At 59.2% G+C, this 57,671-nt stretch carries 46 protein-coding genes, 1 tRNA gene and 1 pseudogene (2 of these 48 only partly in view); 28 read left to right on the top strand and 20 right to left on the bottom strand.

Annotation, left to right across the window (positions count from 1 at the left end):
* The 5 genes from glpE to AB4P91_RS08330 form a co-directional block, all read left to right on the top strand.
* Window positions 1-271, top strand: the 3' portion of a protein-coding gene (glpE, locus tag AB4P91_RS08350) for a thiosulfate sulfurtransferase GlpE (RefSeq protein ID WP_395604628.1). The gene continues 59 nt to the left of window position 1, outside the view; only the last 271 of its 330 coding nucleotides appear in the window; its start codon lies beyond the left edge, outside the window; its stop codon occupies window positions 269-271.
* Between the two features lie 294 nt (window positions 272-565).
* On the top strand, window positions 566-2,488 hold the full coding sequence (locus AB4P91_RS08345) for a PrkA family serine protein kinase (protein WP_150593715.1): 1,923 nt from the start codon (window positions 566-568) through the stop codon (window positions 2,486-2,488).
* 117 nt (window positions 2,489-2,605) lie between these two features.
* Window positions 2,606-3,877, top strand: coding sequence for a YeaH/YhbH family protein (locus AB4P91_RS08340; protein WP_042561389.1), 1,272 nt, complete (start codon window positions 2,606-2,608; stop codon window positions 3,875-3,877).
* The gene (locus AB4P91_RS08335) at window positions 3,874-5,436 is read left to right on the top strand and encodes a SpoVR family protein (RefSeq protein WP_042561390.1); all 1,563 of its coding nucleotides are present in this window, start codon (window positions 3,874-3,876) and stop codon (window positions 5,434-5,436) included. Before AB4P91_RS08340 ends, AB4P91_RS08335 begins: the two co-directional genes overlap by 4 nt.
* A 63-nt stretch (window positions 5,437-5,499) precedes the next feature.
* Complete coding sequence (locus tag AB4P91_RS08330) at window positions 5,500-6,729, top strand: multifunctional CCA addition/repair protein (protein WP_150593714.1); 1,230 nt, start codon at window positions 5,500-5,502, stop codon at window positions 6,727-6,729.
* A gap of 81 nt (window positions 6,730-6,810) precedes the next feature.
* On the opposite strand, the gene folK is transcribed toward AB4P91_RS08330, so the two are convergent.
* Both folK and folB read right to left on the bottom strand, forming a co-directional pair.
* Complete coding sequence (gene folK / locus AB4P91_RS08325; RefSeq protein ID WP_150593713.1) at window positions 6,811-7,329, bottom strand: 2-amino-4-hydroxy-6-hydroxymethyldihydropteridine diphosphokinase; 519 nt, start codon at window positions 7,327-7,329, stop codon at window positions 6,811-6,813.
* Entirely contained in the window at window positions 7,320-7,676 is a 357-nt protein-coding gene (gene folB, locus AB4P91_RS08320; protein ID WP_042561393.1) for a dihydroneopterin aldolase, read from the bottom strand. The genes folK and folB overlap by 10 nt, the downstream gene beginning before the upstream one ends.
* Window positions 7,677-7,750: 74 nt before the next feature.
* On the opposite strand from folB, the gene plsY reads away from it, so the two are divergent.
* Complete coding sequence (gene plsY / locus AB4P91_RS08315) at window positions 7,751-8,320, top strand: glycerol-3-phosphate 1-O-acyltransferase PlsY (RefSeq protein ID WP_395604627.1); 570 nt, start codon at window positions 7,751-7,753, stop codon at window positions 8,318-8,320.
* A gap of 23 nt (window positions 8,321-8,343) precedes the next feature.
* Here the strand turns inward: plsY and tsaD are convergent, their stop codons facing one another.
* Complete coding sequence (gene tsaD / locus AB4P91_RS08310; protein WP_150593712.1) at window positions 8,344-9,369, bottom strand: tRNA (adenosine(37)-N6)-threonylcarbamoyltransferase complex transferase subunit TsaD; 1,026 nt, start codon at window positions 9,367-9,369, stop codon at window positions 8,344-8,346.
* 202 nt (window positions 9,370-9,571) lie between these two features.
* Here tsaD and rpsU point away from each other — a divergent pair, with 202 nt between their 5' ends.
* From rpsU to AB4P91_RS08285, 5 genes are all read left to right on the top strand, one after another.
* Window positions 9,572-9,787 carry a 30S ribosomal protein S21 gene (rpsU, locus tag AB4P91_RS08305; RefSeq protein WP_002551877.1) on the top strand — a complete coding sequence of 72 codons (216 nt, stop codon included), beginning with the start codon at window positions 9,572-9,574 and terminating at the stop codon, window positions 9,785-9,787.
* Window positions 9,788-10,270: 483 nt separating this feature from the next.
* A complete protein-coding gene (gene dnaG, locus AB4P91_RS08300) occupies window positions 10,271-12,235 on the top strand; it encodes a DNA primase (protein WP_150598011.1) in 1,965 nt (654 codons plus the stop codon).
* Window positions 12,236-12,302: 67 nt separating this feature from the next.
* Complete coding sequence (gene rpoD / locus AB4P91_RS08295) at window positions 12,303-14,150, top strand: RNA polymerase sigma factor RpoD (RefSeq protein WP_395604626.1); 1,848 nt, start codon at window positions 12,303-12,305, stop codon at window positions 14,148-14,150.
* A gap of 126 nt (window positions 14,151-14,276) precedes the next feature.
* Window positions 14,277-18,023 (top strand): bifunctional diguanylate cyclase/phosphodiesterase, encoded by a 3,747-nt coding sequence (locus AB4P91_RS08290; protein ID WP_395604625.1) that lies wholly within the window; start codon window positions 14,277-14,279, stop codon window positions 18,021-18,023.
* Window positions 18,024-18,038: 15 nt separating this feature from the next.
* A tRNA-Ile gene (locus AB4P91_RS08285) sits at window positions 18,039-18,115 on the top strand.
* A 120-nt stretch (window positions 18,116-18,235) separates the two neighbouring features.
* Here the strand turns inward: AB4P91_RS08285 and AB4P91_RS08280 are convergent.
* The 3 genes and pseudogenes from AB4P91_RS08280 to AB4P91_RS08270 form a co-directional block, all read right to left on the bottom strand.
* Window positions 18,236-18,388, bottom strand: a pseudogene (locus tag AB4P91_RS08280) (integrase); the annotation flags it as partial.
* 166 nt (window positions 18,389-18,554) lie between these two features.
* Complete coding sequence (locus tag AB4P91_RS08275; protein WP_150593709.1) at window positions 18,555-19,196, bottom strand: DUF2931 family protein; 642 nt, start codon at window positions 19,194-19,196, stop codon at window positions 18,555-18,557.
* 11 nt (window positions 19,197-19,207) lie between these two features.
* Window positions 19,208-21,055 carry a PAAR domain-containing protein gene (locus AB4P91_RS08270; protein ID WP_395604624.1) on the bottom strand — a complete coding sequence of 616 codons (1,848 nt, stop codon included), beginning with the start codon at window positions 21,053-21,055 and terminating at the stop codon, window positions 19,208-19,210.
* Window positions 21,056-21,359: 304 nt separating this feature from the next.
* On the opposite strand from AB4P91_RS08270, the gene AB4P91_RS08265 reads away from it, so the two are divergent.
* From AB4P91_RS08265 to AB4P91_RS08220, 10 genes are all read left to right on the top strand, one after another.
* On the top strand, window positions 21,360-21,821 hold the full coding sequence (locus AB4P91_RS08265) for an Lrp/AsnC family transcriptional regulator (protein ID WP_007910086.1): 462 nt from the start codon (window positions 21,360-21,362) through the stop codon (window positions 21,819-21,821).
* A 222-nt stretch (window positions 21,822-22,043) separates the two neighbouring features.
* Window positions 22,044-23,726 carry an NAD(P)/FAD-dependent oxidoreductase gene (locus AB4P91_RS08260; protein ID WP_150593707.1) on the top strand — a complete coding sequence of 561 codons (1,683 nt, stop codon included), beginning with the start codon at window positions 22,044-22,046 and terminating at the stop codon, window positions 23,724-23,726.
* Window positions 23,727-23,738: 12 nt separating this feature from the next.
* Entirely contained in the window at window positions 23,739-24,533 is a 795-nt protein-coding gene (locus AB4P91_RS08255; protein WP_395604623.1) for a carbon-nitrogen hydrolase family protein, read from the top strand.
* Between the two features lie 38 nt (window positions 24,534-24,571).
* Window positions 24,572-26,977: a pyrroloquinoline quinone biosynthesis protein PqqF gene (gene pqqF, locus AB4P91_RS08250; protein ID WP_395604622.1), complete on the top strand. Its 2,406-nt coding sequence runs from the start codon at window positions 24,572-24,574 to the stop codon at window positions 26,975-26,977.
* A gap of 158 nt (window positions 26,978-27,135) precedes the next feature.
* On the top strand, window positions 27,136-27,210 hold the full coding sequence (gene pqqA, locus AB4P91_RS08245) for a pyrroloquinoline quinone precursor peptide PqqA (protein ID WP_003422658.1): 75 nt from the start codon (window positions 27,136-27,138) through the stop codon (window positions 27,208-27,210).
* Window positions 27,211-27,291: 81 nt separating this feature from the next.
* On the top strand, window positions 27,292-28,203 hold the full coding sequence (gene pqqB / locus AB4P91_RS08240) for a pyrroloquinoline quinone biosynthesis protein PqqB (RefSeq protein WP_395604621.1): 912 nt from the start codon (window positions 27,292-27,294) through the stop codon (window positions 28,201-28,203).
* A 135-nt stretch (window positions 28,204-28,338) separates the two neighbouring features.
* Window positions 28,339-29,091, top strand: coding sequence for a pyrroloquinoline-quinone synthase PqqC (gene pqqC, locus AB4P91_RS08235; protein WP_395604620.1), 753 nt, complete (start codon window positions 28,339-28,341; stop codon window positions 29,089-29,091).
* Window positions 29,088-29,363, top strand: coding sequence for a pyrroloquinoline quinone biosynthesis peptide chaperone PqqD (gene pqqD / locus AB4P91_RS08230; protein WP_150593702.1), 276 nt, complete (start codon window positions 29,088-29,090; stop codon window positions 29,361-29,363). Before pqqC ends, pqqD begins: the two co-directional genes overlap by 4 nt.
* On the top strand, window positions 29,356-30,495 hold the full coding sequence (gene pqqE, locus AB4P91_RS08225) for a pyrroloquinoline quinone biosynthesis protein PqqE (RefSeq protein ID WP_395604619.1): 1,140 nt from the start codon (window positions 29,356-29,358) through the stop codon (window positions 30,493-30,495). The genes pqqD and pqqE overlap by 8 nt, the downstream gene beginning before the upstream one ends.
* A complete protein-coding gene (locus tag AB4P91_RS08220; RefSeq protein ID WP_395604618.1) occupies window positions 30,461-32,269 on the top strand; it encodes a S9 family peptidase in 1,809 nt (602 codons plus the stop codon). The genes pqqE and AB4P91_RS08220 overlap by 35 nt, the downstream gene beginning before the upstream one ends.
* 152 nt (window positions 32,270-32,421) lie before the next feature.
* Here AB4P91_RS08220 and AB4P91_RS08215 read toward each other — a convergent pair whose 3' ends face one another.
* Both AB4P91_RS08215 and AB4P91_RS08210 read right to left on the bottom strand, forming a co-directional pair.
* Complete coding sequence (locus AB4P91_RS08215; protein ID WP_003228885.1) at window positions 32,422-32,580, bottom strand: YqaE/Pmp3 family membrane protein; 159 nt, start codon at window positions 32,578-32,580, stop codon at window positions 32,422-32,424.
* Between the two features lie 195 nt (window positions 32,581-32,775).
* Window positions 32,776-34,059, bottom strand: coding sequence for an aspartate aminotransferase family protein (locus AB4P91_RS08210; protein ID WP_395604617.1), 1,284 nt, complete (start codon window positions 34,057-34,059; stop codon window positions 32,776-32,778).
* Between the two features lie 169 nt (window positions 34,060-34,228).
* On the opposite strand from AB4P91_RS08210, the gene AB4P91_RS08205 reads away from it, so the two are divergent.
* A complete protein-coding gene (locus tag AB4P91_RS08205; protein ID WP_210704107.1) occupies window positions 34,229-35,158 on the top strand; it encodes a LysR family transcriptional regulator in 930 nt (309 codons plus the stop codon).
* A 227-nt stretch (window positions 35,159-35,385) separates the two neighbouring features.
* On the opposite strand, the gene AB4P91_RS08200 is transcribed toward AB4P91_RS08205, so the two are convergent.
* The 10 genes from AB4P91_RS08200 to bioB all read right to left on the bottom strand — a co-directional run bounded on the left by AB4P91_RS08200 (window position 35,386) and on the right by bioB (window position 47,897).
* The gene (locus tag AB4P91_RS08200) at window positions 35,386-37,164 is read right to left on the bottom strand and encodes an acyl-CoA dehydrogenase C-terminal domain-containing protein (protein ID WP_395604616.1); all 1,779 of its coding nucleotides are present in this window, start codon (window positions 37,162-37,164) and stop codon (window positions 35,386-35,388) included.
* 212 nt (window positions 37,165-37,376) lie between these two features.
* Window positions 37,377-39,173, bottom strand: a complete 1,797-nt coding sequence (locus AB4P91_RS08195) for an acyl-CoA dehydrogenase C-terminal domain-containing protein (protein ID WP_395604615.1) — start codon at window positions 39,171-39,173, stop codon at window positions 37,377-37,379.
* Window positions 39,174-39,264: 91 nt separating this feature from the next.
* Window positions 39,265-40,554 carry a GGDEF domain-containing protein gene (locus AB4P91_RS08190; RefSeq protein WP_395604614.1) on the bottom strand — a complete coding sequence of 430 codons (1,290 nt, stop codon included), beginning with the start codon at window positions 40,552-40,554 and terminating at the stop codon, window positions 39,265-39,267.
* A gap of 299 nt (window positions 40,555-40,853) precedes the next feature.
* Window positions 40,854-42,659: a phenylacyl-CoA dehydrogenase gene (locus tag AB4P91_RS08185; RefSeq protein ID WP_150597997.1), complete on the bottom strand. Its 1,806-nt coding sequence runs from the start codon at window positions 42,657-42,659 to the stop codon at window positions 40,854-40,856.
* Window positions 42,660-42,936: 277 nt separating this feature from the next.
* Window positions 42,937-43,233, bottom strand: coding sequence for a pyrroloquinoline quinone biosynthesis protein PqqE (locus AB4P91_RS08180; protein WP_395604613.1), 297 nt, complete (start codon window positions 43,231-43,233; stop codon window positions 42,937-42,939).
* Between the two features lie 108 nt (window positions 43,234-43,341).
* Window positions 43,342-44,022 carry a dethiobiotin synthase gene (bioD, locus tag AB4P91_RS08175; RefSeq protein ID WP_150593693.1) on the bottom strand — a complete coding sequence of 227 codons (681 nt, stop codon included), beginning with the start codon at window positions 44,020-44,022 and terminating at the stop codon, window positions 43,342-43,344.
* A complete protein-coding gene (gene bioC, locus AB4P91_RS08170; protein WP_150597995.1) occupies window positions 44,019-44,831 on the bottom strand; it encodes a malonyl-ACP O-methyltransferase BioC in 813 nt (270 codons plus the stop codon). Before bioC ends, bioD begins: the two co-directional genes overlap by 4 nt.
* Window positions 44,824-45,555 carry an alpha/beta fold hydrolase gene (locus AB4P91_RS08165; RefSeq protein ID WP_150597994.1) on the bottom strand — a complete coding sequence of 244 codons (732 nt, stop codon included), beginning with the start codon at window positions 45,553-45,555 and terminating at the stop codon, window positions 44,824-44,826. The genes bioC and AB4P91_RS08165 overlap by 8 nt, the downstream gene beginning before the upstream one ends.
* Window positions 45,548-46,726 (bottom strand): 8-amino-7-oxononanoate synthase, encoded by a 1,179-nt coding sequence (gene bioF, locus AB4P91_RS08160; protein WP_395604612.1) that lies wholly within the window; start codon window positions 46,724-46,726, stop codon window positions 45,548-45,550. The genes AB4P91_RS08165 and bioF overlap by 8 nt, the downstream gene beginning before the upstream one ends.
* Window positions 46,727-46,841: 115 nt before the next feature.
* Window positions 46,842-47,897: a biotin synthase BioB gene (gene bioB, locus AB4P91_RS08155; protein ID WP_150593689.1), complete on the bottom strand. Its 1,056-nt coding sequence runs from the start codon at window positions 47,895-47,897 to the stop codon at window positions 46,842-46,844.
* Between the two features lie 91 nt (window positions 47,898-47,988).
* On the opposite strand from bioB, the gene AB4P91_RS08150 reads away from it, so the two are divergent.
* From AB4P91_RS08150 to rarD, 5 genes are all read left to right on the top strand, one after another.
* Window positions 47,989-48,729 (top strand): phosphoribosyltransferase family protein, encoded by a 741-nt coding sequence (locus tag AB4P91_RS08150; protein WP_395604611.1) that lies wholly within the window; start codon window positions 47,989-47,991, stop codon window positions 48,727-48,729.
* Between the two features lie 191 nt (window positions 48,730-48,920).
* Entirely contained in the window at window positions 48,921-49,685 is a 765-nt protein-coding gene (locus tag AB4P91_RS08145) for a TOBE domain-containing protein (RefSeq protein ID WP_395604610.1), read from the top strand.
* 70 nt (window positions 49,686-49,755) lie between these two features.
* Complete coding sequence (locus AB4P91_RS08140; protein WP_395604609.1) at window positions 49,756-51,657, top strand: PhoX family protein; 1,902 nt, start codon at window positions 49,756-49,758, stop codon at window positions 51,655-51,657.
* Between the two features lie 166 nt (window positions 51,658-51,823).
* Complete coding sequence (locus AB4P91_RS08135) at window positions 51,824-52,798, top strand: serine/threonine protein kinase (RefSeq protein ID WP_150593685.1); 975 nt, start codon at window positions 51,824-51,826, stop codon at window positions 52,796-52,798.
* 206 nt (window positions 52,799-53,004) lie between these two features.
* Window positions 53,005-53,892 (top strand): EamA family transporter RarD, encoded by an 888-nt coding sequence (gene rarD / locus AB4P91_RS08130; protein WP_395604608.1) that lies wholly within the window; start codon window positions 53,005-53,007, stop codon window positions 53,890-53,892.
* Between the two features lie 220 nt (window positions 53,893-54,112).
* Here the strand turns inward: rarD and AB4P91_RS08125 are convergent, their stop codons facing one another.
* Window positions 54,113-54,631, bottom strand: a complete 519-nt coding sequence (locus tag AB4P91_RS08125) for a glycine cleavage system protein R (RefSeq protein ID WP_042561426.1) — start codon at window positions 54,629-54,631, stop codon at window positions 54,113-54,115.
* 520 nt (window positions 54,632-55,151) lie between these two features.
* On the opposite strand from AB4P91_RS08125, the gene AB4P91_RS08120 reads away from it, so the two are divergent.
* Window positions 55,152-57,329 (top strand): malate synthase G, encoded by a 2,178-nt coding sequence (locus tag AB4P91_RS08120; protein ID WP_150593684.1) that lies wholly within the window; start codon window positions 55,152-55,154, stop codon window positions 57,327-57,329.
* Window positions 57,330-57,431: 102 nt separating this feature from the next.
* On the opposite strand, the gene AB4P91_RS08115 is transcribed toward AB4P91_RS08120, so the two are convergent.
* Window positions 57,432-57,671, bottom strand: partial view of a response regulator gene (locus tag AB4P91_RS08115; RefSeq protein ID WP_150593683.1) — the 3' portion only. The gene runs 207 nt beyond the window's last position; the window shows 240 of its 447 coding nt (coding positions 208-447); the start codon falls outside the window, past its right edge; it ends in the stop codon at window positions 57,432-57,434.

The following is a 57,671-nucleotide window of genomic DNA, read 5'->3' as shown; positions in this document are numbered from 1 at the left end:
GGTGATGGTCGATGTCCGTGATCCCGCTACTTTTGCCGCACTGCATATCAGCGGCTCGCAGCATCTGGACAACGTTTCCATTTCTGATTTTATCCGTGCCGCCGACCTTGATGCACCGACGGTAGTGGTCTGCTATCACGGCAACTCCAGCCAGAGCGCCGCCGCGTACCTGATCAGTCAGGGCTTCTCCGACGTCTATAGCATGGACGGCGGCTTTGAGCTGTGGCGTACGACCTACCCTTCGGAAACGGCGCAAGGCACCACCGAATAATTTTTTTGTCACGCGCAGGCCCCGGCTCCCGCGGGCCCGCGCGTGACAGACGAACGGTCTGCCACAACTAATTACGTATCTCGCCTTTACCTCCCGAATTCCCAACTATCCTTAAGCCCAGGCCATCCAAAACAGGGGAGAGCCGGTACACCGGCGCACGGGTCATCGGGAGTGACTTTCAAGGTTGTCGACCGCGAAAGTGTTCTGGGGGGTAAACAAGTGGCCAGCACGGCTGCTTGCCAGCATCGACTGAGTGATCCGGCGTCGGCTCCACGTATCGAGCGAGGTGACGTCATGAGTATCTTTAGCCACTTCCAACAACGCTTCGAGTCCACACGCCAGGAAGAACTCTCGCTGCAAGAGTACCTGGAGCTGTGCAAGCAAGACCGTAGCGCCTACGTTTCCGCCGCCGAGCGTCTATTGCTGGCCATCGGCGAACCGGAACTGCTCGACACCTCGACCAACTCGAGGCTGTCACGCATCTTCTCCAACAAGGTGATTCGTCGTTATCCGGCCTTTGAAGACTTCCACGGGATGGAAGAATGCATCGACCAGATCGTGTCGTATTTCCGCCACGCCGCCCAAGGCCTGGAAGAGAAGAAACAGATCCTCTATCTGCTCGGCCCCGTCGGTGGCGGTAAATCGTCCCTGGCCGAGAAGCTGAAACAGCTGATCGAGAAAGTGCCCTTCTACGCGATCAAGGGCTCGCCGGTATTCGAGTCGCCGCTGGGTCTGTTCAACGCCACCGAAGATGGCGCGATCCTCGAGGAAGATTTCGGCATTCCCAAGCGCTATCTGAACACCATCATGTCGCCTTGGGCGACCAAACGCCTGGCCGAATTCGGTGGCGATATCAGTCAGTTCCGCGTGGTCAAACTGTATCCGTCGATCCTCAACCAGATCGCCGTGGCCAAGACCGAACCGGGCGATGAAAACAACCAGGATATTTCGGCACTGGTCGGTAAGGTCGATATCCGCAAACTCGAGGAATACCCACAGAACGACGCCGACGCTTACAGCTACTCCGGTGCGCTGTGCCGGGCCAACCAGGGCCTGATGGAATTCGTCGAGATGTTCAAGGCACCGATCAAGGTGCTGCACCCACTGCTGACTGCCACTCAGGAAGGCAACTACAACAGTACCGAAGGTTTGGGCGCGATTCCGTTCACCGGGATTCTGCTGGCCCACTCCAACGAATCGGAGTGGCACACCTTCCGCAACAACAAGAACAACGAAGCCTTCATCGACCGGATCTACATCGTCAAGGTGCCGTACTGCCTGCGCGTCAGCGATGAAGTAAAAATCTACGACAAACTGCTGTTCAACAGCTCCCTGGCCAAAGCGCATTGCGCGCCCGACACCTTGAAGATGCTGGCGCAGTTCACCGTGCTGTCCCGTCTCAAGGAGCCGGATAACTCCAACATCTATTCGAAGATGCGCGTGTACGACGGCGAAAACCTCAAGGACACCGATCCAAAGGCCAAGTCGATTCAGGAATACCGTGACTCGGCAGGCGTCGACGAGGGCATGAACGGTCTGTCGACCCGGTTCGCGTTCAAGATCCTGTCCAAGGTCTTCAACTTCGATCCGCATGAAATTGCCGCCAACCCAGTGCATCTGCTGTACGTGCTGGAACAGCAAATCGAGCAGGAACAGTTCCAGGCAGAGACGCGCGAGCGTTATCTACGTTTCCTGAAGGAGTATCTGGCACCGCGCTATATCGAATTCATCGGCAAGGAGATTCAGACCGCTTACCTGGAGTCCTACAGCGAATACGGCCAGAACATCTTCGACCGCTACGTGCTGTACGCAGATTTCTGGATTCAGGATCAGGAATACCGCGATCCGGAAACCGGCGAGATTCTCAACCGTGTCGCCCTCAACGAGGAACTGGAGAAAATCGAAAAACCTGCCGGCATCAGCAATCCGAAGGATTTCCGCAACGAGATCGTCAACTTCGTGTTGCGCGCCCGGGCCAACAACAACGGCAAGAACCCGACCTGGCTCAGCTACGAAAAATTGCGGGTGGTCATCGAGAAGAAAATGTTCTCGAACACCGAGGACCTGCTGCCAGTCATCAGCTTCAACGCCAAGGCCAGCAAAGAGGACCAGCAGAAACACAACGACTTCGTTACACGAATGGTCGAACGCGGCTACACCGACAAACAGGTACGGCTACTTTCCGAATGGTACCTACGGGTCCGCAAATCGCAATAAAGCAGCTGCAAGCCGCTAGCGACAAGCTGCAAGAGAACAGCAAAAACCGGTCTCGAGAGCGGGTGAGCGTTCACTTGCAGCTTGAAGCTTATGACTTGAAGCTCCCCGGAGGGGCCTATGAGCTATGTGATCGACCGACGTCTCAATGGCAAGAACAAGAGCACGGTAAACCGCCAGCGTTTCCTGCGGCGTTATCGTGACCACATCAAAAAGGCTGTCGAAGAGGCGGTCAGCCGACGCTCCATTACTGACATGGAGCACGGTGAACAAATCAGCATTCCCGGTCGCGACATTGACGAGCCGGTGCTTCACCACGGTCGCGGCGGCAAGCAGACGGTGGTTCATCCCGGAAACAAGGAATTCACCGCCGGCGAGCACATCGCCCGACCTCCGGGAGGGGGCGGCGGACGCGGCCCGGGCAAGGCGGGTAATTCTGGTGAGGGCATGGACGAGTTCGTCTTCCAGATTACTCAGGAAGAATTCCTCGAATTCATGTTTGAAGACCTCGAACTGCCGAACCTGGTCAAACGTAACCTGACCGGCACCGACACCTTCAAGACCGTGCGCGCAGGGATCAGTAACGAAGGCAACCCCTCACGCATCAACATCATCCGGACCCTGCGTTCAGCTCACGCGCGGCGCATTGCCCTGTCCGGCAGCAGCCGGGCAAAACTGCGCGAAGCCAAAGCAGAACTCGAGCGGATCAAACGCGAAGAGCCGGACAACTTCGGCGATATTCAGACACTCGAAGCAGAAATTGAAAAACTCAGCGCGCGCATCCATCGCGTGCCATTCCTTGATACTTTTGACCTCAAATACAACCTGCTGATCAAGCAACCCAACCCAAGCTCCAAGGCTGTCATGTTCTGCCTGATGGACGTTTCCGGGTCCATGACCCAGGCAACCAAGGACATCGCCAAGCGCTTCTTCATCCTTCTGTACCTGTTCCTGAAGCGCAACTACGACAAGATCGACGTCGTATTCATCCGCCATCACACCAGCGCCCGGGAAGTGGACGAGGAGGAGTTTTTCTATTCCCGGGAAACCGGCGGCACCATCGTCTCCAGCGCCTTGAAACTGATGCAGGAGATCATGGCAGAGCGTTATCCGAGCAACGAATGGAACATCTACGCCGCGCAAGCTTCAGACGGTGACAACTGGAACGACGACTCTCCCATCTGCCGCGACATCCTGATCAATCAGATCATGCCGTTTGTGCAGTACTACACTTACGTGGAGATCACCCCTCGCGAACACCAAGCCCTCTGGTACGAATACGAACGCATCGCCGAAGCCTTTTCCGATACGTTTGCCCAGCAGCAATTGGTCTCGGCCGGGGATATCTATCCGGTCTTCCGTGAACTCTTCCAGCGCAGGTTAGTGACATGACCGCCAAAGAGCAGAAACGCCAACCCATCTCCACCGGCTCCGAATGGACGTTCGAGCTTATCCAGACCTACGACCGCGAAATCGCCCGTATCGCGGCCGGCTATGCGCTGGATACCTACCCTAACCAGATTGAAGTGATTACCGCAGAGCAGATGATGGATGCTTATGCCTCGGTCGGGATGCCGTTGGGTTACCACCACTGGTCCTACGGCAAACACTTCCTCAGCACCGAAAAATCCTACAGTCGCGGGCAGATGGGGCTGGCTTACGAGATCGTGATCAACTCGGACCCGTGCATCGCCTATCTGATGGAAGAGAACACCATTTGCATGCAGGCCCTGGTCGTGGCCCATGCCTGCTACGGGCACAACAGCTTCTTCAAAGGCAATTACCTGTTCCGCACCTGGACCGACGCCAGTTCAATCATCGATTACCTGGTGTTCGCCAAGCAGTACATCATGCAATGCGAGGAACGCCATGGCATTGATGCCGTGGAAGACCTGCTCGATTCCTGCCATGCGCTGATGAACTACGGGGTCGACCGCTACAAGCGCCCGTATCCGATTTCCGCCGAAGAGGAACGCCGTCGGCAGAAAGATCGCGAAGAGCATATGCAGAAACAGATCAACGATCTGTGGCGCACCATTCCCAAAGGTGCGGACAAATACAGCGACAAGGACAACGCACGCTTCCCGGCCGAGCCGCAAGAAAACATCCTCTACTTCATCGAGAAACACGCACCGTTACTGGAGCCCTGGCAGCGGGAAATCGTGCGGATCGTGCGCAAGATCGCCCAGTACTTCTATCCACAACGCCAGACTCAGGTAATGAACGAAGGTTGGGCGACGTTCTGGCACTACACGTTGATGAACGACCTGTATGACGAAGGGCTGGTCACCGACGGCTTCATGATGGAGTTCCTGACGTCGCACACCAGCGTGGTGTTCCAGCCAGGTTTCGACAGCCCTTACTACAGCGGGATCAACCCTTATGCACTCGGCTTTGCCATGTACCGCGACATCCGGCGCATGTGCGAAGAGCCTACCGAGGAGGATCGCCACTGGTTTCCCGACATCGCCGGGACGGATTGGCTGTCGTCCATCAAATTCGCCATGAGCAGCTTCAAGGACGAAAGCTTCATCCTGCAGTACCTGTCACCGAAAGTGATCCGCGATCTGAAACTGTTCAGCATCCTTGATGATGACCAGAAGGATGACCTGTTGGTACCCGCCATCCATGACGAAACGGGCTACCGGACTATCCGCGAAACCCTCGCAGCGCAGTACAACCTCGGCAATCGTGAACCGAACGTGCAGATATACAGCATTGATCGCCGCGGCGACCGCTCGCTGACACTGCGCCATCAGCAACATGATCGCAAACCACTGGGCGACTCCACCGAAGAGGTGCTCAAACACCTGCATCGCTTGTGGGGTTTCGACATTCATCTGGAAACGCTGCAAGGCGACCAGATCATGAAAACCCATCACGTTCCGCCGCGCGGTGAACACAGCGAAGGGGATTACGGTCGGCTCGACCTTGCCGTCATTCATCTTTGATTCGGTTCTGGCCTCCGAAAGTTCGACGCAAGGGTTATCCTGTCGGGCTAACGGAGGTTTTTTATGCAGATTTTCAAGGTTGGCGGTGCGGTACGTGATCGCTTGCTGGGCAAACCGGTCACCGACATCGACTGGGTCGTGGTGGGCGCCACCACCGAAGAAATGCTCGCTCAGGGCTATCGCCCGGTCGGCGCGGATTTCCCGGTGTTTCTTCACCCAAAAAGCGGCGCGGAATACGCCCTCGCCCGTACCGAGCGCAAAAGCGGTCGCGGTTATGGCGGCTTCACGTTTCACGCCAGCCCTGAAGTCACGCTTGAAGAAGACCTGATCCGCCGTGATCTGACGATCAACGCCATGGCCGAGGACGACCAGCAAAATCTGACCGATCCTTATCACGGCCAGCGCGACCTCGAGGCCCGGGTCCTGCGTCACGTTTCGCCGGCATTCGCCGAAGATCCGCTGCGAGTACTGCGTGTTGCCCGCTTCGCCGCTCGCTACGCCGATTTGGGTTTTACCGTTGCGCCCGAGACGCTGGAGCTGATGCGTCAGCTCAGTGAGTCTGGCGAACTTGAGGCACTGACAGCCGAACGCAGCTGGAAGGAAATCTCCCGGGCACTGATGGAAGACCAACCGCAGGTGTTCATTCAGGTGCTACGCGATTGCGGCGCACTGAAAGTGCTGATGCCGGAAGTCGATGCGCTGTTCGGTGTGCCGCAGCCAGAAATCCATCACCCGGAAATCGACAGCGGCATCCACACGCTCAGCGTGCTGGAGCAATCGGCGCGGCACAAACAGCCACTCACCGTGCGCTGGGCCTGCCTGCTGCACGACCTCGGCAAAGGCCTGACGCCAGAAGAGGAATGGCCACGACACATCGCCCACGAACACAAGGGGCTGAAGCTGATCAAAGTGGTCAACGCACGCTTCAAGGCGCCGAAGGACTGTCAGGAATTGGCGCTGCTGGTCGGCCAGTACCACACCCACGGCCACCGCGCCTTGGAGTTAAAGGCCTCAACGCTGCTGGAGCTGCTGCAAAGTTTTGATGTCTATCGCCGGCCGCAACGGTTTGAAGAGTTTATCGCTGCGTGCGAGATGGATGCTCGAGGCCGCAAGGGGCTGGAGGAAAGGAGTTATCCACAGGCTGATTATTTGCGTGGCGCGGCCAGTGTGGCGCGTGGCGTAGCGGTGCAGCCACTGCTGGAGAAAGGATTCAAGGGCCCTGAACTGGGCGAGGCGCTCAAGCGCGAACGGCTCAAGGCTTTGAAGGCTTACAAAGAGGCGGCGTCAGCCTGAAAAGCTTCGCGAGCAAGCTCGCTCCCACATGGGTCGCGCATTACTGTGGGAGCGAGCTTGCTCGCGAAGGCGTCAGGCAGTTCAAACCAAACTCGATGGCGTGAGCTGCTCGCTCCGCCACTCGAACGCCACCGGTGCCAACACCTGATCAATCTGCGCTTCGGCCCACAGTGTCGCGAAGCTTTTTCCCACAGCCGGATGCACGCGATCTGGCGCAATCAGCGACAGTGGCCACAACACGAAGGCGTTTTTCAGTATCTCGGCGCGCGGTAGAACCAAACCGTCGAAATTGCCCACCAGATCGCCGTACAACAGCACGTCGATATCCAGCGGCAACCCCTTGCGGTCCGGCGCATACCGACCGTTATCCGCCTCGATGAACTTCAAGCGACGATCGAGCTCCATCAACGGCAGGTCGGTAAACGCCGACACCACGAAGTTGAAGAACGGACCACTCTTGATCCCCACAGGCTGGCTTTCGAATACCGCTGAACAGCGGATATCCACCAAAAAAGTGGCCAGCGCATCCAGACCGGCGCGCAAATGGGTTTCGCGCTCGATATTGCTACCGAGCCCGAGATAGACCTGAGTCAGCGACATCCGCGCTCGATCTCCACACCCACGCCACCCTTGGCGGCCGGCACGGCGCCTGGCTTGGTCAGTTTCAGGCGGACCCAGGTGATCTTGAATTCGTCCATGAGTACCGCGACCAGACGCTCGGCAAAGGTCTCGACCAGTTGGAACTGCGCCTGTTCGGCAAACGCCTGGATACGCGTGGAAACGCTGGCGTAGTCGAGCGCCAGGGTCAGGTCATCACCGGCCGCGGCCGGGCGATTGTCCCAGGCGAAGCTCAGATCAAGACGCAGACACTGTCGGATGCCGCGCTCCCAGTCGTACGCACCGATCACGGTGTCGACTTCCAGGCCCTCGATAAACACTCTGTCCACGCACTTTTCTCCGCTGCACGACAAGGGCGCAATGCGCCGTTAGAATCAGGGCGTCCTCGCCCGGAATAGTAAGCATGTTTTGGTTACTGGCGACTCTCGCCTACCTGCTCGGCTCTCTGTCCTTCGCCATTTTGCTCAGCCGCCTGACCGGAAATCCGGACCCGCGAATGAGTGGCTCGGGCAATGCCGGCGCCACCAACATGCTGCGCGTGGCCGGTCGCAAACTCGCGATCCTGACCCTGCTGGGTGATCTGTGCAAAGGCCTGCTGCCGGTACTGCTCGCTGCGGCTATCGGCCTTTCGCTGCAGGATCAGGCCTGGATTGGCGTGTGCGCCGTGATCGGTCACCTGTTCCCGCTGTATTTCCGTTTTCGCGGCGGCAAGGGCGTCGCCACCGCTGCCGGCATGCTCCTGGCCCTGTATCCGCCTGCTGCGCTGCTGGCGGTGTGTGCCTGGCTGCTGACGTTCTACCTGACCCGCACCAGTTCTCTGGCAGCGCTGATCGCCACACCGCTGACCCTGCCGCTACTGGCCTGGCAAGAACCGGAGGCACTGCTGCCGATGAGCGCATTGACGCTGCTGATCGTCTGGCGCCACCGCGGCAATCTACGCGACCTGTTTGCCGGGCGCGAACGGCATTTCTGAATACCGTTCATGAGCGCGGCCCATCAGAGCGCCGATAATTGCTCCATCGGCCAGCGCGCCTGCACGCTGATCGCCAGACTTTCCTGCTGTCCGGCCTGCAATCGCTGGCAACCGGCGAACGCGATCATCGCGCCATTGTCGGTGCAGAACTCAGGACGGGCATAAAACACATCGCCCTTCATGTCGCCGAGCATTTTCTCCAGCGACACGCGGAGCGCCTTATTGGCGCTGACACCGCCAGCAATCACCAGACGCTTCATGCCCGCCTGTTTCAGGGCCCGCTTGCACTTGATGGTCAAAGTCTCCACCACGGCCTGCTGGAACGCCAGCGCGATGTCGCAACGGGCTTGCTCGTTGTCGTCCCCGGCGCTGATGCGTTGCTGCCAGGTATTGAGCGCCGAGGTCTTCAGACCGCTGAAGCTGAATTCCAGCCCCGGGCGATCGCACATCGGACGCGGGAAAGTGAAACGTCCTGCGACGCCCTTCTCCGCCAGCTTGGCGATTTCCGGCCCGCCGGGGTAATTGAGGCCCATCATCTTCGCCGTCTTGTCAAAAGCTTCACCGGCCGCGTCGTCGAGCGTCTCACCGAGCAGCGCGTATTGACCGATGCCATCGACCTGAACCAACTGCGTATGACCGCCGGAGACCAACAAAGCGACGAACGGAAATTGTGGCGGTTCTGGCTCCAGCATCGGTGCCAGCAAATGACCTTCCATGTGATGCACGCCGAGTGCCGGAATACCCCAGGCAAACGCCAGTGCCTGAGCGCAGGAAGCACCCACCAGCAGCGCCCCAACCAGGCCAGGACCCGCGGTGTAGGCGATCGCGTCGATCTCGGTCGGCACACAGCCAGCCTCGGCCAACACCTGACGAATCAAGGGCAGCATGCGTTTGACGTGGTCACGCGAGGCCAGCTCTGGCACCACGCCGCCATAGGCGCGATGCAGGTCAATCTGGCTGAACAGTGCATCGGCCAGCAGACCTCGCTCACTGTCATATAATGCGACGCCGGTTTCGTCGCAGGAGGTTTCTAATCCCAGTACTAGCATGGGTTTGCGCCTTGTTTAGGCTGAATTCGAAGGCGCGCATAATAGTCCCCACGTGATGCCCCGACCAGCGGTTTTCGATCAGAGGCTTTGCATTCCGAGCGATGAGGGGTTAACATCCGCAACCCTTAAAAACCGACGACCTCAGCCGCGAATTTTTTGCGACGAGAACGTTGATCCCGGTAATGAAAGAAGGTAGCTCTGGATGCCAGCCGTCAAAGTTAAAGAGAACGAACCCTTCGACGTAGCTCTGCGTCGTTTCAAGCGCTCCTGCGAAAAAGCCGGTGTACTGGCTGAAGTTCGTAGCCGCGAATTTTACGAGAAGCCAACTTCTGAGCGTAAGCGTAAAGCAGCAGCCGCTGTTAAGCGTCACGCCAAGAAAGTTCAGCGCGAACAGCGCCGCGCCGTTCGTCTGTACTAATACACAGACGTTCGTAGCAAGCTTCTGCCAAGCCCGGCCCTCAGCCGGGCTATTGGCATTTGCGGATATCGCTTGATGCTTCATCGTCGACGCCGCACACGCGACCGAGACAAATCTGCTTCAAACGTCAGACCTGGCTCTTTTGCCAGCGGTGCACGTCTTTTCTGACGAGCCTTTCAAGGCTACTGACGAGCACACCCACTGATTCCTCTTACGACGATCAGCCCAAGGCACCTGCATGCGTGCCCGCTTTATTGAGCTATCCGAGGTCTTTAACCGGCCGTCAGCGGATTCAGCGCAACACTTTCAAATAGTCGAAGGCTGATTGGTACTAACGTCAGTGGATTTTCGGCAGATACACTTCCCGACAGCGATAACGCAGACGACACCGGTCGAGCCGCACATTTTGCGCGCTTCAAACAACGACCCGCGTCCGGCCGCCCTTCGCATCGGACTTATTACAGCGCAGACAACGAGCACGCCATGGCCGGGCTGATTCCCCAGAGCTTCATTGACGACCTGCTGAACCGCACCGACATCGTCGATGTGGTCAGCTCGCGCGTGCAATTGAAGAAGGCTGGCAAGAACTACACCGCCTGCTGCCCGTTTCATAAAGAAAAAACCCCGTCGTTCAGCGTCAGCCCCGACAAGCAGTTCTATTACTGCTTCGGTTGCGGTGCCGGCGGCAACGCGCTCGGCTTCCTCATGGATCACGACAACCTGGATTTCCCCCAGGCTGTTGAGGACCTTGCCAAAGCCGCCGGCATGGAAATCCCCCGCGAAGAAAGTGGCCGACCGCACAAGCCGCGCCAGCCGACCGATTCGCCGCTGTATCCGCTGCTCACTGCTGCCGCTGAGTTTTATCGGCAGGCACTCAAGAGCCACCCATCGCGCAAAGCCGCCGTGGATTACCTCAAGGGCCGCGGCCTGACGGGTGAGATTGCCCGAGACTTCGGTCTCGGCTTTGCTCCGCCGGGCTGGGACAACCTGTTCAAACACTTGAGCAGCGACACCCTTCAGCAAAAAGCCATGATCGACGCCGGCCTGCTGATCGAGAACGCCGAAACCGGCAAACGCTATGACCGCTTCCGCGATCGCGTGATGTTCCCGATCCGCGACAGCCGCGGGCGGATCATTGCTTTCGGCGGTCGCGTACTGGGTGACGACAAGCCCAAATACCTGAACTCACCGGAAACCCCGGTTTTCCATAAAGGCCAGGAACTCTACGGCCTCTATGAAGCGCGCAAGAACAACCGCAACCTTGATGAAATCATCGTCGTCGAAGGTTATATGGACGTCATCGCCCTCGCCCAACAAGGCCTGCGCAATGCCGTCGCAACGCTGGGCACCGCGACCAGCGAAGAACACATGAAACGCCTGTTCCGCGTCGTGCCCAACGTCTTGTTCTGTTTCGACGGCGACCAGGCCGGCCGCAACGCCGCGTGGCGCGCATTGGAGGCAACGCTTTCATGTCTGCAGGATGGACGTCGCGCGCGATTCCTGTTTCTGCCCGAAGGCGAAGACCCGGACACCCTGGTTCGTACCGAGGGCACTGACGCCTTCAAGGCCCGAATCAATCAGCATGCGCAGCCGCTGGCAGATTATTTCTTCCAGCAACTGACCGAAGAGTCCGACCCCCGCTCGCTCGAAGGCAAGGCCCACATGGCCACCCTCGCCGCACCGTTGATCGACAAAGTGCCAGGTGCCAATCTGCGCATTCTGATGCGTCAGCGCCTGACCGAAATCACCGGCCTGAGCAGCGAAACCGTCAGTCAGCTTGCGCAAAACGCACCGCAGGAAGCGCCGCCCGCCTACGATCCGGGCTTCGATTACGACGCAATGCCCGATTACAGCGACTACCATCAGCCGCAGGCGCAGGACATGTACGTGCCGCAGCAGGAGTGGACGCCGAAAAAACCCGGTGCCGGCGGCAAGAAGTGGGACAAAAAACCCTGGGATAAAAACGGCAAGCGTGGTGGCGATCGCGATCAGCAGCGGCCACGAACGCCAATCGGCGTCGAGTCGCCGACCCTGACCGCCCTGCGCACACTGCTTCATCACCCGCAATTGGCCAAACGCGTCGAAGATGCCGGGCACATTGCGGACGAAAACCAGACCAACGCCCAGCTGCTTGTGGCGCTGCTCGAAGCCGTACAGAAGAATCCCAAGCTAAACTCATTTCAGTTGATCGCGCGATGGCACGGCACTGAACAGGGGCGATTGCTCAAGGCACTGGCAGAAAAGGAATGGCTGATTGACGGAGATAACCTTGAACAACAGTTTTTCGACACCATTACTAGCTTGTCAGCCCGCCAACGCGAGCGAAATCTGGAACAGTTACTCAGGAAAGCGCGTCAAAGCGAACTGAGTATCGAAGAGAAAAATCAACTGCGCGACCTTTTAAGTCGCAATGTTTCCGCATCAAGCCCGACCTCAACTGGCGCGTGAGGTCATAGCTCAGGTATAATCCTCGGCTTGTTTTTTGCCCGCCAAGACCTTCAGTGGATAGGGTGTTATGTCCGGAAAAGCGCAACAGCAGTCTCGTATTATTGAGTTGATCAAACTGGGTCGTGAGCAGAAATATCTGACTTACGCCGAGGTCAACGACCACCTGCCCGAGGATATTTCAGATCCTGAGCAGGTGGAAGACATCATCCGCATGATTAACGACATGGGGATCCCCGTACACGAGAGTGCTCCGGATGCGGACGCCCTTATGTTGGCCGACGCCGATACCGATGAGGCCGCTGCGGAAGAAGCAGCAGCCGCGTTGGCAGCGGTGGAGACCGATATCGGTCGCACGACTGACCCTGTGCGCATGTATATGCGTGAAATGGGTACCGTTGAGCTTCTGACTCGTGAAGGCGAAATCGAAATCGCCAAGCGTATCGAAGAGGGCATCCGTGAAGTGATGGGCGCAATCGCGCACTTCCCTGGCACGGTTGACCACATTCTCTCCGAGTACACCCGCGTCACCACCGAAGGTGGTCGCCTGTCTGACGTCCTGAGCGGTTATATCGACCCGGACGACGGCATTGCGCCGCCTGCGGCAGAAGTGCCGCCGCCGGTCGATCCGAAAGCCGTCAAGGCTGACGACGACACCGACGACGATGAAGCCGACGCTTCCGATGACGAAGAAGAAGCCGAAAGCGGTCCCGATCCGGTCATCGCGGCCCAGCGTTTTGGCGCTGTGTCCGATCAGATGGAAATCACCCGCAAGGCGCTGAAGAAGCACGGTCGCAGCAACAAGGCAGCGATTGCCGAACTGCTGCTACTGGCCGAGCTGTTCATGCCGATCAAACTGGTGCCGAAGCAATTCGAAGCCCTGGTCGAGCGTGTTCGCGGTGCTCTGGATCGTCTGCGTCAGCAAGAGCGCGCGATCATGCAACTGTGCGTACGTGATGCACGTATGCCACGCGCCGATTTCCTGCGTCAGTTCCCGAGCAATGAAGTCGACGAAAGCTGGTCCGACGCACTGGCCAAAGGCAAGAGCAAATACGCCGAAGCCATCGGCCGTGTTCAGCCGGACATCATCCGTTGCCAGCAGAAACTGATTGCGCTGGAAACTGAAACCGGTTTGACCATTGCTGAAATCAAGGACATCAACCGTCGCATGTCGATCGGTGAGGCCAAGGCCCGCCGCGCGAAGAAAGAGATGGTTGAAGCGAACTTGCGTCTGGTGATCTCGATCGCCAAGAAGTACACCAACCGCGGCCTGCAATTCCTCGATCTGATCCAGGAAGGCAACATCGGCCTGATGAAAGCGGTGGACAAGTTCGAATACCGTCGTGGTTACAAGTTCTCGACTTATGCCACCTGGTGGATCCGTCAGGCGATCACTCGCTCGATCGCCGACCAGGCTCGCACCATTCGTATTCCGGTGCACATGATCGAGACGATCAACAAGCTCAACCGCATTTCCCGGCAGATGTTGCAGGAAATGGGTCGCGAGCCGACCCCGGAAGAGCTGGGCGAACGCATGGAAATGCCTGAGGACAAGATCCGCAAGGTATTGAAGATCGCTAAAGAGCCGATCTCCATGGAAACCCCGATCGGTGATGACGAAGACTCCCATCTGGGTGACTTCATCGAAGACTCGACCATGCAGTCGCCAATCGATGTTGCCACTGTTGAGAGCCTGAAAGAAGCGACTCGCGAAGTGCTGTCGGGCCTCACTGCCCGTGAAGCCAAAGTACTGCGCATGCGTTTCGGTATCGACATGAACACCGACCATACGCTCGAAGAAGTGGGCAAACAGTTTGACGTGACCCGTGAGCGGATCCGTCAGATCGAAGCCAAGGCGTTGCGCAAGCTGCGCCACCCGACGCGAAGCGAGCATTTGCGCTCCTTCCTCGACGAGTGATACCAGAACCCCCGGCCCAGGCCGGGGGTTTTGTTTATGTAGCAGATTAAATTCTCCGCACCACCCCTCCCCCGCATACCCCGTCTACACTCGAAACAACCACCCCCGAGCCATACCGAGAGCGCTATGCCCAGATTGGCGTCCGTGCTAATTCTGCTGTCACTGATGATCTGGACCGCAACGGCTGACGCGCTGACTCTGACCGATGAAGAACGTAGCTGGCTGACGGCTCATCCAGACTTGCGCCTGGGCGTCGACGCGTCGTGGCCGCCCTTTGAGTTTCGCGACGATCAGTCTCGCTATCAGGGCCTGGCAGCTGACTACATAGACGCCATACGCCAGCGTCTGGCGATCAAACTCACCCCGGTCGAACCCGTGAGCTGGACGGTGGTGCTTGAGCAGGTCAAGCAGGGCAAGATAGACCTGCTGCCCGGGATCATGTCGACACCGGAGCGTCAGGAATATCTGTCGTTCACTCGTCCTTACCTCGACTTTCCGATCGTCATCCTTGCCCACGTGGGCGGCGCACAACCGCGCAAGCTTGACGATCTGTACGGCCTGAAGATCGCCGTGGTGGAAAACTACGCGCCCCATGAACTCCTGCGCACCCACCATCCCGACCTGAATCTGGTCGCCATGCCCAATGTCAGCTCTGCCTTGCAAGCGCTCGCGACCGATGAAGTCGACGCCGTAGTGGGTGATCTCGCGTCCAGTGTATGGAGCCTGCGTCAGTTGAAGCTCGACGGCCTGTACGTCAGCGGCGAAACCCCGTATCGCTATCAGCTGGCGATGGGCGTACCCCGTGACAACAAGATGCTGGTGGGCATTCTGGACAAAGTCCTGGCGGACATGTCCCCCGCTGAAATCAGCGCGATTCAAGAGCACTGGGTTGGCAACGTGCTTGACCACCGGACATTCTGGTCCGATCTGCTGGTTTACGGCCTGCCTGGCCTGCTGATCCTGATCATCGTGCTGGCGGTGGTTATTCGCATCAATCGTCGCCTGAGTTCAGAGATCGCCCGCCGCATCGACCTCGAACAGGAATTACGCAGCAGTGAGTATCACTATCGCGGCCTGGTAGAGAGCTTGTCGGCCATCGCCTGGGAAGCGCGAATGAGCGACTTCACCTACAGCTATGTGTCACCCCACGCTGAAGACTTGCTCGGTTATCCGCTGTCGCATTGGCTGATTCCGGGGTTCTGGCGCAACATCATCCACCCGGCCGACCTGACCCGCGCCCAGCGCTTCTGCGATCACGAAGTGCTGGCCGGACGCGATCATAGCCTCGATTACCGGGTGATCACCGCCGACGGTCGCTGTCTGTGGGTACGCGACATCGTCAGTCTTATCGAACACGGCCATGAACCGGTAATGCGCGGGCTGATGATCGACATCAGCGAGACCAAACGTACCGAGGAGGCGCTACGCCTGTCCGAGCAGAAATTCGCATCGGTATTCCAGCAGTGCCCGGACATTCTGCTGATCGCGCGGTTGTCCGACGGTTGCTTGCTGGAAGTAAACGAAGCCTTCGAAGAGCAGATCGGACTGAAAGCCGTAGAAGTCATCGGTCAGACCGCCACCAACCTCAACATCTGGGGCATTCCCGGCGTCGGACCGGGGCTGTTGCAACGGTTGCAGGCCGGAAGCATTCGAAACCTGGAAATGCCCTTTCGCCGTAACAATGGTCAGGTGTTTACCGGGCTGATTTCCGCCGAACCCTTTGATCTCGACACCACGCCCGCACTGGTTGTGGTGGTGCGCGACATCACTCAGCTCAAGGAAACCCAACAGCAACTGCAAACGTCGGAAGAAAAGTTTGCCAAGGCATTTCATGCATCACCGGATGGCTTGCTGCTGTCGCGTCAAAGCGACGGATTGCTGCTGGAGGTCAACGACGGCTTCAGCCGGATCACCGGGTTCAACAGCGCCATGTCAGTGGATCGTTCGGCGTTGGACCTGGGGATCTGGGTCAACCTCAACGAACGTAAACAGATGCTCGATCTGCTGCACCGCGACGGCTTCGTCCGCGATTTCACCTGCCATATCCGCCGCAGCGATGGGCAGATTCGCCTGTGCGAAGTGTCTGCCCGACCGCTACCGATCGGCGAAGAAGACTGCATGCTGACCATCGCCCGCGACATCACCGAACGCCACCTGATGCAGGAGAAGCTGCAACAGGCTGCAACTGTTTTCGAAAGCACTGCCGAAGGCGTGTTGATCACTGACACTCAACAGCACATCAGTGCGGTCAACCGGGCCTTCACCGAAATCACCGGTTACAGCGAAAGCGAAGCCCTCGGACATACACCGCGCCTTCTCGCCTCGGGCCTGCACGACAGCGCGTTTTACGCAGCGATGTGGCACCAGTTGACCGATGAAGGTCACTGGCAGGGCGAGATTTCAAACCGGCGCAAGAATGGCGAGTTGTACCCGAGTTGGCTGACCATCAGCGCAGTGCGCAACCGCGACAAACTCATCACCCATTTTGTTGCGGTGTTTGCCGACATCTCCAGCCTCAAGCACGCCCAGGCCAAACTCGATTATCAGGCTCACCACGACCCACTCACCGGCCTGCCGAACCGCACGTTGTTCGAAAGCCGTTTGCTCACGGCACTCAATAATCAGCAGGAAAACGGCGGTCTGGGTGCCGTGCTGTTCCTCGATCTCGACCGCTTCAAACACATCAATGACAGCCTCGGTCATCCAGTCGGCGACCTGCTGCTCAAGGGCATCGCCGTACGACTCAAGGAACAGTTGCGCGACATTGATACCGTCGCACGCCTGGGCGGCGACGAATTCATCATCCTGTTGCCCGGCCTGCAACAGGCCAGCGACGCCGATCATATCGCGCTAAAACTGCTCAATTGTTTCGGCGCGCCGTTTCAGGCCGGCGAACACGAGTTTTTCATCAGCGCCAGCATCGGCACCAGCCTGTACCCCCGCGATGGTGGCGACGTGGCCACACTGGTGAAAAACGCCGATGCGGCGATGTACCGCTCCAAGGCCAAGGGCCGCAACCGCGTCGAGAGTTACACCCGCGACCTCACCGCGCAGGCCATTGAGCGCGTGGCGCTGGAGCACGAACTGCGCCGTGCCATTGAGCGTGAGGAGTTGCATCTCTATTACCAACCGAAAATCAGCCTCGACGACCACAGCCTCGTCGGCGCCGAAGCGCTGATCCGCTGGCGCCATCCAACCTTTGGCGAGGTGCCGCCGGAGCACTTCATTCCATTGGCCGAAGAGAACGGGATGATTCTGCAGATCGGCGATTGGGTGTTGGAGACCGCGTGCCGGCAGATGTTCGAGTGGAACCAGATCTACGACAGCCTCGGGCCGCTGTCGGTCAACCTCGCCGGGGCGCAGCTGCGTCAGCCGAATCTGCTTGGGCGCATCGAGCAACTGCTCAAGGACAACGGTCTCAGGCCGGATTTACTGCAACTGGAAATTACCGAAAACTTCATCATGAGTCAGGCTGAAGAAGCACTGACAGTGCTGCATCAACTCAAACACCTGGGCGTACAGCTGGCGATCGACGACTTCGGCACCGGTTATTCTTCGCTTAGCTACCTCAAGCGTCTGCCGCTGGACATCCTCAAAATCGACCAGTCATTCGTTCGCGGACTGCCCGACGACCCGCACGATGCGGCGATTGTCCGCGCCATCATCGCCTTGGGCCGAAGCATGCAATTCACCGTCATCGCCGAAGGCGTGGAAACCCAGGCGCAACAACAATTTCTCGCCGCCGAAGGCTGCGAACAGATCCAGGGCTACATCGTCAGCCTCCCACTGCCACCGGAGGAATTCGCCGCGACATTTCTGCGTATTACCGTATCGGATTTTTCGGATAGCACAGCGGCGAAACCGTCGCTATAATCCGCGGCCTACTGAGGGCCTATAGCTCAGTTGGTTAGAGCAGAGGACTCATAATCCTTTGGTCCACGGTTCAAGTCCGTGTGGGCCCACCACTTTGAAAGCCGCGCATTGCGCGGCTTTCGTCGTTTCTGGCATTTGAAAAAACTGGTCGCCTGGATTGCACAAAATGCGTTCCATCCAAGATTCGTCCAATTCAGTTTTTGGACGGGCCTTCACGCCACTTCTGCGACCACAGGTTTCGCTGCCAAGATACCGGCCAGCGGATTCAAAGTCACAAACTCCGCCATGTGGCCAGGACTGAAGTGCGCGGACGTCTTTGTCATGGCCAGCGTTGCATGCCCGAGCACTTTTTGAAGCGTCAGGATAGCCAGCTAGCTGCGCACAAGCATGGACCAACACCGCCGCCAGACAATGCCGGAGAGTTCGTACGCAATGCCACCAGCGCGCGGTCGTTGAGCGAGAAATTAAAGCCCATCATCGGATAGCAAAAACCCGCCAATTGGCGGGCTAAATATGCAGCGACTTAGCGACTTACCAACTGCCGTAAGGGATTCCGTACTTTTCGACATATAGTTTTGACGCATCCTGCAATGGATAGTAAGTACCACCTGAAAGCCCTAAATCAGGCCCCTTTGGCTCTATTTCTACTTGAGCGCGTGCGACTTTGATTGCTCGCCGACACTCGTCCAGTGCCCACACTTGGACGATACCGCCGGGAGCTAGCCCCAGCCGTACAGACGCACGCTTGGGAAGAAAAGTAGTATCAGGAACACTTGAGCACTCTTTGGTCAGGGCATTGCGCATGACCTGCCGTGCACTTTCGGGTATCTCGATCCAGCCTTGGTAGGTTTGTGGCTCGACAAGCGATTGCCAGCGAACATAGATACGTACCGGAAGTTTTGCATCTACCACATGTCTTTCTTTGCCTCCTCCAGTAACCAGCCAGCCACTTGCTCCCTGAGTGCCGTTTTTCCTCCCTCCGGAAGAGCTGCTTCCAATCCTACGGTACATGTTCCCGTCGACATCGACAGTGGCACTGTCCTCAACCCAGCCGTCCATGGCGTAGGGAGTGATAAAGCCCAGCGCCCACGGGCCGGTGGCCAGATCCGAATGTCCCGAAGCTTGGCAACCGCCCGTTAAAAGTGCTCCTAACAAAATCCATAGTGTTCGCACGATTGTTACTCCTAGTCGGGTACGTTGGGATGCTGTACGCGGATCCCGTCCGTGGTAGGGGCGTTAAAATAAACCAATCCCGTGCGTGGCGTGGTGCCTTGCAACTTCCTGGGAGGGTTCCAGTTGGCTGAGGTGTGAATATACTTCAGCTTGAGCAACTGCTCTTCCGCTGGCGTCGTGCTGTAGTCACCAGATACAAAGCGATCACAAAGTGCTCGAAGCTCTGCCGGAATGGCATAGCGCGAAGACTTATCGTTGATTGGTATGAATCGTACTCCCTGTTGCTTGGCCAGTTCGTACATGACCCGCAGGTAAACCCGCGACAGCTCACCTCGTACTGGTCGCTTAAGCTGCAACGCCGCGTAGACACGCTTGGTAGGGCTCAAGCGATCCTGCTGAGACGGAGGTAAGCTCCGAACATAGGGTGTAACGATCTCCAGCATCTCTGCCGGCCAACCTTTGGCCTCCCACTTCGCCTTCACTTGTTGGGCATCGCGATAGATTGAGGTGTATTTCACATCGGTCGTTACGGCAACGTCCAGCGCTTGCATGGGACTGATCAGCAGGAGCTCTTCAGACTCGGGGTAGTAACCGCCGCCAATGTCCGAATGCACACCGGGCAAGTTGAATTCAGGATGATCGGCTTTCACGCGGGTCAGCGGGAAGTTGGCGCGTACTTCATCACGAGCCGCCAACTGGACGACTTTGGGGAACAAGCTGCGAGGCAGATAGAGATTAAGCCAAGGCGCTTTCTGACTTCGCACATAACCCAGATTAGCTAGGCCACCAACCGACGCCACCGTGTCGAACAATCCGATAAATCCCACTTGGATATCTCGCTGGTACTCACCGCCGAAAGCCTCTTGAAACGCTCGACGAAACATCTTGATGGTTTCACCCAGAGGCCCCTTCTGTCCCTGCGCGACTTCATTGGCAAAGTGCCGCGCAGCAGCTGCTCCCCGACTGAAACCAAAAGTGTCGAAGGTCAGATTCACAATCCTAGAATCCGGGTTGGTTTGCGAAAAGTCATAGATGATTCGCCCAATTTCTCTAAAGGCCCCTTCAACTTTAGCTGTCACGCCCGTTGCTCCGCGCCCCATGGCAGCTCCCATCATGCTGTCTTCTTCGCCGGATGAAGTGCCTATACCCTCTATGTAGAGTGCCTGGAAAAAATGGCGCTGTTCGCCTTCGCCCTGAATCTCATCGGATGAGAAATACAAATCACTGAGTTTTTTGACGTTCGACTCATCATTCGCATAACTGCTGTCAGGATCACTCATGTACGGTTTGCAGGCCGCATCTAGGTCTTCAGGTTTGATGGGGTGATTGGCACCGCACAGCACCCCCAATATGCCATTGTTTGCGTTGTTCAATGTTCCGTCAAAAAACACGCCAATGCGCAGAGTAATCGCGACAGAACTGTCTTCCTCAAGCTCCTCCTCTTCTTCCTCTTCCTCCAGACTGGAGTTATCCACAAGGGCGGCAGGCTCCGGCGAAGGCGCCAGGACCGAGTCGGCGGGTACATAGCTGGAGGGGTCGGGCAGATGAGCAGGCATCGGACTAACGGGAGCGACCGGTGCAGGCGTGGAGCTGTTACCGATGATGATGCTCGATGAACCGCCGGTGATGGTGTCGCCATGCGTACCTTGCGAACCAGTGACTAAGGCGGCTTGGCCATTGATCTGCACCGAGGACATCGCGGCCATGGTCAAGACACTGCCGCAGGTGGTGCAGTCCGTTACACGTGCGGCGGGTAAACCATCAAAAAACACATTGGGTGAACCGGACTCGATGGCCGTACCGCCGCAACGAGGGCAGCTAACGGTATCGGTTTTGCGAGCAGCGGGTTTGCCGGACATTGCCGACCTCCATGTCAGTGTTGATAGAGGCAGCACCATGCTGACGCTCTTTGTAAAAAACAATCAGACATTTCCCAAAGTCCCAACCAGGTACAAAGATCGTATCCAGTGGGTGAGAACACTTGGGCCAGCCAAGTTCCTCAGCCAACAAAAAAACATCCGAAAAAGCACTTATCCCCCTCCTGCCGACGGCCGCGCAAATGCGCGGCTTTTTCTTGGGTGATGGTTTGGTGTTTTTCAGTCTTGGCGAGCTTCATCGCCTGTAACATGCCCTGATTAACGACCCGCACCAATGGAGCCCCCCTTGCCCGACATCCGCCCGCCCGTCCTCGACGAAATCGACCGCCAGTTGATTGCAGCCCTGCAAATCAATGCCCGCGAAAGCGTGGCCATGCTCGCCCGGCAGTTGGGGATTGCCCGCACCACGGTGACGTCACGATTGGCGCGGCTGGAAAAAGCCAAGGTGATCACTGGTTACGGCGTACGGCTGGGGCAGCGTGTGGTCGATGGCGGTTTGCAGGCGTATGTCGGGATCAAGGTTCAGCCGCGCTCCGGCAAAGAGGTGTTGCGCCGCTTGAGTGCCATGGCGCAGGTGCAGCAGCTGTGTGCGGTGAGTGGCGAATTTGATTATGTGGCGTGGTTGCGCACGGATTCGCCGGAACAGCTGGATCAGTTGCTGGATCAGATTGGCAGTGTGGATGGGGTTGAGAAGACTACGACTTCAATTATTTTGAGTAGCAAGATTGATCGGGGGCAGCCGGTTTGATTTTCCGGCATTGATATCCTGGATGTCAGATAGGGCCTCTTCGCGAGCAAGCTCGCTCACACAGGGAACAGAGTGAAGCTATAGCTCGTCATTTTGATCGGTAAACAGGCAAAACGACGACACTTTGCGTCTTATTAACGTGTTCCACGCTCCCTAGAATGGCTGGCATCTTTTCCTATACTCAGACGCGCATTCCACGTCGGGTCGCCAGCAAGGTCAGCCATGAACAAGAACAATCGCCATCCTGCAGACGGTAAAAAGCCCATCACCATTTTCGGCCCGGACTTTCCTTTCGCCTTCGACGACTGGATCGAACACCCGGCCGGACTCGGTAGCATCCCAGTGCAAAATCATGGCGCTGAAGTGGCGATTGTCGGCGCCGGCATCGCAGGTCTCGTGGCCGCTTACGAGTTGATGAAACTGGGCCTGAAACCGGTGGTTTACGAGGCGTCGAAACTGGGTGGGCGCCTGCGCTCGCAGGCATTCAACGGCACTGACGGTATTGTCGCTGAGCTCGGCGGCATGCGTTTCCCGGTATCTTCCACCGCGTTCTACCACTACGTCGACAAGCTGGGTCTGGAGACCAAACCGTTCCCGAACCCGCTGACACCGGCGTCCGGCAGCACCGTGATCGACCTGGAAGGCAAAACCCATTACGCACAGAAACTGGCGGATCTTCCTGCGCTGTTTCAGGAAGTGGCTGACGCCTGGGCGGACGCGCTGGAAGCCGGTTCGCAATTCGCCGATATCCAGCAAGCCATCCGCGACCGTGATGTGCCGCGCCTCAAGGAACTGTGGAACACCCTGGTGCCGCTGTGGGACGACCGCACGTTCTACGACTTCGTTGCCACCTCCGAGGCCTTCGCCAAACTGTCGTTCCATCATCGCGAAGTGTTCGGCCAGGTCGGTTTCGGCACGGGTGGCTGGGACTCGGACTTCCCTAACTCGATGCTGGAAATTTTCCGCGTGGTGATGACCAACTGCGACGATCACCAACACCTGGTGGTCGGCGGTGTGGAACAAGTGCCGCAAGGCATTTGGCGTCATGTGCCGGAACGTTGCGTTCACTGGCCAGAAGGCACCAGCCTGAAATCCCTGCACCGAGGCGCCCCGCGTTCCGGCGTGAAAAAAATCGCCCATGCAGCCGATGGTCGTTTCGCTGTCACCGACAACAACGGCGATACCCGCGAATACGCTGCCGTCCTGACCACTTGCCAGAGCTGGCTGCTGACCACCCAGATCGAATGCGACGAAACGCTGTTCTCGCAGAAGATGTGGATGGCGCTCGACCGCACGCGCTATATGCAGTCGTCAAAGACTTTCGTGATGGTCGACCGGCCGTTCTGGAAAGACAAGGACCCTGAAACCGGTCGCGATCTGATGAGCATGACCCTCACCGATCGCCTGACCCGTGGCACCTATCTGTTCGACAACGGCGACGACAAGCCAGGGGTGATTTGCCTGTCGTACTCGTGGATGAGCGACGCGTTGAAAATGCTCCCGCACCCGGTAGAAAAACGTGTAGAGCTGGCGCTGAATGCGTTGAAGAAGATCTACCCGAAAGTCGACATTGCCGCGCGCATCATCGGCGATCCGATCACCGTGTCGTGGGAGGCCGATCCCTACTTTCTCGGCGCGTTCAAGGGTGCCCTGCCCGGCCACTATCGCTATAACCAGCGCATGTACGCGCACTTCATGCAGGACGACATCCCTGCCGAGCAACGCGGGATTTTCATCGCCGGTGACGATGTGTCGTGGACGCCTGCGTGGGTTGAAGGCGCGGTGCAGACTTCGCTCAACGCGGTGTGGGGGATCATCAAACATTTCGGCGGCGCGACACATAAAGAGAACCCAGGCCCGGGTGATGTGTTCAAAGACATTGGCCCTATCGCCCTGCCCGAGTAAGAGGAATCCCTGATGCGTGTAGCCCTTTACCAATGTCCACCGCTGCCACTGGACCCCGCCGCCAACCTCCACCGCCTGCATCAACTGGCGATGGAGGCCAAAGGCGCCGACCTGTTGGTGCTGCCGGAAATGTTCATGACCGGCTACAACATTGGCGCCGAGGCGGTCAGCACATTGGCCGAGGTCTACAACGGTGAATGGGCGCAGCAGATCGGCCGGATCGCCAAAACCGCTGGCCTGGCGATCGCCTACGGTTATCCCGAGCGCACTGCTGACGGTCAGATCTACAACGCCGTGCAGCTGATCGATTCCCACGGCGAGCGCCGGTGCAATTACCGCAAGACCCATCTGTTCGGGGATCTTGACCGGTCGATGTTCAGCGCCGGTGGAGACGAGGTTCCTGTGGTGGAACTCAACGGCTGGAAGCTCGGTTTCCTGATCTGCTACGACCTCGAATTCCCGGAGAACGCGCGACGACTAGCCCTCGCCGGCGCCGAGCTGATTCTGGTGCCGACGGCGAACATGATCCCGTTCGATTTCGTTGCCGATGTCACCGTCCGCTCCCGCGCCTTCGAAAACCAATGCTACGTGGCCTACGCCAACTACTGCGGCCATGAGGGCGACATCCATTATTGCGGACAAAGCAGCATCGCCGCGCCGGACGGCAGTCGTATTGCTCAGGCCGGCCTGGACGAAGCGTTGATCGTCGGCGAGTTGGATCGGCAGTTGATGATCGACTCCCGTGCGGCCAATCACTATCTCAGTGATCGTCGGCCTGAACTTTACGGCGCGCTCAACAAGCGCTAATCCGCTAGCATTGGCACTTCACTGTTCTGGAAGTGCCCATGCCTGCGCCGACTCGCCCCCGCCCCCACACTGAAACCCTGGCCAACGGCTTGCGCGTGACCCTGCGTCATGTGCCTGGCCTGAAGCGCAGCGCTGCCGCACTGCGGGTGGCCGCAGGCAGTCATGACGTACCGCTGGCGTGGCCGGGACTGGCGCATTTCCTTGAGCATCTGCTGTTTCTCGGCACTGAGCGTTTTCCCGCGAGCGAAGGGCTGATGGCCTACGTGCAGCGTCACGGTGGGCAGGTGAATGCCAGCACTCGCGAGCGCACCACCGATTTTTTCTTTGAGTTGCCGACATCGTCATTCGCTGCGGGGCTTGAGCGTCTGTCAGACATGCTCGCTCAGCCGTGTATGAATCCGGACGAGCAGTTGCGGGAACGGGAAGTGCTGCAGGCGGAATTTGCCGCTTGGTCACAAGATCCGACGGCGCAGCAGCAGTTTGCGTTGTACGAAGGTTTACCGGCTGATCATCCATTGCGCGGCTTTCATGCTGGCAATCGAGACACTCTCCAGGTCGAGCAGCCGAAGTTTCAAAAGGCTCTGACAGACTTTCATCAACAGTTTTATCGCACCGGGCAAATGACCTTGAGTCTGGTTGGGCCGCAAAGCCTCGAACAGCTACGCGAGTTGGCGGAAACGTTCGCGGCGGCGTTGCCGGCCGGGGATAACGTTGCGCAAGCCGCGCCGCCGCCGTTAAAGGTGAAAAGTTATCAACAGGTCGCCGGACGCCAGTGCAATCTGCTGTTTGCATTCGACGCCTTGCCTGATTCATCCGCTGAAGCGTTGGCGTTTCTTTGCCACTCGTTGAACAGCGCCAAGCCCGGTGGATTGCTTGCGTATTTGCAGCAGCAGGGCTTGGCTGACAGCTTGAAAGCGGCGCCGCTGTATCAGTTTGCTGGCCAAGCCTTGCTGCATCTGACAGTCAATACATCCTCCGAATCGCTTGGCAGCATTGGCGAGCCGGTGCGGGACTGGCTGAGCTTCTTCGCGCACCAGGACTGGACGCCGCTGCGTGAAGAATACGCAGCCATGCTTGCGCGTCAGCAGCAAGTCAGCGGCGCATTGCAATTGGCGCGGCTCGACAGCGAACTATTGGAAACAGGCCTGAGCGCAACCGGCGTTGCGGCCTTCAAACATATCCTTGGCGAGATCGGCACTGTGGATAACTTCAGCGCCCATTGGCGTTTGCCGACTGCCAATCCGTTTTTGCGCGCCAACGAACCGGTCGCCAACGCCGGACTGATCCGCGGACAAACCAGCGCTCACCGAGGTCTGCGCACGTTCGCGCAGGATCGTTCGCGCGGCCGTCGCGAGCGCTCGCCGATGCAGTTCAGCCAGGCATTGCCAGACAACGGAGATGAAGGTGCGATTTATCTGCGCTGGCAGATGGAAGCGGCAGCCACCGCTCGCCTGCAAGCGCAACTGCAGCGCAGCCTTCGGGAAACTCAGGACGACGCACGTCAGGCCGGGGTGGAAGTGTCATTCAGCGCAACCGGCAATCAATGGCTGCTGAAACTGACGGGTCTGCAAGAACCAATGCCGATTGTCCTGGAGCATGCGCTGAAATGTCTGGCGCAAGTTGACGCCGATTCCGCGCGAGGAGAGCCGGAAACGCCGTTGCTACCGATCCGCCAATTGCTCAAGGCATTGCCTGAACAATGTCCGCCCTCTGTAGAAACATCCGACAATGCCCAGCACCTGTGGACAACTTCCCGCTGGGATGGCCTGGCCTTGGGCCTCGGTGCGCAAACCCAATCAGCCATGGGCTTGGCCCTGAGCCGTATCCCCGGCACACCCGACACTCAACTACCGGCTCCGTCGGCGATCAATGGCCAACACCTGTGGCGCCACATCGACACCGCGTCCAGCGAACACGCGTTGTTGCTGTTCTGCCCAACGGCCAGTCGCGAGGTCGCTGATGAAGCCGCTTGGCGCCTGCTCGCGCAGTTGTGCCAGACGCCGTTCTACCAACGCCTGCGGGTCGAGTTGCAGTTGGGTTACGCGGTGTTCAGTGCCGTGCGGCAGATGCACGGACAGACCGGGTTGCTGTTCGGCGTGCAATCGCCGACGTCCGCACCAGTGCAACTGCTCCGCCATATTCAGCAGTTTATTGAAGCGCTTCCTGCGCTCATCGATGCGACTGACCTCGTCCAGCAACGGCAGAACCTCGCCGATCAATTCAGCGACGAAAATCTATCGACCAAAGATGTGGCGGAATTGCTTTGGCAGGCCAGACTTGCCGGCCACTCGTCGGATTATCTGCCGCAACTGGTCAGCGCGATCGATTCGCTGGAACGTCCAGCATTACTGGCAGCCGCGCAACGACTGAACCGCGCCGAAGGCGGCTGGCTGTGCCTCGCCAGCGATTCGCCCCTCGGCGCTCCGTGGCAAGCGGCAAAGTGATCATTACCGAGGCTGCAACGAGCTTTCTCGAATATTCACGGGCAATCACGTTGAAATTTTGAGTAACATAGCCGCCTAACTATTTGGAACATCCCTGCGCTGCCGTGGACTATACCTATGGACAGCGCTATCCCATCCACCACCTGAGGAGTAACCCTATGTCCTGGACAAAACCTGCTTACACCGACCTGCGTATCGGCTTCGAAGTCACCATGTACTTCGCCAGCCGCTGAGTTCTGCCTCGTCAGAATTGCAGTGCAACGCCTCGGTTCGCCGGGGCGTTTTATTTTCAGCGTTGAAATGATGGAGCGTTCATGTTCGTCCAGATTCTGGGTTCGGCCGCCGGTGGCGGATTTCCGCAGTGGAATTGCAATTGCGTCAACTGCGCAGGTTTTCGCGACGGCACCCTCAATGCCAAGGCCCGCACCCAATCGTCGATCGCGATTTCCGATGACGGCGTGAACTGGGTGCTGTGCAACGCCTCGCCGGACATCCGCGCGCAGTTGCAAAGCTTTGCCCCGATGCAGCCGGGCCGCGCCCTGCGCGATACCGGCATCAGCGCGATCATCCTGATGGACAGCCAGATCGACCATACCACTGGCCTGCTCAGTCTGCGCGAAGGCTGTCCGCATCAGGTCTGGTGCACGGACATGGTTCACGAAGACCTCAGCACAGGATTTCCGCTGTTCAAGATGCTCAACCACTGGAACGGTGGGTTGAACTGGAACCGCATCGAGCTCGACCAGAGCTTCACCGTTGCCGCGTGCCCGAACCTGCGCTTCACCCCGCTGCCATTGCGCAGCGCCGCGCCGCCCTACTCGCCGCACCGCTTTGACCCGCACCCAGGCGACAACATCGGCCTGATCGTCGAAGACGTGAATACCGGCGGCAAACTGTTTTACGCGCCGGGCTTAGGCAAGGTCGACGCGCCGCTGCTGGACATCATGGCCGGCAGCGATTGCCTGCTGGTGGATGGCACGATGTGGGATGACGATGAAATGCAGCGTCGTGGCGTTGGCACCCGCACCGGGCGCGAGATGGGCCACTTGGCGCAGAACGGCCCCGGCGGCATGCTCGAAGTGCTGGAGCAATTGCCCGAACAGCGCAAAGTGCTTATCCACATCAACAACACCAACCCGATTCTCGATGAGGATTCGCCGGAGCGCGCGGAGCTTGCGCGGCGTGATGTTGAAGTGGCTTTCGATGGCATGAGTATTGTGCTGTAGCTGATGGCCCCATCGCTGGCAAGCCAGCTCCCACAGGGCTCTGTGGCGTACACAGAAACTGTGGGAGCTGGCTTGCCAGCGATGACGTCCAAATAGACACCAGAGATTCCAACGGTTGTTCCCCGGAGAACCGCAATGACCGACACCCCGCTGTCCCCCGCCGAATTCGAAGCGGCCCTGCGCGCCAAGGGCGCGTACTACCACATCTACCATCCGTACCATGTGGCGATGTACGAAGGCCGCGCCACCCGCGAGCAGATTCAGGGCTGGGTCGCCAACCGCTTCTATTATCAGGTGAACATCCCCCTGAAAGACGCGGCGATCCTCGCCAATTGCCCGGATCGTGAAATCCGCCGCGAGTGGATACAGCGGTTGCTCGACCATGACGGCGCTCCCGGTGAAGACGGCGGTATCGAAGCCTGGCTGCGGCTCGGCCAGGCGGTCGGCCTCGATCCGGATCAACTGCGTTCGCAGGAACTGGTGTTGCCTGGCGTGCGTTTCGCCGTCGATGCCTACGTCAACTTCGCCCGCCGCGCCAGTTGGCAGGAAGCCGCCAGCAGCTCACTGACCGAACTGTTCGCGCCGCAGATCCATCAGTCGCGTCTGGACAGCTGGCCGCAGCATTACCCGTGGATCGACCCGACGGGATACGAGTACTTCCGCACCCGCCTCGGCCAGGCACGACGCGATGTCGAGCACGGCTTGGCGATCACACTGGAACACTACAAGACACGCGAAGGCCAGGAGCGCATGCTGGAAATTCTCCAGTTCAAACTGGACATTCTTTGGAGCATGCTCGATGCCATGAGCATGGCCTACGAACTGAACCGCCCGCCGTATCACAGCGTGACTGAGCAACGCGTCTGGCATAAAGGAATCACCTTATGAGTTTCGACCGCAGCAAGACCCCTACCTGGCGTCCCGGCTACCGGTTCCAGTACGAACCGGCGCAAAAAGGCCACGTGCTGCTGTACCCCGAAGGCATGATCAAACTCAACGAGACGGCTGCGCTGATCGGTGGTTTGATTGACGGTGAACGGGATGTCGCGGCGATCATCGCCAAACTCGACGAGCAGTTCCCCGGCGTGCCCGAGCTCGGTGACGACATCGAGCAATTCATGGAGGTTGCCCGTGCGCAGCACTGGATCACTCTTGACTGATCTTCCGCCCAAGCCCGAGGTCGGTCTGCCGCTGTGGCTGCTCGCCGAGCTGACGTATCGCTGCCCGCTGCAATGCCCGTACTGCTCCAATCCACTGGATTTTGCCGAGCAGGGTAAAGAGCTGAGCACCGAACAGTGGATCAAGGTGTTCCGCGAAGCGCGGGAGATGGGCGCGGCGCAGTTGGGCTTTTCCGGCGGTGAGCCGCTGGTGCGCCAGGACCTCGCCGAGCTGATAGCTGAAGCGCGAGAATTGGGTTTTTACACCAACCTGATCACCTCCGGCATCGGTTTGACCGAGCAGAAAATCAGCGACTTCAAGAAGGCCGGCCTCGACCACATCCAGATCAGTTTCCAGGCCAGCGACGAGCAAGTGAACAACCTGCTCGCCGGCTCGAAAAAAGCCTTCGCGCAGAAGCTGGAGATGGCCCGTGCAGTAAAGGCCCACGGCTATCCGATGGTGCTGAACTTCGTCACTCATCGGCACAACATCGACAAGATCGACCGCATCATCGAGCTGTGCATTGCGCTGGAAGCCGACTTCGTCGAGCTCGCCACTTGCCAGTTCTATGGTTGGGCGCAGCTCAATCGTGTCGGTCTGTTGCCGACCAAGGAGCAACTGGTCCGCGCCGAACGCATCACCAACGAATACCGCGCCAAACTGGAAGCCGAAGGGCATCCGTGCAAGCTGATTTTCGTGACCCCGGACTACTATGAAGAACGCCCGAAAGCCTGCATGAACGGCTGGGGCAGTATTTTTCTGACAGTCACACCGGACGGCACCGCCCTGCCTTGTCATGGCGCCCGACAGATGCCGGTACAATTTCCCAATGTGCGCGACCACAGCATGCAGCACATCTGGTACGACTCGTTCGGCTTCAACCGCTTTCGCGGTTACGACTGGATGCCAGAGCCGTGCCGCTCCTGCGACGAAAAGGAAAAGGACTTCGGCGGCTGTCGCTGCCAGGCATTCATGCTGACCGGTGACGCGAGCAACGCCGACCCGGTGTGCAGCAAATCCGAACATCACGGTGTGATCCTTGCGGCCCGCGAAGAAGCCGAGCACGCCACCCAAACCATCGAACAATTGGCCTTCCGCAATGAACGAAACTCGCGCCTCATCGCTAAAGGCTGAGCCTTTCAGCGCCGCCCAGGCCGTCGCTGCCGGTATGGATTTTGCCGAACTGCAACTCGGCGACACCGGTTTGTTCTGGAACGAATATCGCCCGGAAGATGCCGCGTGCCGAATCTGGCACTGGCGCGACGGCGTGGCGAAATGTCTGACACCCACGGGGTTCAGCGTGCGCAGTCGGGTGTACGAATATGGCGGCGGAGCGTTTTGTCTGACGCCTGACGGTGTGGTTTTCGTTAATGAGGCCGATCAGCAGCTTTACCGGCAAACGCTGGATAGCTCGCCCGAGGCGCTGACATCAGGCGAGTGCCGCTATGGCGATGTGAATTTCGCCGATGGCCAGATTTTGGCAGTCGAGGAAAATGGCGATCAGCATCGACTGGTCGCAATCGATCTGGCCGACGGTACGCGCCGTCTGCTGGCCGAAGGTGCGGACTTTTATGCCGCACCGGTTATCAGCCCGGATGGCGCAAGGCTGGCGTGGATCGAGTGGAGCCGTCCGCATCAACCATGGACGTCAACCCGGTTGATGGTGGCCGAGCGTTGCGGACAAAGCTTTGCAGCGCCCCGCTGCGTGGCGGGCGATGCCATTGAAGAGTCGATTCAACAGCCGCGTTTCGACGCGAAAGGACAGCTTTACTGTCTGACCGACCGCGCTGGCTTTTGGCAGCCTTATGTCGAATCAGTGGATGGATTCCAGCCATTGCCCAGCGTGCAAGCGGATCACGCGCCAGCGCCCTGGCAAATGGGCGGCTGCACCTGGTTGCCACTGGGTGACGGCTATCTGGCCAGTTGGAGTGAGAGCGGTTTCGGTCGCCTCGCGTTGAACGACGAAGACTTCACCGGCGATTACAGCCGATTCCGGCATCTGGCACTGGATGAGCGATTCATCTATTGCATCGCAGCCTCGCCGATCAGCCCTTCGGCGGTGATCGCCATTGATCGCGTATCCCATGAAGTAACAGTGCTGGCCGGCGGCGTTGCGCCGCTGGCCGCAGAACGCATCAGCCGCCCGCAAACCCTGCGCTACCCAAGCGGTTCGGGCGAGGCTCACGGGTTCTTTTATCCGGCGATGAGCGGTGAAACGAAGCCGCCGCTGGTGGTGTTCATCCATGGCGGCCCGACCTCGGCCTGCTACCCGATGCTCGATCCGCGCATCCAGTACTGGACGCAACGCGGCTTCGCGGTCGCCGACCTCAACTATCGCGGCAGCAGCGGGTATGGCCGGGAATATCGGCAGGCGTTGCAGTTGAGTTGGGGTGACGTTGATGTGGAGGACGCCTGCGCCGTGGTCGATTATCTCGCCAAGCAGGGCCTGATTGACGGTGAACGCGCGTTCATTCGTGGCGGCAGCGCTGGCGGCTACACGACCCTGTGCGCTCTGGCCTTTCATCAAGTGTTCCGCGCCGGCGCCAGCCTCTACGGGGTCAGCGATCCGGTCGCCCTTGCCCGGGCGACGCATAAGTTCGAAGGCGACTATCTGGACTGGCTGATCGGCGATCCCGAACAGGACGCGGAACGCTACGCTGCCCGCACACCCTTGCTGCACGCGAGCAATATCCGCGTACCGGTGATTTTCTTTCAGGGTGAACTGGACGCCGTCGTCGTCCCGCAGCAAACCCGCGACATGGTCACGGCACTGGAGCAGAACGGCGTTCCAGTCGAGGCGCACTACTACGCCGACGAACGCCACGGCTTTCGTCGAGCGGTGAATCAGGCGCACGCGTTGGAGCGCGAGTGGACGTTTTATCGGCGGGTGATGGGATTGGCGGACTGAGGTTCACCTCCCCACCTCTCGGATCCGTGTCGCCCCCATCGCTTGCAAGCCAGCTCCCACAGGTGCTCTGGTGTACACGCAAGGTGTGAACAACCGAGACCAATGTGGGAGCGAGCTTGCCCGCGACAGCGATCTACTTGGCGCCGCAGAACTCAGCGCTTGGCGATGATGTAAACCGCGTGCACGATCCCCGGAATGTAACCGCACAACGTCAGCAGAATGTTCAACCAGAACGCCCCGCCAAATCCGACCTGCAGAAACACACCCAGTGGCGGCAACAGAATGGCGATGATGATACGAATGAAATCCATGGGTCAGCTCCTGATTGGGGGTTGGCTCACCTGAGCCATACACGCTAATGACCCGTGCCGTTCGTCAGGGTTCAGTGCTTCCGCCATTTGTTCGCCACCATCGCACGCAAAAAAACGCCCCACGCCAAAAGAATCAGGCGTGGGGCGTGCGTTATACCGCGAGACGGTTCTTGAATTCGGGTAAGAAACTTCGGCTTAGACGGCAATCCCTTTGCGGCATTGCAGTTGTGCGGTGCGAACTCGGGAGAAGGCCCGGGCCAGGCGCAGGAGCATTTCGTCGATGTTGGCCTTGCTGACCGTAAGTGCCGGGGTGAAGCGCAGGCAATCGGCTTGTGGGGCGTTGAGTATCAGGCCTTCATGCAGCGCTGCTTTGACTACGGCATCTGCTGAATCATCCGACAGGGTCAACCCCCAGAACAGCCCCTGACCGCGCAGGTCGCCGTGCTCATAACGGTGCGCCAGCCGTGCGAGGCCGTCATGAAGATGCTGACCGTTGTTCCGGACCTGCTGAAGGAAGGCGCGATCCTGAACGCTGTCGAGCACCACCAGCCCTGCCGCGGTCATGAGTGCGTTGCCATGATGCGTGCCGCCCAACTCGCCCGCGTCGAAACAGCACGCTTTGCCACGCGCCAGCAGCGCCGCCAATGGCACGCCACCGCCCAAGCCTTTGCCAAGCACGACAATGTCGGCACGCACGCCGTAGGACTGTTCGGCAAGCAAGGTGCCGCAACGGCCGATGCCGGTTTGTACTTCGTCGAGGATCAGCAGAATCCCCAGTTCGCGGCACAGGCGTTCGACACCTTTGAGATAGCGATCGGTCGCAGGGACAACCCCGGCATCGCTCTGGATCGGCTCAAGCAGGATCGCCACGGTTTGCGCATCGACGGCGTCATGCAGCGCGGGCAGATCGTTGAACGGCACCAGATCAAAGCCCGGCAGCAGCGGTGCAAAGCGATTGAGCAGGTTGCAACTGTCTGACGCCGAGATCGTCGCCAGGCTACGGCCGTGACAGCCCTGCCTTGCCACAATGATTCGCGAGGCGCCGCCACGATGCAGTTGACCCCACTTGCGTGCCAGTTTGATCGCCGCTTCGCAGGCTTCGCTGCCGCTGTTGAGCAGGTACGCCTGATCGCTGGAGGTGCTGGCACACAGCCTTTCGGCGAGGCTGAGCATGCCGCGGTTGTGCAGATTGAAACCGGGGTTGATCAACGCCTGGGCCTGACCGGCGATGGCTTTGACTAACGCTGAAGGACTGTGGCCAAGGCTGTTGGCGCCGCCGGCCTGGGAGAAGTCGAGGTAGGCGCGATCGTTGCTGTCCCACAGCCACGACCCCTGACCCCGAACGAAAACCTGCTGCGGCCGTTCAACGCTCGGCATCAGGCGACCGCTATTCAGACTGTCATCCGCATCGGAATGCTCGGCATCGAAGACAAGGTCATCGAGGCTTGGCGCAGGGCGCCGCAGATTGAACAGATTCATTGGAAAAAACCTCGTCCGAGGTTTTTTGAACTGCCTATGCAAACACTGTCGCAGCAAAAGCTATTCATCGCGCGCTCTGGCCCTGTAAGCCTTGTGATTGCGGTTAGACTAGGCGCACTGACGGCCTCGGGCCATTTCGATTTATCAGCATTTTCGATAAGCATTACTTATGGATTTCAAACAACTGCGTTATTTCGTCGCGGTCTACGAGGAAGGTCATGTCGGGCGGGCTGCCGAACGCCTGTCGATCTCCCAACCCGCGCTGTCACAGCAGATTCGCCAACTCGAGCAAAATCTCGACGTCACCCTGTTCGAACGCAGCAGTAAACGCCTGCTGCCGACCCTCGCCGCGCACACGCTGTACAACCACGCGCTGCCATTGCTCGACGGGCTGCAACGCGCGCGCGAAGCGCTCGGCAACTTCAAGGGGCAGGCTTTGCGCACCTTGGCGATTGGCGTACTGCAAACCGTCCATACCAGTCTGGTGCCGCAAATGCTTGAGCGAGTGCGCAAAGCGCAACCGCATCTGGTGGTGCAAATTTATGAATTGACCGGGCTGGAAATCGAACGGCGTTTGCTTAACGGCTCGCTGGACATCGGTATCAGCTATCTGCCGCCACGTCAGCCAGGGCTGCATGGCGTGATGCTGTACGAAGATGAACTGACGCTGGTCATCCCGGCGGACCATCCGTTGCGTGAATTCAAGAAGGTTTCGATTCGCCAGGCGGCCGAATTGCCAATGCTGTTACTGGGCGAGGAGTTTCAGATCCGCCAGATCTGGCAGGCGCAATTGACCAGCCTTGGCCGTCGCCCGCAAGTGCAGGCCGAGTTGAACAATATGCTGGGGATTCTCGACAGTCTGCCGCACACCAAACTGGCGACGGTGCTGCCCGGGCACTCGCAAAAAGAGTACGACGATGAAGATCTGCTGTGGAAGCCGCTGAGCGAGCCACGGGTGCCGTTGAAAGTCGGGCTGGTGTGTCGCGACGTGCAACGTCAGCAAGCTTCGCTGGCACTGCTGCAGACATTGCTGGAAGAGGTCATGGGCCGCGATGAGAAAGCACGCAAAAGCCCGCCACCACTGGATTCCCTGACCTGAAAACTTTTCTTCAGGCAAAAGAAAACCCCGCCGAAGCGGGGCTTTGCAGACTGTTTCCCTGACATCCATTTCACTCCGCCACCCTGGCAGAATCCTACGTGTCCGTGTTGTTGCTTTGCGCTTCCTGCGCGACGTCCATGAAATGTAGATTAGCCGTGGATCCAATCTACGCCTATGGGAGAACAGCAGCACGTCATGTAAGCGATTGCTTACATGACGGCATTAGATCAGAACTGAGCTGCATCCAGCAGGTACAGCGACTCACTACCGGCCTTGACCGACGCGCTCAACGAGTGAATGCGCGGCAGGAGACGGGCGAAGTAGAAGCGCGCGGTGCCGAGTTTGCTGGCATAGAAATCTTCCTGCGCCTCTTTGCCCAGTGCGGCTTTGGCCATCAATGCCCACATGTAGGCGTAGGCCACGTAACCAAACGCCTGCAGATATTCGACCGACGCCGCGCCGATTTCGTGCGGATTGCTTTTCGCCCGATCCAGCACCCACGAAGTCAGCTCGTCGAGCGTTGTGACGGCGTCGTTCAGCGGCTTGGTGAATTCGCCGAGATCTGCACTGGCAGTCGCGGTGAAGTGGCGGATTTCGTCAGCGAACAGTTGATAGAACGCGCCGCCACTGCCGACGATCTTGCGACCCACCAGGTCCAGCGCCTGAATGCCGTTGGTGCCCTCGTAAATCTGGGTGATGCGCACGTCACGTACCAGTTGCTCCTGGCCCCACTCGCGGATGTAACCGTGGCCGCCGAAAATCTGCTGGCCGTGCACAGTGGTTTCCAGACCCAGATCGGTGAGGAACGCCTTGGCAACCGGCGTCAGCAACGCCACCAGGTCTTCCGCCCGCTTACGCGTCGCCGCGTCTTCGCTGAACTTGGCGGTGTCGAGTTGCATCGCCACGTAAGTGGAGAATGCGCGGCCACCTTCGTTCGACGCTTTCATGGTCAGCAGCATGCGACGCACGTCCGGGTGGACGATGATCGGGTCAGCAACTTTGTCTTTGTTTTGCGCGCCCGTCGGCGAGCGGCTTTGCAGGCGGTCGCGAGCGTATTCGACGGCGTTCTGGTAGGAGCGCTCGCCAGTGGCAAGGCCCTGGATGCCGACGCCCAGACGCTCGTAGTTCATCATGGTGAACATCGCCGCCAGGCCTTTGTTCGGCTCACCGACCAGATAACCCACCGCTTCGTCGAAGTTCATCACGCACGTCGCGGACGCCTGGATGCCCATCTTGTGTTCGATCGAACCACAGTTGGCCGGGTTGCGCGCGCCCAGGCTACCATCGGCGTTGACCATGAACTTGGGCACGAGGAACAGCGAGATGCCTTTCGGACCCGCCGGTGCGTCCGGCAGTTTGGCCAGCACCAGGTGAATGATGTTTTCGGTGAGATCGTGTTCACCACCGGTGATGAAGATCTTGGTGCCGCTGACCTTGTAGGAACCGTCGGCCTGAGGTTCGGCTTTGGTGCGGATGATGCCCAGGTCGGTGCCAGCGTGTGGCTCGGTCAGGCACATGGAACCTGCCCAAACGCCGGCGTACATGTTCGGCAGGTAGGTGGCTTTCAGCTCTTCGCTGGCGTGGGCGTTGATCGACAGGCACGCGCCGGCAGTCAGCATCGGGTACAGACCGAAGGACAGGCTCGCGGAGTTGACCATTTCTTCGACTTGCGCCGACACGGCTTTGGGCATGCCCATGCCGCCGTATTGCGGATCGCCACCAACGCCAACCCAACCACCCTCGGCGTAAGTCTGATAAGCCTGTGGGAAACCGGCCGGCGTGGTGACGGCACCGTCCGCCCAGTGGCAACCTTCTTCATCAGCGGCACGGCTCAGCGGCGCGATGCTTTTGCTGGTGACCTTGCCGGCCTCTTCGAGAATCGCTTCAACCGTCTCGGCGTCGACCGTCTCGGCCAGCGCCGGCAGTTGCGCCCAAAGTTTGGCGACCTCGAACACTTCATTGAGGACGAAGCGCATATCGCGCAGCGGCGCTTTGTAGTCAGCCATGGCAAACCTCGCAAGATCTAAACAGGTGATTCGTGGGAATGTATTCTCGTTGAGCCGGAGTGTACCTCAACAACTTTTGCGACACATAGGGTCAACCAGTGACTGATTTGTTATTTTTAGTCACCAGAAAAGTTCGCAGCCTTCACCCACTTCCACAGGTAAAAAGCGATCCCGTGCAGGAGCTGCCGAAAGCTGCGAGCTTTTGATCGACCTTAAAGCGCAAACATTTCGGCCGGCAGCTTCATCAAACAATCACTGCCCGCCTCAATCGCCGCACGATGCGCCGCGGTACGCGGCAGCAACCGCTTGAAGTAAAACTCGCAAGTGGCCAATTTACCCCGAAGGTAATCAGCCTCCCCCTCGCCCGCATCCAGTTGCGCTTGCGCCACCAGCGCCATGCGCAGCCACAGATAGCCGAGGATGATGTAACCGCTGTACATCAGATAGTCCACCGACGCAGCGCCGACCTCGTCCGGATTCTTCATCGCCGCCATGCCGACCTTCATGGTCAGATCGCCCCACTGCTGGTTGAGCTCATTGAGCTGCGTGACAAAGCTCCCCAGTTGCGGATGCCCCTCGTTCGTCGCGCAGAACTTGTGGACGATTTTGGTAAAGCCGCGCAGCAGCTTGCCCTGACTGCCGAGCACCTTGCGCCCAAGCAGATCGAGCGCCTGAATACCGTTGGTGCCTTCGTAGATCGGCGCAATGCGGCAATCGCGCACCAACTGCTCCATGCCCCACTCGCGAATGAAACCGTGACCACCAAAAATCTGCATGCCGAGATTGGTCACTTCCAGCCCCGAGTCGGTCATGAATGCTTTGCAGATCGGCGTAAGGAACGCCAGCAGGTCTTCGGCATCCTGACGCGCCTCGGCATCGCTGCCTAAATGGGCGATATCGAGCAGTTGTGCGGTGAAGTAAGTCAGCGCGCGATTGCCTTCGTTGAAGGCTTTCATGGTCAGCAGCATGCGCCGCACGTCCGGGTGGACGATGATTGGATCGGCCGGTTTGTCCGGGGCTTTGGCGCCGGTCAGCGAACGCATCTGCAGGCGGTCGTTGGCGTATTTGATGGCGCCCTGGAAACTCGCTTCGCCTAGGCACAAGCCCTGCATTCCGGTGCCGAGCCGCGCGTGGTTCATCATGGTGAACATACAGTTCAGGCCCTTGTTCGGTTCGCCGATCAAAAAACCTTTGGCGCTATCGAAGTTCAGCACGCAAGTGGCCGAGGCCTTGATGCCCATCTTGTGTTCGATCGAGCCGCAGGAAACGCCATTGCGCTCACCCGCTTCGCCCGACGCATCCGGGAGGAATTTCGGCACGATGAACAACGAGATGCCCTTTGTTCCCGCGGGCGCATCCGGCAGCTTGGCCAACACCAGATGGATGATGTTTTCGCTCATGTCGTGCTCACCGGCAGAGATGAAAATCTTGCTGCCCGTAACCGTGTAACTGCCGTCCGCCTGAGGCACGGCGCGAGTTTTGATGATGCCCAGATCGGTGCCGCAGTGGGCTTCGGTCAGGCACATGGTGCCGGTCCACTGGCCGGCGGTGAGTTTACTCAGGTAAGTGTCTTTCTGATCGGTGGTGCCGTGGGCATGGATGGCCGACATCGCGCCGTGAGTCAGGCCCGGGTACATGCCCCAGGACGTGTTGCTGGAGCCGACCATTTCGCTGATCACCAGCCCCAGGGAGCTCGGCAAGCCTTGGCCGCCATAAACCGGATCTGCCGCCAGACCATGCCAGCCGCCCTCGACATATTGTGCGAAGGCTTGCTTGAAGCCTGTAGGCGTTGTCACCACCCCGTTGTCGAAATGGCAGCCCTCTTCGTCACCGCTGCGATTGAGCGGTGCCAGAACGTTCTCGCAGAACTTCGCGCCTTCTTCGAGGATCGCGCTGATCATGTCCGGGCTGGCGTCATCGGCGTCGAGGGCGGCGTAGTTGGTGTGGAAATCGAAGACGTGGTCGATCAGAAAACGCATGTCGCGCAGCGGGGCTTTGTACTCGGGCATGATGGCTTCTCCGTCAGCAGGTTTCCTTGAAACTACTGCCGGCCACCACGCGCCACAATCACTGTCCAGACGCTGAATGCGCCGTCATCACTCAACCCGCAGCGGTGTCCATGCGCACCGCGCCACGGCGGTTCTGGCCGAACGCGACCACGCAGTTGCGCCCCGCACCCTTGGCACTGTAAAGCGCCTCGTCCGCGGATTTGAGAACTTGCTCGGGGTTGCGCTGCTCCACCCGCTCAGCGACGCCGATACTCACCGTCACCGACACGCTGGAAGCACCGGAACCGGCGCGACGCTGGCGACCTTGCTGATCGTCGTTCGGGCGGTTTTCCTGATTGCGCAACTGGATACTGTAGGACGCAATCGACTCGCGAATGACTTCAAGGTGCGGCAGGCACTCCTCAAGGGTTTTGCCTGCGAACACCAGGGCAAATTCCTCACCGCCATAGCGATATGCCCTACCGCCTCCGCTGATTTTGGACAGCTTGCTGGCGACCAGTCGCAGCACCTGGTCACCGACATCGTGGCCGTGGGTGTCATTGAATTTCTTGAAGTGGTCAACGTCGCTCATTGCCAGCACATAGTTGCGCCCCAAGCGCTGCATGCGTTCATTGAGCGCGCGGCGACCCGGCAGACCGGTGAGTTCGTCGCGGAAGGCCATTTGATAAGCCTCGTGCGCCACGGCGGCAGCAATCATCAACATCACCTGGCTGCACATGATGTTCAGGGTAAACGGCAGGATGAAGGTTTTTGGCAGCATCCAGAACACCCCGAGCAAACCGACCAGTTGCGCCGCATGCAGTGGCCTCGGGTTGCGCCAGTACTGCCAGGCCAGCAGCAGGAATGCCGAGATAAACACCGGATACGACAACTGGATCAGGCTCATCCACGCGCCGTGCAGCGCCGGCCAGCGAATTTCCGAAAGCCACATCAGCAACGCCTGTGGGTAACTTTGCTCAAGCCCCAGCGCCACACTGCCGAAGGCAAGCAACACGGCGAACCGCGCGACCATGTCCTGAAACAGGTGTGTGCGCTCCTGCCACGCAGCAAACAGACCGAACAACAAGGGCAGCAACAGACAGACGAGATGGAAGACCACGGCGGCGTCTTCTCGCACTTTGCCGTTGTCGCGGTAAAAGTCGGTCTGGGTGTCGAGCAGAAAGTAGGCGATGTACACCGTGAGCATCAGAAACAGTTCGCGCTGGCGTCGGTAAACTGCGCAGTAAGCGCCACCCAACAGTAGGACCAGCGTCGGCAACACGTTGAACAGGGAAGTGAAGAACACGCTGAGGTCTTTGACATACGCAGCCGCCAACCCCGCAAGCAACAACAGCAGAGAAGGCAGGAAATGGCTGAAACGTACAGCGGAAGAACGTGGCAAGGGTAAAGCTCCGACCCGTCATGGCAAAGAGATGGCATTGTGCCTGCAATGTGGCCAGTTAAGCACACAGAATGTGATCCAGATCACATACAGTCTCTTTAACGGCCGCAAACACTGATTTCTGAGCCTTCAACCAGGATTTTTTGCCCCCTTGGAGATGAAATTTCCTTCATGGCCATCATGCTTGATGGCCACGTCGGGAATTTCTTTCAGAAATACCCACGGCCGGAGGAAATTCGCGCATAAAAAAACCGCTGCTCCCGAGGGAGCAGCGGTTTTTCAACAGACCGCGTTAAGGCTTAGTAGCCCAGTGCGAAGTCTTCTTCTTTCATGTCCATCAGGTTGTTGGCGCCCGACAGCATGGTGGCCACGTGGGTACGGGTACGCGGCAGGATGCGCTGGAAGTAGAAGCGCGCAGTTTGCAGCTTGGCGGTGTAGAACGCCGCGTCGCCCGTGCCTTCTGCCAGCTTCTCGGCAGCAAGACGCGCCATGTCGGCCCAGAAGTAGGCCAGGCAGGCATAACCGGAGTACATCAGGTAATCCACGGAGGCCGCGCCGACTTCTTCGCGATCTTTCATGGCGGCCATACCGACCTTCATGGTCAGCTCGCCCCATTCCTTGTTCAGTGCAGCCAGCGGCGTGACGAACTCTTGAACCGCTTCGTTGCCTTCGTGGGTCTGGCAGAACTTATGGACGATCTTGGTGAAGCTTTTCAGAGCCTCGCCTTGAGTCATCAGCACTTTGCGGCCCAGCAGGTCGAGTGCCTGGATACCGGTGGTGCCTTCGTACAGCATCGAAATGCGGCTGTCGCGAACGTTCTGCTCCATGCCCCACTCGGCGATGAAGCCGTGGCCGCCGTAGATTTGCACGCCGTGGTTGGCGGACTCGAAACCGACTTCGGTCATGAACGCTTTGGCGATTGGCGTCATGAAGGCCAGCAGTGCGTCGGCTTTCTTCTTCTCTTCTTCGTCCACGCCGTATTTGACGATGTCGACCTGTTTGGCAGTGAAGTACACCATCGCGCGGTTGCCTTCGGCGAATGCCTTCATGGTCAACAGCATGCGGCGTACGTCAGGGTGCACGATGATCGGGTCAGCGGCTTTTTCCGGCGCTTTCGGGCCAGTCAGGGAGCGCATTTGCAGGCGATCGCGAGCGTATTTCAGGCCACCCTGGAAACCGATTTCGGCGTGGGCCAGACCTTGCAGCGCAGTCCCCAGACGAGCGGTGTTCATAAAGGTGAACATGCAGTTCAGGCCTTTGTTCGCCGGGCCGATCAGGAAACCGGTGGCGCCGTCGAAGTTCATCACGCAAGTGGCGTTACCGTGGATGCCCATCTTGTGTTCAAGCGAACCGCAAGTCACAGCGTTGCGTGCACCGACGGTGCCATCCGCATTGGGCATGAACTTCGGAACGATGAACAACGAGATGCCTTTGGTGCCAGCAGGCGCATCCGGCAGGCGGGCCAGTACGATGTGGACGATGTTGTCGGCCATGTCGTGTTCACCGGCCGAGATGAAGATCTTGGTGCCGGAAACTTTGTACGAACCGTCAGCCTGAGGTTCGGCCTTGGTGCGCAGCATGCCCAGGTCGGTGCCGCAGTGCGGCTCGGTCAGGCACATGGTGCCGGTCCATTCGCCGGATACCAGTTTGGTCAGATACGCTTCTTGCTGCTCAGGAGTGCCATGCTCGGAGATGGTGTTCATCGCGCCGTGCGACAGGCCTGGGTACATGCCCCACGACCAGTTGGCTTCGCCCACCATTTCGCTGACGGCCAGACCCAGCGACTCAGGCAGTCCCTGACCACCGTGCTCGACGTCGTGTGCCAGGCTAGGCCAGCCGCCTTCAACGAATTGCTTGTAAGCCTCTTTGAAGCCCGTCGGGGTTTTCACGCCGGACTCGCTCCAGGTGCAACCTTCGATGTCGCCCACGCGGTTCAGCGGCGCCAGTACCTGCTCACAAAACTTGGCGCCTTCTTCGAGAATGGCGTCAACCATGTCCGGAGTTGCGTCTGCGCAAGCCGGAAGGCTCTGATAGTGCGCTTCGTATCCGAGCAGCTCGTCACGAACGAAGCGAATATCACGCAAGGGGGCCTTGTAGTCAGGCATAGCGATAAACCTCTGCTGATGTAACCGGGAATGAACGACCGTGTTGATTTGTTGTGACGGTCAAACAGTTGTTTGAAACATACGTTTACGCCGAAATCTTGTCAAGCGTCGATCTTTTGCCGTTCGTCTTCACGTCTTCCAAACGCCGGACACAGCAAACCGCCATCGACTCGATCGAGTCATGGACGATAAAAAGAAGATTAGTTGAGCGAGAAGGACTTACAACGAAAAACGCCGCGACGATGCGCGGCGTTCAGCATGATGGAAGCAATGAAAATCAGGCGAATGTATCGATGATCGTACCGAGCACTTCGTCGGATGCCTTGACGACTTTCACGCCCAGCTCAGCCTGGAACTTGCCCTGAGACATCTCGACGATGTTGCTCGCTACATCTGACTGCTGCGCACGATCCAGTCCACGCAGACGATCGACCTGCACTTGCGAAGACTGGCTGGTGACCGAACGCTCAATGGTGTTGTTGGCGATCTGGCTGGCCGCCTGATCGACGCGATTCTGCCCGGTCTGAATCGAGCTCAAACCCGCATAAAAAGCTGTGTTACCGGAGATTTCCATAACAGGTCTCATCCTTGGGAAGGATCAATAGTCGCCATTGAACCAGAGGCGCCAGAAAAACACCCGTCAAAAACACTAATGGCACAGTGCCTGCCCATAGGCAAAACCTTAGTCGAGCAGATCAAGTTGCAAATGCTCAGCCACCGCTTCGGCGCTCAATGCCTTGAGCTTGGGCACTCGGCCAAGACACGGCGCGGGAATCCGCTCGGCGAGCGTCGCCAGATTCTCCTCCAGCCGCGAAGTCTTCGGATCGATGATATTCGCCACCCACCCCGCCAGTTGCAGGCCATCTCGGGCAATCGCCTCGGCTGTCAGCAACGCATGGCTGATGCAACCCAGCCGCACACCCACCACCAGAATCACCGGCAGGTTCAACGCCATCGCCAAATCCGAGAGATTGTCCTGATCTGCCAACGGCACCCGCCAGCCACCCGCGCCCTCTATCAGGGTGAAATCTGCATTCATCGCCAGAATCTCGCGCATCGGTGTCAGCAGCGTTTGCACCGTCAGCGCGACACCGGCCTCGCGAGCCGCCAGATGCGGAGCAATAGCCGGCTCGAACGCTATCGGATTGACCTGTTGATAACTCAGCGGCAACGAACATTCGGCCAGTAAGGCCAAGGCATCCGAGTTGCGCAAACCCTTGGGCGTGACTTCGCACCCGGAGGCAACCGGCTTACCCGCCGCGGTGCTCAACCCTGCCGAACGCGCCGCATGCAGCAATCCGGCGGCGACTGTCGTCTTGCCAACGTCGGTGTCAGTTCCGGTGATGAAATAGGCTGCGCTCATACGGGTTTCTCCAACACGGCGTAGACCACTTGATAAGTCGCCGGCAACCCCGACGCCTGTCGTAACTGCTCGTAAGCCTCGACCAAACCCAGAATCCGCGCCCGCCCGGTCAATCCACCCGGGCGACCAGGATTCAGATTGTGCGCCCCCAGCGCCTTCAGCTCATGGGTCAAACTGCGCACATCCGGGTAATGCAGCACATGCGCCTGATTCTCCAGACTCACCGTGCGCAGGCCACTGGCCGCACACAACTGTTCATATCGCGCGAACTCGCGGAAGCGATTCACATGCACCAGACCATCGACCTGACGCCAGCTGTCGCGCAACTCAACCAATGTCCCGACACAAAGACTAGCAAACGCGAAAATACCGCCAGGCTTCAGCACACGGAAAGCTTCACTGAGCACCGCATCAAAATGCCCACACCACTGCACCGCAAGGCTGGAGAAGATCAGATCGCAGGTTGAATCGCGCAACGGCAGACGCTCCGCATCACCGGCGATGAAATGCTCGGCCCCCCCCAACGGACGCGCGTGATCAAGCATGCCCTCGGCAATGTCCAGCGCCAGCCCTTGGCCATGGGCAAAACGCCCGGCCAATGCACGACTGAAATACCCGGTGCCGCAGCCCAGATCCAGCCAGCGCGACGGCACGAAATCCGCCGGCAAGCGCTGCAGCAACTGTGTACCGACATCACGTTGCAACTCGGCGACACTGTCGTAGCTGGCCGCCGCGCGGGAGAAAGAGGCCGCGACCTGACGCTTGTCAGGCAAGCCGCCGGGCAGCGCCGCATGGGACAAATCAGTCATCACCGCACTCATGTAAAAAAGCCTGGATCGCACCCGCCACTCCATGGGGGTCCTCCAGAAGAAACGCATGACTGGCCTGTTCGATCAGACCAATTTCAATATCCGGCAACAGGGCGAACAATTCGCCCGCCGCCTCTGCCGGCACCAATCCGTCCTGCCCGGCGAACAGATGCAACTGCGGGCCACGAAACGCCTGCAACGCTTCGCGTGTATCCAGTTGCGCGAGCAACTCCAGTCCGGCCATCAGTGCCGACGACGACGTATTCGGTGCGCCGCCGAGCATCAGCCGCGACAAGCCGCGCGGGTCTTGCGCGCCCTGAGCACACAGCAGCGAGAAACGTTTGAGGGTCAGCCGTGGATCAGCAGCGCAACCGGCAAGAAACGCATCGAAGGTCTCGCCGGGCATCGCGCTCGGCCATTGTTCATGAGCAACAAAGGAAGGATTGCTCGCCAGTGTCAGCAGGCCGCAACACCTGTCGCCCCGGCGCGCTGCCAGTTCGGAAGCGAGCATCCCGCCGAGCGACCAGCCGCCGAGCCACACGTCTTGAGGAATGCGCTCATCGAGGTCATCGAGCCAGTCTTGCAGGTCGCAGGAGTCGAGTTCCGGCAACGGCTCGACCTCGACGTGCAGGTGCTCGTCGAGCCCTTGGAGCGCAGCGGCCAAAGGCTCCATCGGCGAAATACCGAGGCCCCAGCCGGGCAGCAGAATCAGGCGATCACGCATGGCTGGGCTCCGACGACAGTTGGGCAAAGCAATCGGCCAGTCCTTCTAACAATAGCTGCACCTGCGCCTCGCTGTGGGCGGCGGTCAGGGTTACGCGCAGACGTGCACTGCCGGCAGGCACGGTCGGTGGACGGATCGCGGTGACCATCAAGCCGCGTTCGCGCAACATCTGCGACAGGCGCACAGCTCGGCCGGCATCGCCAATCATGATTGGCTGGATCGGGGTGAAGCTGTCCATCAACGCCAGGCCGATCTGTTCGGCACCGCGACGGAACTGGCGGATCAGCGTCTGCAAATGCTCTCGACGCCAGTGTTCGCTACGCAGCAGTTCGAGACTTTTCAACGTCGCACAGGCCAGCGCCGGCGGTTGGCTGGTGGTGTAGATATACGGACGCGCGAACTGGATCAGGCTTTCGATCAACTCTTCGCTGCCGGCGACGAACGCGCCCGCCGTGCCGAAGGCCTTGCCGAGCGTGCCGACCAGCACCGGGACGTCGTCCTGACTCAAGCCGAAATGCTCGACGATACCGCCGCCATTAGCACCCAACGGGCCGAAACCATGGGCATCGTCGACCATCAGCCACGCACCTTTGGCCTTGGCCTCACGGGCCAGCGCCGGCAGATCGGCAAGGTCGCCATCCATGCTGAACACGCCATCGGTAACCACCAACGTATTGCCGGTGGCCTTCTCGAGTCGCTTGGCCAGACTCACCGCGTCGTTATGCAGATAACGATTGAAGCGCGCGCCGGACAACAGTCCCGCATCCAGCAACGAGGCGTGATTGAGCCGGTCTTCCAGCACCGTATCGCCCTGCCCGACCAGCGCGGTGACCGCACCGAGATTGGCCATGTAACCGGTGGTAAACAGCAGCGCGCGCGGCCGACCGGTGAGATCAGCCAGTGCTTCTTCCAGCGCGTGATGCGGGCCGCTGTGGCCGATCACCAGATGCGACGCCCCGCCGCCCACGCCCCAACGCTTGGCACCGGCGCGCCAGGCTTCGATGACCTGCGGGTGATTGGCCAGGCCCAGATAGTCGTTGTTACAGAACGCCAGCAATGGCTGGCCGTCGACCACCACCTCAGGCCCCTGCGGGCTTTCCACCAGCGGTCGCTGGCGGTAGAGATTTTCGGCACGTCGGGCAGCAAGGCGTGCGGCGAGATCGAAAGACATGCAGGCCTCGATGTTCAAATAGACAGATCCCCTGTGGGAGCGAGCCCGACCGCATTCGCGAGCAGGCTCGCTCCCACAGGGGTTTGCATTCCTTCAGAGGAGTTTGCGCAAGTCTTTACACCGCGGCGTTGTAGAACTGCTCGGTACTCTTCTGCTCCACCAACGCCTGTTCGATCGCGGCCTGATGCACTTCGTCGGAGTGCTCTTCGCGGGCTTCCGGCGCAATGCCCAGACGCGCAAACAGTTGCATGTCCTTGTCCGCCTGCGGGTTGGCCGTGGTCAGCAACTTGTCGCCGTAGAAAATCGAGTTGGCGCCCGCGAAGAACGCCAGAGCCTGCATCTGCTCGTTCATCGCTTCGCGGCCGGCCGACAGCCGCACGTGGGATTGCGGCATCAGGATGCGCGCCACGGCGAGCATGCGGATGAAGTCGAACGGGTCGATGTCCTCGGCGTTTTCCAGTGGCGTGCCGGCGACTTTCACCAGCATGTTGATCGGTACCGACTCGGGATGCTCCGGCAGGTTGGCCAACTGGATCAGCAGATTGGCGCGGTCATCCAGCGACTCGCCCATGCCCAGAATGCCGCCGGAACAGATCTTCATCCCCGACTCACGCACGTAGGCCAGCGTTTGCAGGCGCTCGCTGTACGTGCGGGTGGTGATGATGCTGCCGTAGAACTCAGGCGAGGTGTCGAGGTTGTGGTTGTAGTAATCGAGGCCGGCGTTGGCCAAGGCTGCAGTCTGTTCCTGATCGAGACGACCGAGGGTCATGCAGGTTTCCAGGCCCATGGCTTTGACGCCTTCGACCATTTTCAACACGTAAGGCATGTCCTTGGCCGACGGATGCTTCCACGCCGCGCCCATGCAGAAACGCGTCGAGCCGATGGCTTTGGCGCGGGCAGCCTCTTCGAGGACTTTCTGCACTTCCATCAGCTTTTCTTTTTCCAGGCCGGTGTTGTAGTGACCGGACTGCGGACAATATTTGCAATCTTCCGGGCAGGCGCCGGTCTTGATCGACAGCAGCGTGGAGACTTGAACGCGGTTGGCGTTGAAATGCGCGCGGTGCACCGTCTGCGCCTGGAACAGCAAGTCGTTGAATGGCTGTACGAAGAGGGCTCTGACTTCGGCCAATGACCAGTCGTGACGCAGGGTGGCGGTGGTGCTCGCGCTCATGGGTATTTCCTTGGTTATGCTTGGCTGGCGGCTGCGGGAACGGAATACCCACAGGCGCTACACGGATGTTCGGCATATTTAAGGAAGTGTCATGCGCTGTCAACCACGAGACAAAGATCAGGTTTACATCTGTTTAAAAAACGTACAGAGCTGCTTATTGTGCGATGAGCCAGCAGAAGCAGAAATGCCAATTTGCGTCGCCTGCGAAGCCGAGATGCCATGGCTGGGCGAGCATTGCCAGACCTGCGCATTGCCGCTGGCCACGGCCGGTCTGACTTGCGAAGGGTGCCTGCTAGAGCCTCCGGCGTACGAACAGGTCGCCGTGCCATGGCGCTACGACTTCCCGGTGGACAGTTTGATTACCCGTTTTAAACACAACGCGAAATGGCCGTTTGGTCATCTGCTCGCCGACGTTCTCAGCCAATACCTGCAACATCGCTTCGATGAAGACTTGCCGCGCCCCGATGCGTTGTTGCCGGTGCCATTGGCCGCTAAACGGCTGCGTCAACGCGGATTCAACCAGGCAGCGATGTTGGCGCGCTGGTTGAGTCGGCAGCTGGATTTGCCCTGCGAGGAGAATGTCGTGCGCAGGATTCAGGACACCAGCGCCCAACAGGATCTTGATGCCAAGGCGCGCAAGCGCAACCTGCGTAATGCCTTTGCCCTGACGACAGATGCGCACGTAAAAGGTCGGCATCTGGCGTTGGTTGATGATGTTTTGACCACCGGCGCCACGGCCCAGGCCCTTGCACGATTATTGATGAATGCAGGCGCCGCAAGGGTCGACGTGTATTGCCTGGCGCGCACGCCAAAACCCGGTCAAGCCACTTAATCAAATTCACCAGAAAAACCTGTGGGAGCGAGCTTGCTCGCGAAGAGGCCCGTACATCCAATATCAATGTTGAATGGCACACCGCTTTCGCGAGCAAGCTCGCTCCCACAGGGAATTGCGCACGGCTTGACTCTCGCAGCGCAAGCGGCCAACTTCACCTTCCACCGCCACAGCCAAAAAGCCCCCCATTCATGTCCATGCCTTCCCTGCTCTCCCAGCACATTGTCCGTCGTCCGCAGCGCATTGCCTTGCTGCAACACATCGCCGAACAGGGCTCGATCACCCGTGCAGCGAAAAGCGCAGGTTTGAGCTACAAAGCGGCGTGGGACGCCATCGATGAGCTGAACAACCTGTCGCAAAAGCCGCTGGTCGAGCGTGCCGTCGGCGGCAAGGGCGGCGGCGGCGCCAAACTGTCCAGCGAAGGTCAACGGGTGCTGCGCCTCTATCAAAAGCTGCAAGCCTTGCAAGCGCAGGTGCTGGAAGCCGCTGAAGACGCCAGCGACCTCGACCTGCTCGGTCGCTTGATGCTACGCACCAGCGCTCGCAACCAGTTGCACGGCCAAGTCGTGGCGATCAAGGCTCAGGGGCGCAATGACCTGATTCGTCTGGAGCTGGCCGAAGGCTTGTGCCTCGACGCGCAAATCACCCACGACAGCACCGTGCATCTGGAGCTGCAAACCGGCTCGCAAGTGGTGGCGCTGATCAAGGCCGGCTGGCTCGAATTGCTGGTCAGCGATCAACCGGCAACGCCAGGGCACAATATTCTTGAGGGCACCATCGAAGTGATTCTCGACGCCGACGACGGCCCCAGCGAAGTGCGGATTTCCCTGCCCAACGGCCACACCCTCTGCGCACTGGCCGAACCGCAGGACGTGCGCAACCGTGAGCTGGCAGTGGGGCAACCGGTGCACGTGCAGTTTTCACCTTCGAATGTTCTGCTCGGCACGTCACTTTAATCGCGGCCTGCAACAAAAGCGTCATCGACGCTCATTAAGGTGACTGCCAAAACCAAGCAGGAAGCCTGATGTGAGCCTATTAGAAGAAAACCAATCGACTGATCTGGAAAAAATGGTCGGACTCAGCCGTCGCGGTTTCATCGGCGCCGGTGCACTGTGTGGCGCAGCGATGTTCCTGGGCGGTAGCCTCCTGAGCCGCAGCGCGTTGGCCACCGGCGTCAGTGCTGGCAACAGCAGTCTGCTCGGCTTCGAAAGCATTCCCGCGGCGACCACAGATGTCATCAGTCTGCCTAAAGGCTACAAATCTTCAGTGCTGATCAGTTGGGGCCAGCCCCTGCAAAAGAATGGCCCGGCGTTCGACCCGAGTGGCAATGGCACCGCGGCCGCACAGGAAGTGCAGTTCGGCGACAACAACGACGGCATGAGCCTGTTCGCCTTCCCGGACGACAGAAACCGCGCGTTGATGGCGATCAACAACGAATACACCAACTACCGTTACCTCTACCCGCACGGCGGCATGCCGCAATCGGCCGAAGACGTGCGCAAGGCCCTGGCCTGCGAAGGCGTTTCGGTGATCGAGGTGCAGCGCAAGAACGGCCAGTGGCAATTCGTCCAGGGCTCGCGTTACAACCGCCGCATCCATGGCAACACGCCGCTGCGCATCGCCGGCCCCGCCGCCGGCCACGACCTAATGAAAACCGCCGCCGACAAACACGGCAATAAGGTCCTCGGTACCTTCCAGAACTGCGCCAACGGCAAAACCCCGTGGGGCACGTACCTGACTTGCGAAGAGAACTTCACCGACGTCTTCGGCAGCAGCAACGCTTCGCAGCAGTTCGACGCGGCGCAAAAGCGCTACGGCGTCTCGGCCGCCAGCCGCGAGATCAACTGGCACCCTCACGACCCGCGCTTCGACATGGCGAAGAACCCCAACGAACTCAACCGTCATGGCTGGGTGGTCGAGATCGACCCGTTCGATCCGCAATCGACCCCGGTCAAACGCACGGCGCTGGGCCGCTTCAAACATGAAAACGCCGCACTGGCCGAAACCAACGACGGTCGCGCCGTGGTGTACATGGGCGACGACGAGCGTGGCGAATTCATCTACAAATTCGTCAGCCGCGACCGCATCAACCACCGCAACGCTAAAGCCAACCGCGACATCCTCGATCACGGCACCCTGTACGTCGCCAAATTCGATAACGGCGACAGCAACCCGGATCACCCGAAGGGCCAGGGCCAATGGATCGAACTGACCCACGGCAAAAACGGCATCGATGCCAGCAGCGGTTTTGCCGATCAGGCTGAAGTGCTGATCCACGCGCGCCTCGCCGCCAGTGTGGTCGGCGCCACGCGCATGGACCGCCCGGAATGGATCGTGGTCAGCCCGAAGGACGGCCAGGTTTATTGCACCCTGACCAACAACGCCAAGCGCGGCGAAGACGGGCAACCGGTGGGCGGGCCGAACCCGCGCGAGAAGAACGTCTACGGGCAGATTCTGCGCTGGCGCACCGACCGCGACGATCATGCATCGAAGACCTTCGCGTGGGATCTGTTCGTGGTCGCCGGCAACCCGGGCGTGCACGCCGGCACGCCGAAGGCCGGCTCGAAAAACATCACCCCGCAGAACATGTTCAACAGCCCCGATGGCTTGGGTTTCGACAAGGCCGGACGCTTGTGGATTCTGACTGACGGCGACTCGAGCAACGCCGGGGACTTCGCCGGCATGGGCAATAACCAGATGCTCTGCGCTGACCCCAAGACCGGCGAGATTCGCCGCTTCATGGTCGGGCCGATTGGTTGTGAAGTCACCGGGATCAGCTTCTCGCCGGATCAGAAAACATTGTTTGTCGGGATTCAGCATCCGGGGGAGAACGGCGGTTCGACCTTCCCTGAGCATCTGCCGAATGGCAAGCCACGGTCTTCGGTGATGGCGATTACCCGTGAGGATGGCGGGGTCGTCGGCGCCTGATAAACCGCTTTCGCGAGCAGGCTCGCTCCCACAGGGGATCGCATCCCAAATGTGGGAGCGAGCCTGCTCGCGAAGAGGCCCGACCAGACACCAACCAACTCCCCCGCCGCCATCTGCGCTACCATGCTGGGCCGGACGCGGCAGCCTGCTGCGCGCAGGAGTCAGCATGGCCCATCCGTTTGAAACCCTCACACCCGACCTCGTACTCGATGCCGTAGAAAGCATCGGGTTCCTGAGCGATGCGCGCATTCTGGCGCTCAATAGCTACGAAAACCGCGTCTATCAGGTCGGCATCGAAGACTCCGAACCGCTGATCGCCAAGTTCTACCGACCGCAACGCTGGACCAACGAAGCCATCCTCGAAGAACACCAGTTCACCTTCGAACTGGCCGATGTCGAAATCCCGGTGGTCGCGCCGATGATCCACAACGGCGAAACCCTGCACGAGCACGCAGGCTTCCGCTTCACCCTGTTCCCGCGTCGCGGCGGCCGGGCGCCGGAGCCGGGCAATCTTGATCAGTTGTACCGACTCGGTCAGTTGCTCGGGCGCATTCACGCGGTCGGCGCGACCAAGCCGTTCGAACACCGCGAAGCCCTCGCCGTGCAGAACTTCGGCCATGCCTCGCTGACCACGCTGCTCGAAGGCAACTTCATCCCCAAGAGCCTGCTGCCAGCTTACGAATCGGTAGCGCGCGATCTTCTCAAGCGTGTGGAAGACGTCTACGCCAACACGCCGCATCAGAACATCCGCATGCACGGCGACTGCCACCCCGGCAACATGATGTGCCGCGACGAGATGTTCCACATCGTCGACCTCGACGACTGCCGCATGGGCCCGGCGGTGCAGGACATCTGGATGATGCTTGCCGGCGATCGGCAGGAATGCCTGGGGCAATTGTCGGAATTGATGGACGGCTACAACGAGTTTCACGATTTCGACCCGCGCGAGTTGGCACTGATCGAACCGCTGCGCGCGTTGCGCCTGATGCATTACAGCGCCTGGCTGGCGCGGCGCTGGGATGACCCGGCGTTCCCGCACAGCTTTCCGTGGTTTGGGACTGAGCGTTATTGGGGCGATCAGGTGTTGGCGTTGCGTGAGCAGTTGTCGGCGCTTAACGAAGAACCGCTGAAACTTTTCTGATTCACCAATATCCATGTGGGAGCGAGCCTGCTCGCGAATACGGACTGACATTCAACACTGATGTTGACTGAAACGACGCCTTCGCGAGCAGGCTCGCTCCCACAATTGTCCGCTGTTCACAATTTCCCGACCATTGCACTACGGCATTCTTAGACAAACCTCCTTACAATCCCCTCTTTTGTTAGCTGCCTAAGCAAGGATTCTGCATGCAAGCTGCCAACCCGCGCCGCGGGTACATCCTGGGCCTGAGTGCCTACATCATCTGGGGCCTGTTCCCGATCTATTTCAAAGCCATCGCTGAAGTACCAGCGGTCGAGATCATCATCCATCGGGTGTTGTGGTCGGCGCTGTTCGGCGCGCTGCTGCTGATGGTCTGGAAGCACCCTGGCTGGTTGCGCGAATTACTCGACAACCCGAAACGTCTGGCGATTCTGGCGCTGAGCGGCACGTTGATCGCGGCCAACTGGCTGACCTATGTGTGGTCGGTCAACAACGGGCGCATGCTTGAAGCGAGCCTCGGTTACTACATCAACCCGCTGATCAACGTGCTGCTGGGGATGGTGATTCTTGGCGAACGACTGCGGCGCATGCAATGGATCGCCGTGGGGCTGGCGGCGATTGGCGTGGCGCAGCAGGTGTGGCAAGTCGGCAGTCTGCCGTGGGTATCGCTGGTGCTGGCGCTGACGTTCGGTTTCTACGGTTTGATCCGCAAACAGGCGCCGGTCAAGGCATTGCCGGGACTGGTAGTGGAAACCTGGATGCTGGTGCCGATTGCCATCGCATGGCTGCTGTTCAATCAAACCGCAACCAGTATCCAACCCGAGTTCTGGACGACTTCGCAAGCGTGGTGGCTGGTCGCCGCAGGCCCGGTGACATTGATTCCGCTGGTGTGTTTCAACGCGGCAACCCGGCATTTGCCCTACACCACGATCGGCTTCCTGCAATACATCGCGCCCACGCTGGTGTTGTTGCAAGCGGTGCTGTTGTTCGGTGAACACATGTCATCGAGCACGTTGATCGCTTTTGCCTTTATATGGGCCGGCCTCGCCGTCTACAGCGTCGATGCGTGGATAAGTTTGCGCCGACGCAGCTGATCAAAAAACGCACAAACAGCTACAGGCCACGTTGCTCGCGGCCTATAGCGTTCCTTCCCAAGGTTATCCACAGCGTGATCCCCGCCGTTTGTGCGCAAGTCACTGAATGCTGGCGGTTTTTTGATCAACTCTCGCAGAGCCACAGTAGACGTGGCCTGGAGAGCAGTCTCTACAGGTTATCCACAGGCAGGTGCACGTTTAAACTGGATAACCCCAAGCGTTAAACCTCTGTGCGTAACACCAGATCCACCATCAGGTCGTCCGCCAGGGTTTCCAGCCGCGATTGCAGGACATCCAGCGACAACGTCAACGGCACCGCCAGAATCGCCTCGGCGTGAAACAGCGGCTCGCTGCTCATCGGTGCCGGGCGCACTTCGGTCACCAGTCGCTCCAGGTTGACGCCCTGCTCGCTCAGCAGGCGGGTGATGTCGCGCACAATCCCCGGGCGGTCATTGCCCACCAGTTCCATCGCGATCGGTTTCCACGTGCAGGATTGCTCGATACCGCTTTCGGCGATCAGCACGCGAATGCCATGAGTCGACAGTGCTTGTAGGGAATCGACTAATTCGTCGTAAGCCTCCGCCGGCACACCCACCCGCAGAATTCCGGCGAACTGCCCGGCCATTCGCGACATGCGACTTTCCAGCCAATTACCGCCATGTTCGGCGATGCATTGGGCGATGCGCTCGACCTGCCCGGGTTTGTCCGGGGCGAAAACAGTGAGTACGAGATGGTCCATGGCGCAGCCCTCTTGTCATGACTTTTGTTACGGAAGGGCAAGTATAGGCAAGCAAGCCTGAGGCGTCGTAGCGACTGCCCTCTTCGCGGGCAAGCCCGCTCCCACAGGGGATGCGCCGGCCATGTGGGCGCCGCCCGATCTGACGCGAAGATAAATCGTGTACAACTTTCGATATTTAACTGGAACAATCCAATGGTTTTTTGAGAACATCCTGTTCCGCGCCGTGACCGCAATGCGTCATGGGGTCGCAGAACGACGTAATTAGTCTGATTTTCACAAGCGCAACTCATCATGTAGTATGCCGCAGCGCGCACTACATAACGCTGGATCGATGTCTGCCCAAGGCATGTTCGCAATCCTGAAAGCCCCGTCAGCAAGGCCCCAAGCCGTTGATTGGTCCCAGCCCAGCCGCCAGCAATGGCATGTACTGGTCGGCAGGTTTGTGGTTTAAATGGCCAGAGGCTTCATTGGTAAATTGAAGAGCTGAAAAGCGAAATAGCTGAGCAGAGTGAGGCAAGCAATGACTGAACACGTTCAAGTCGGTGGCCTGCAGGTCGCCAAAGTCCTGTTCGACTTCGTGAACAACGAAGCCATTCCCGGTACCGGCCTCACCGCCGAAAAATTCTGGGAAGGTGCCGACAAGGTCATTCACGACCTGGCACCGAAGAACAAAGCCCTACTCGCCAAACGCGATGACTTCCAGGCTCGCATTGATGCCTGGCATCAGGAACACGCGGGCCAGGCGCACGACGCCGTGGCGTATAAAGCCTTCCTGCAAGAAATCGGTTATCTGCTGCCAGAAGCGGCTGATTTCCAGGCAACGACGCAAAATGTCGATGACGAAATCGCCCGTACCGCTGGCCCGCAACTTGTTGTGCCGGTGATGAATGCGCGCTTTGCCCTCAACGCCTCGAACGCTCGCTGGGGTTCGCTGTACGACGCCCTCTACGGCACCGACGCGATCAGCGAAGACGGTGGCGCGGAAAAAGGCAAAGGCTACAACAAGGTGCGTGGCGACAAAGTCATCGCCTTCGCCCGTGCTTTCCTCGACGAAGCCGCGCCACTGGCCGCGGGTTCCCACGTCGATTCGACCGGCTACAAAATCGCTGACGGCAAACTGGTGGTCACCCTCAAGGGCGGCAGCAACAGCGGTCTGCGTAACGATGCACAGCTGATCGGCTTCCAGGGCGACGCCAACGCGCCAATTGCGATCCTGCTGAAAAACAATGGTCTGCATTTCGAAATCCAGATCGACGCCAGCACCCCTGTCGGCCAGACCGACGCGGCCGGCGTCAAAGACGTGCTGATGGAGGCCGCGCTGACCACCATCATGGACTGCGAAGACTCCGTGGCGGCCGTCGATGCCGACGACAAAGTGGTGATCTACCGCAACTGGCTCGGCCTGATGAAGGGCGATCTGTCGGAAGAAGTCGCCAAGGGCGGCCAGACCTTCACTCGCACCATGAACCCGGACCGCAGCTACACCACAGTCGATGGCGGCGAAGTGACCCTGCATGGCCGCTCGCTGTTGTTCGTGCGCAACGTCGGCCACCTGATGACCATCGACGCGATCCTCGACAAAGACGGCAACGAAGTACCGGAAGGCATCCTCGACGGTCTGGTGACTTGCCTGGCGGCGATGCACAACCTCAACGGCAACACTTCGCGCAAGAACACTCGCACCGGCTCGGTCTACATCGTTAAACCGAAGATGCACGGCCCGGAAGAAGCCGCGTTCACCAACGAACTGTTCGGCCGTATCGAAGACGTGCTTGGCCTGAAACGCAACACCCTGAAAGTCGGGATCATGGACGAGGAGCGCCGTACCACGGTCAACCTCAAGGCCTGCATCCAGGCGGCCAGCGAGCGCGTGGTGTTCATCAACACCGGTTTCCTCGACCGCACCGGCGACGAAATCCACACCTCCATGGAAGCCGGCCCGATGGTGCGCAAGGCCGACATGAAGGCCGAGAAATGGATCGGCGCCTACGAGAACTGGAACGTCGATATCGGTCTGAGCACTGGCCTGCAAGGTCGTGCACAAATCGGTAAAGGCATGTGGGCGATGCCCGACCTGATGGCCGCGATGCTCGAACAGAAAATCGCTCACCCACTGGCCGGTGCCAACACCGCCTGGGTGCCATCGCCGACCGCCGCTGCGCTGCACGCGCTGCATTACCACAAGGTCGACGTGTTCGCTCGTCAGGCCGAATTGGCCAAACGTGCTCGCGCGTCCGTGGACGACATCCTGACCATTCCGCTGGCGGTCAATCCGAGCTGGACACCCGAGCAGATCAAGAACGAACTGGACAACAACTCCCAGGGCATTCTCGGCTACGTGGTGCGCTGGATCGACCAAGGCGTGGGTTGCTCGAAAGTGCCGGATATCAATGACGTCGGCCTGATGGAAGACCGTGCGACGCTGCGTATCTCCAGCCAGCACATCGCCAACTGGCTGCGCCACGGTATCGTCACCGAAGCGCAAGTGATGGAAAGCCTCCAGCGCATGGCGCCGGTGGTCGATCGTCAGAACGCCAACGACCCGCTGTACCGTCCGCTGGCTCCGAACTTCGACAGCAACATCGCCTTCCAGGCGGCGGTCGAACTGGTGATCGAAGGCACCAAACAGCCGAACGGTTACACCGAGCCGGTTCTGCACCGTCGTCGTCGTGAGTTCAAGGCTGCCAACGGCCTGTAATTCTGCGTAGACGCTGGATATGAAAAAGCCCTGATCGTTGGATCAGGGCTTTTTTTGATTCTTGATCGTTCACACGCTCCGCGTTGGAATGATCGGGTGGCGCTAAGGCTCAATCCCCAATTCATGCTTGACCAACCCCAGCAACTTGGCGGTATCAATCGGCTTGAGCAGAAAGTCCACCACACTCAAGTGCATCGCCGCGATCGCGTCTTTCACATCGGCATCGCCCGACACAATGATGATCGGCATCGCCGCCCGCACCGATTCGCGCACCTGACGAACCAGGTCCAGTCCACCGACGTTGCCCATGCGCAGATCAGTGATGACCAGCCCGATCGAAGG

It is taken from the genome of Pseudomonas sp. B21128 (assembly GCF_044218865.1).
Classification (GTDB): Bacteria; Pseudomonadota; Gammaproteobacteria; order Pseudomonadales; family Pseudomonadaceae; genus Aquipseudomonas; species Aquipseudomonas iridis.
Note: the sequence above shows the minus strand (reverse complement) of the source record. Positions and strands in the feature narration are given on the sequence as shown.

Coding starts and splice junctions, on each gene's coding strand:
- AB4P91_RS08345 (WP_150593715.1), top strand. CDS start 566: ATGAGTATCTTTAGCCACTTCCAACAACGCTTCGAGTCCACACGCCAG.
- AB4P91_RS08340 (WP_042561389.1), top strand. CDS start 2,606: ATGAGCTATGTGATCGACCGACGTCTCAATGGCAAGAACAAGAGCACG.
- AB4P91_RS08335 (WP_042561390.1), top strand. CDS start 3,874: ATGACCGCCAAAGAGCAGAAACGCCAACCCATCTCCACCGGCTCCGAA.
- AB4P91_RS08330 (WP_150593714.1), top strand. CDS start 5,500: ATGCAGATTTTCAAGGTTGGCGGTGCGGTACGTGATCGCTTGCTGGGC.
- folK (WP_150593713.1), bottom strand. CDS start 7,329: ATGTCGCTGACTCAGGTCTATCTCGGGCTCGGTAGCAATATCGAGCGC.
- plsY (WP_395604627.1), top strand. CDS start 7,751: ATGTTTTGGTTACTGGCGACTCTCGCCTACCTGCTCGGCTCTCTGTCC.
- tsaD (WP_150593712.1), bottom strand. CDS start 9,369: ATGCTAGTACTGGGATTAGAAACCTCCTGCGACGAAACCGGCGTCGCA.
- rpsU (WP_002551877.1), top strand. CDS start 9,572: ATGCCAGCCGTCAAAGTTAAAGAGAACGAACCCTTCGACGTAGCTCTG.
- dnaG (WP_150598011.1), top strand. CDS start 10,271: ATGGCCGGGCTGATTCCCCAGAGCTTCATTGACGACCTGCTGAACCGC.
- rpoD (WP_395604626.1), top strand. CDS start 12,303: ATGTCCGGAAAAGCGCAACAGCAGTCTCGTATTATTGAGTTGATCAAA.
- AB4P91_RS08290 (WP_395604625.1), top strand. CDS start 14,277: ATGCCCAGATTGGCGTCCGTGCTAATTCTGCTGTCACTGATGATCTGG.
- AB4P91_RS08270 (WP_395604624.1), bottom strand. CDS start 21,055: ATGTCCGGCAAACCCGCTGCTCGCAAAACCGATACCGTTAGCTGCCCT.
- AB4P91_RS08260 (WP_150593707.1), top strand. CDS start 22,044: ATGAACAAGAACAATCGCCATCCTGCAGACGGTAAAAAGCCCATCACC.
- AB4P91_RS08255 (WP_395604623.1), top strand. CDS start 23,739: ATGCGTGTAGCCCTTTACCAATGTCCACCGCTGCCACTGGACCCCGCC.
- pqqF (WP_395604622.1), top strand. CDS start 24,572: ATGCCTGCGCCGACTCGCCCCCGCCCCCACACTGAAACCCTGGCCAAC.
- pqqB (WP_395604621.1), top strand. CDS start 27,292: ATGTTCGTCCAGATTCTGGGTTCGGCCGCCGGTGGCGGATTTCCGCAG.
- pqqC (WP_395604620.1), top strand. CDS start 28,339: ATGACCGACACCCCGCTGTCCCCCGCCGAATTCGAAGCGGCCCTGCGC.
- pqqD (WP_150593702.1), top strand. CDS start 29,088: ATGAGTTTCGACCGCAGCAAGACCCCTACCTGGCGTCCCGGCTACCGG.
- AB4P91_RS08220 (WP_395604618.1), top strand. CDS start 30,461: ATGAACGAAACTCGCGCCTCATCGCTAAAGGCTGAGCCTTTCAGCGCC.
- AB4P91_RS08215 (WP_003228885.1), bottom strand. CDS start 32,580: ATGGATTTCATTCGTATCATCATCGCCATTCTGTTGCCGCCACTGGGT.
- AB4P91_RS08210 (WP_395604617.1), bottom strand. CDS start 34,059: ATGAATCTGTTCAATCTGCGGCGCCCTGCGCCAAGCCTCGATGACCTT.
- AB4P91_RS08205 (WP_210704107.1), top strand. CDS start 34,229: ATGGATTTCAAACAACTGCGTTATTTCGTCGCGGTCTACGAGGAAGGT.
- AB4P91_RS08200 (WP_395604616.1), bottom strand. CDS start 37,164: ATGGCTGACTACAAAGCGCCGCTGCGCGATATGCGCTTCGTCCTCAAT.
- AB4P91_RS08195 (WP_395604615.1), bottom strand. CDS start 39,173: ATGCCCGAGTACAAAGCCCCGCTGCGCGACATGCGTTTTCTGATCGAC.
- AB4P91_RS08185 (WP_150597997.1), bottom strand. CDS start 42,659: ATGCCTGACTACAAGGCCCCCTTGCGTGATATTCGCTTCGTTCGTGAC.
- AB4P91_RS08180 (WP_395604613.1), bottom strand. CDS start 43,233: ATGGAAATCTCCGGTAACACAGCTTTTTATGCGGGTTTGAGCTCGATT.
- bioD (WP_150593693.1), bottom strand. CDS start 44,022: ATGAGCGCAGCCTATTTCATCACCGGAACTGACACCGACGTTGGCAAG.
- bioC (WP_150597995.1), bottom strand. CDS start 44,831: ATGACTGATTTGTCCCATGCGGCGCTGCCCGGCGGCTTGCCTGACAAG.
- AB4P91_RS08165 (WP_150597994.1), bottom strand. CDS start 45,555: ATGCGTGATCGCCTGATTCTGCTGCCCGGCTGGGGCCTCGGTATTTCG.
- bioF (WP_395604612.1), bottom strand. CDS start 46,726: ATGTCTTTCGATCTCGCCGCACGCCTTGCTGCCCGACGTGCCGAAAAT.
- bioB (WP_150593689.1), bottom strand. CDS start 47,897: ATGAGCGCGAGCACCACCGCCACCCTGCGTCACGACTGGTCATTGGCC.
- AB4P91_RS08150 (WP_395604611.1), top strand. CDS start 47,989: ATGCGCTGTCAACCACGAGACAAAGATCAGGTTTACATCTGTTTAAAA.
- AB4P91_RS08145 (WP_395604610.1), top strand. CDS start 48,921: ATGTCCATGCCTTCCCTGCTCTCCCAGCACATTGTCCGTCGTCCGCAG.
- AB4P91_RS08135 (WP_150593685.1), top strand. CDS start 51,824: ATGGCCCATCCGTTTGAAACCCTCACACCCGACCTCGTACTCGATGCC.
- rarD (WP_395604608.1), top strand. CDS start 53,005: ATGCAAGCTGCCAACCCGCGCCGCGGGTACATCCTGGGCCTGAGTGCC.
- AB4P91_RS08125 (WP_042561426.1), bottom strand. CDS start 54,631: ATGGACCATCTCGTACTCACTGTTTTCGCCCCGGACAAACCCGGGCAG.
- AB4P91_RS08120 (WP_150593684.1), top strand. CDS start 55,152: ATGACTGAACACGTTCAAGTCGGTGGCCTGCAGGTCGCCAAAGTCCTG.